At 60.8% G+C, this 57,671-nt stretch carries 49 protein-coding genes (1 of these 49 running past the window's edge); 16 read left to right on the top strand and 33 right to left on the bottom strand.

Features of this window, described 5'->3' with window-relative positions; all coding sequences use genetic code 11:
• Nucleotides 1-553 precede the first annotated feature (553 nt).
• Nucleotides 554-1,321 carry a metallophosphoesterase gene (locus KW846_RS26675; protein WP_218486082.1) on the top strand — a complete coding sequence of 256 codons (768 nt, stop codon included), beginning with the start codon at nucleotides 554-556 and terminating at the stop codon, nucleotides 1,319-1,321.
• Between the two features lie 13 nt (nucleotides 1,322-1,334).
• On the opposite strand, the gene KW846_RS26680 is transcribed toward KW846_RS26675, so the two are convergent.
• Complete coding sequence (locus KW846_RS26680) at nucleotides 1,335-1,535, bottom strand: YbdD/YjiX family protein (protein WP_007981151.1); 201 nt, start codon at nucleotides 1,533-1,535, stop codon at nucleotides 1,335-1,337.
• 199 nt (nucleotides 1,536-1,734) lie between these two features.
• Here KW846_RS26680 and KW846_RS26685 point away from each other — a divergent pair, with 199 nt between their 5' ends.
• Nucleotides 1,735-2,766: an NAD(P)-dependent alcohol dehydrogenase gene (locus tag KW846_RS26685; protein WP_218486083.1), complete on the top strand. Its 1,032-nt coding sequence runs from the start codon at nucleotides 1,735-1,737 to the stop codon at nucleotides 2,764-2,766.
• Nucleotides 2,767-2,994: 228 nt separating this feature from the next.
• Here the strand turns inward: KW846_RS26685 and KW846_RS26690 are convergent, their stop codons facing one another.
• From KW846_RS26690 to KW846_RS26710, 5 genes are all read right to left on the bottom strand, one after another.
• Nucleotides 2,995-4,545 carry a glycosyltransferase family 39 protein gene (locus tag KW846_RS26690; protein WP_218486084.1) on the bottom strand — a complete coding sequence of 517 codons (1,551 nt, stop codon included), beginning with the start codon at nucleotides 4,543-4,545 and terminating at the stop codon, nucleotides 2,995-2,997.
• 3 nt (nucleotides 4,546-4,548) lie between these two features.
• Nucleotides 4,549-4,827, bottom strand: coding sequence for a lipid-A-disaccharide synthase N-terminal domain-containing protein (locus tag KW846_RS26695; RefSeq protein WP_007976061.1), 279 nt, complete (start codon nucleotides 4,825-4,827; stop codon nucleotides 4,549-4,551).
• On the bottom strand, nucleotides 4,824-5,564 hold the full coding sequence (locus KW846_RS26700; protein WP_218486085.1) for a glycosyltransferase family 2 protein: 741 nt from the start codon (nucleotides 5,562-5,564) through the stop codon (nucleotides 4,824-4,826). Before KW846_RS26700 ends, KW846_RS26695 begins: the two co-directional genes overlap by 4 nt.
• 49 nt (nucleotides 5,565-5,613) lie before the next feature.
• Nucleotides 5,614-6,591, bottom strand: a complete 978-nt coding sequence (locus KW846_RS26705; RefSeq protein WP_218486086.1) for an NAD-dependent epimerase — start codon at nucleotides 6,589-6,591, stop codon at nucleotides 5,614-5,616.
• Nucleotides 6,592-6,789: 198 nt separating this feature from the next.
• The gene (locus tag KW846_RS26710) at nucleotides 6,790-7,410 is read right to left on the bottom strand and encodes a cell wall hydrolase (RefSeq protein ID WP_218486087.1); all 621 of its coding nucleotides are present in this window, start codon (nucleotides 7,408-7,410) and stop codon (nucleotides 6,790-6,792) included.
• Between the two features lie 142 nt (nucleotides 7,411-7,552).
• On the opposite strand from KW846_RS26710, the gene KW846_RS26715 reads away from it, so the two are divergent.
• From KW846_RS26715 to KW846_RS26725, 3 genes are all read left to right on the top strand, one after another.
• Nucleotides 7,553-8,404: a CAP domain-containing protein gene (locus tag KW846_RS26715; protein WP_218486088.1), complete on the top strand. Its 852-nt coding sequence runs from the start codon at nucleotides 7,553-7,555 to the stop codon at nucleotides 8,402-8,404.
• A 219-nt stretch (nucleotides 8,405-8,623) separates the two neighbouring features.
• Nucleotides 8,624-10,114: a proline--tRNA ligase gene (gene proS / locus KW846_RS26720; protein WP_218486089.1), complete on the top strand. Its 1,491-nt coding sequence runs from the start codon at nucleotides 8,624-8,626 to the stop codon at nucleotides 10,112-10,114.
• A 234-nt stretch (nucleotides 10,115-10,348) separates the two neighbouring features.
• Complete coding sequence (locus KW846_RS26725; protein WP_218486090.1) at nucleotides 10,349-10,729, top strand: hypothetical protein; 381 nt, start codon at nucleotides 10,349-10,351, stop codon at nucleotides 10,727-10,729.
• Nucleotides 10,730-10,836: 107 nt separating this feature from the next.
• On the opposite strand, the gene KW846_RS26730 is transcribed toward KW846_RS26725, so the two are convergent.
• The 4 genes from KW846_RS26730 to KW846_RS26745 form a co-directional block, all read right to left on the bottom strand.
• Entirely contained in the window at nucleotides 10,837-10,992 is a 156-nt protein-coding gene (locus KW846_RS26730; protein ID WP_008051210.1) for a DUF2474 domain-containing protein, read from the bottom strand.
• A complete protein-coding gene (gene cydB / locus KW846_RS26735) occupies nucleotides 10,979-11,995 on the bottom strand; it encodes a cytochrome d ubiquinol oxidase subunit II (protein WP_015095531.1) in 1,017 nt (338 codons plus the stop codon). Before cydB ends, KW846_RS26730 begins: the two co-directional genes overlap by 14 nt.
• Nucleotides 11,996-12,012: 17 nt before the next feature.
• The gene (locus KW846_RS26740) at nucleotides 12,013-13,434 is read right to left on the bottom strand and encodes a cytochrome ubiquinol oxidase subunit I (protein ID WP_218486091.1); all 1,422 of its coding nucleotides are present in this window, start codon (nucleotides 13,432-13,434) and stop codon (nucleotides 12,013-12,015) included.
• 137 nt (nucleotides 13,435-13,571) lie between these two features.
• The gene (locus KW846_RS26745; RefSeq protein WP_218486092.1) at nucleotides 13,572-15,896 is read right to left on the bottom strand and encodes an FdhF/YdeP family oxidoreductase; all 2,325 of its coding nucleotides are present in this window, start codon (nucleotides 15,894-15,896) and stop codon (nucleotides 13,572-13,574) included.
• Between the two features lie 482 nt (nucleotides 15,897-16,378).
• Between KW846_RS26745 and moaA the strand changes: the two genes are divergently transcribed.
• Nucleotides 16,379-17,377, top strand: coding sequence for a GTP 3',8-cyclase MoaA (moaA, locus tag KW846_RS26750; RefSeq protein WP_218486093.1), 999 nt, complete (start codon nucleotides 16,379-16,381; stop codon nucleotides 17,375-17,377).
• A 5-nt stretch (nucleotides 17,378-17,382) separates the two neighbouring features.
• A complete protein-coding gene (locus tag KW846_RS26755) occupies nucleotides 17,383-18,282 on the top strand; it encodes a bestrophin family protein (RefSeq protein WP_015095535.1) in 900 nt (299 codons plus the stop codon).
• A gap of 285 nt (nucleotides 18,283-18,567) precedes the next feature.
• Here the strand turns inward: KW846_RS26755 and glp are convergent, their stop codons facing one another.
• Entirely contained in the window at nucleotides 18,568-19,773 is a 1,206-nt protein-coding gene (gene glp, locus KW846_RS26760) for a gephyrin-like molybdotransferase Glp (RefSeq protein ID WP_218486094.1), read from the bottom strand.
• Nucleotides 19,770-20,309 (bottom strand): molybdenum cofactor biosynthesis protein B, encoded by a 540-nt coding sequence (gene moaB / locus KW846_RS26765; RefSeq protein ID WP_218486095.1) that lies wholly within the window; start codon nucleotides 20,307-20,309, stop codon nucleotides 19,770-19,772. The genes glp and moaB overlap by 4 nt, the downstream gene beginning before the upstream one ends.
• A gap of 301 nt (nucleotides 20,310-20,610) precedes the next feature.
• Here moaB and KW846_RS26770 point away from each other — a divergent pair, with 301 nt between their 5' ends.
• The 8 genes from KW846_RS26770 to KW846_RS26805 all read left to right on the top strand — a co-directional run bounded on the left by KW846_RS26770 (nucleotide 20,611) and on the right by KW846_RS26805 (nucleotide 26,920).
• Nucleotides 20,611-21,501 carry a LysR family transcriptional regulator gene (locus KW846_RS26770; RefSeq protein ID WP_218486096.1) on the top strand — a complete coding sequence of 297 codons (891 nt, stop codon included), beginning with the start codon at nucleotides 20,611-20,613 and terminating at the stop codon, nucleotides 21,499-21,501.
• A 146-nt stretch (nucleotides 21,502-21,647) separates the two neighbouring features.
• Nucleotides 21,648-22,475: a formate dehydrogenase accessory sulfurtransferase FdhD gene (gene fdhD, locus KW846_RS26775; RefSeq protein WP_218486097.1), complete on the top strand. Its 828-nt coding sequence runs from the start codon at nucleotides 21,648-21,650 to the stop codon at nucleotides 22,473-22,475.
• A gap of 44 nt (nucleotides 22,476-22,519) precedes the next feature.
• Nucleotides 22,520-23,026 (top strand): cyclic pyranopterin monophosphate synthase MoaC, encoded by a 507-nt coding sequence (gene moaC / locus KW846_RS26780; RefSeq protein WP_218486098.1) that lies wholly within the window; start codon nucleotides 22,520-22,522, stop codon nucleotides 23,024-23,026.
• A complete protein-coding gene (gene moaD, locus KW846_RS26785) occupies nucleotides 23,023-23,274 on the top strand; it encodes a molybdopterin converting factor subunit 1 (protein WP_095967284.1) in 252 nt (83 codons plus the stop codon). The genes moaC and moaD overlap by 4 nt, the downstream gene beginning before the upstream one ends.
• 3 nt (nucleotides 23,275-23,277) lie before the next feature.
• Nucleotides 23,278-23,766 carry a molybdopterin synthase catalytic subunit MoaE gene (moaE, locus tag KW846_RS26790; RefSeq protein ID WP_218486099.1) on the top strand — a complete coding sequence of 163 codons (489 nt, stop codon included), beginning with the start codon at nucleotides 23,278-23,280 and terminating at the stop codon, nucleotides 23,764-23,766.
• A 44-nt stretch (nucleotides 23,767-23,810) separates the two neighbouring features.
• Nucleotides 23,811-25,169, top strand: a complete 1,359-nt coding sequence (gene chrA / locus KW846_RS26795) for a chromate efflux transporter (RefSeq protein WP_218486100.1) — start codon at nucleotides 23,811-23,813, stop codon at nucleotides 25,167-25,169.
• 56 nt (nucleotides 25,170-25,225) lie between these two features.
• Entirely contained in the window at nucleotides 25,226-25,432 is a 207-nt protein-coding gene (locus KW846_RS26800; RefSeq protein ID WP_218486101.1) for a hypothetical protein, read from the top strand.
• A 192-nt stretch (nucleotides 25,433-25,624) separates the two neighbouring features.
• Nucleotides 25,625-26,920 (top strand): FAD-binding oxidoreductase, encoded by a 1,296-nt coding sequence (locus tag KW846_RS26805; RefSeq protein WP_218486102.1) that lies wholly within the window; start codon nucleotides 25,625-25,627, stop codon nucleotides 26,918-26,920.
• 158 nt (nucleotides 26,921-27,078) lie between these two features.
• Here KW846_RS26805 and KW846_RS26810 read toward each other — a convergent pair whose 3' ends face one another.
• Complete coding sequence (locus KW846_RS26810) at nucleotides 27,079-27,861, bottom strand: DeoR/GlpR family DNA-binding transcription regulator (RefSeq protein WP_218486103.1); 783 nt, start codon at nucleotides 27,859-27,861, stop codon at nucleotides 27,079-27,081.
• A 426-nt stretch (nucleotides 27,862-28,287) separates the two neighbouring features.
• Between KW846_RS26810 and speF the strand changes: the two genes are divergently transcribed.
• The gene (gene speF / locus KW846_RS26815) at nucleotides 28,288-30,471 is read left to right on the top strand and encodes an ornithine decarboxylase SpeF (protein WP_218486104.1); all 2,184 of its coding nucleotides are present in this window, start codon (nucleotides 28,288-28,290) and stop codon (nucleotides 30,469-30,471) included.
• A 60-nt stretch (nucleotides 30,472-30,531) separates the two neighbouring features.
• On the opposite strand, the gene KW846_RS26820 is transcribed toward speF, so the two are convergent.
• The 20 genes from KW846_RS26820 to tssC form a co-directional block, all read right to left on the bottom strand.
• Complete coding sequence (locus KW846_RS26820; protein WP_256356878.1) at nucleotides 30,532-31,677, bottom strand: OmpA family protein; 1,146 nt, start codon at nucleotides 31,675-31,677, stop codon at nucleotides 30,532-30,534.
• Nucleotides 31,678-31,714: 37 nt separating this feature from the next.
• Entirely contained in the window at nucleotides 31,715-32,155 is a 441-nt protein-coding gene (tssE, locus tag KW846_RS26825) for a type VI secretion system baseplate subunit TssE (RefSeq protein ID WP_150725442.1), read from the bottom strand.
• Nucleotides 32,156-32,157: 2 nt separating this feature from the next.
• Nucleotides 32,158-32,694 carry a type VI secretion system lipoprotein TssJ gene (gene tssJ, locus KW846_RS26830; RefSeq protein ID WP_015095550.1) on the bottom strand — a complete coding sequence of 179 codons (537 nt, stop codon included), beginning with the start codon at nucleotides 32,692-32,694 and terminating at the stop codon, nucleotides 32,158-32,160.
• Entirely contained in the window at nucleotides 32,675-33,772 is a 1,098-nt protein-coding gene (tssG, locus tag KW846_RS26835; RefSeq protein ID WP_218486105.1) for a type VI secretion system baseplate subunit TssG, read from the bottom strand. Before tssG ends, tssJ begins: the two co-directional genes overlap by 20 nt.
• Nucleotides 33,736-35,499, bottom strand: a complete 1,764-nt coding sequence (tssF, locus tag KW846_RS26840) for a type VI secretion system baseplate subunit TssF (protein WP_218486106.1) — start codon at nucleotides 35,497-35,499, stop codon at nucleotides 33,736-33,738. The genes tssG and tssF overlap by 37 nt, the downstream gene beginning before the upstream one ends.
• A gap of 27 nt (nucleotides 35,500-35,526) precedes the next feature.
• Nucleotides 35,527-37,113, bottom strand: a complete 1,587-nt coding sequence (gene tssA / locus KW846_RS26845) for a type VI secretion system protein TssA (protein WP_218486107.1) — start codon at nucleotides 37,111-37,113, stop codon at nucleotides 35,527-35,529.
• The gene (locus KW846_RS26850) at nucleotides 37,110-40,451 is read right to left on the bottom strand and encodes an ImcF-related family protein (RefSeq protein ID WP_371321778.1); all 3,342 of its coding nucleotides are present in this window, start codon (nucleotides 40,449-40,451) and stop codon (nucleotides 37,110-37,112) included. Before KW846_RS26850 ends, tssA begins: the two co-directional genes overlap by 4 nt.
• Nucleotides 40,448-41,608 (bottom strand): hypothetical protein, encoded by a 1,161-nt coding sequence (locus tag KW846_RS26855; protein ID WP_218486108.1) that lies wholly within the window; start codon nucleotides 41,606-41,608, stop codon nucleotides 40,448-40,450. Before KW846_RS26855 ends, KW846_RS26850 begins: the two co-directional genes overlap by 4 nt.
• A 3-nt stretch (nucleotides 41,609-41,611) precedes the next feature.
• A complete protein-coding gene (locus KW846_RS26860; protein WP_371321779.1) occupies nucleotides 41,612-41,956 on the bottom strand; it encodes a PAAR domain-containing protein in 345 nt (114 codons plus the stop codon).
• A gap of 89 nt (nucleotides 41,957-42,045) precedes the next feature.
• Complete coding sequence (locus tag KW846_RS26865; RefSeq protein WP_218486110.1) at nucleotides 42,046-43,083, bottom strand: hypothetical protein; 1,038 nt, start codon at nucleotides 43,081-43,083, stop codon at nucleotides 42,046-42,048.
• Between the two features lie 144 nt (nucleotides 43,084-43,227).
• Entirely contained in the window at nucleotides 43,228-44,262 is a 1,035-nt protein-coding gene (locus tag KW846_RS26870; RefSeq protein ID WP_218486111.1) for a hypothetical protein, read from the bottom strand.
• A gap of 28 nt (nucleotides 44,263-44,290) precedes the next feature.
• Nucleotides 44,291-46,327: a lipase family protein gene (locus KW846_RS26875; RefSeq protein ID WP_218486112.1), complete on the bottom strand. Its 2,037-nt coding sequence runs from the start codon at nucleotides 46,325-46,327 to the stop codon at nucleotides 44,291-44,293.
• 39 nt (nucleotides 46,328-46,366) lie between these two features.
• Complete coding sequence (locus tag KW846_RS26880) at nucleotides 46,367-46,789, bottom strand: hypothetical protein (protein WP_218486113.1); 423 nt, start codon at nucleotides 46,787-46,789, stop codon at nucleotides 46,367-46,369.
• Complete coding sequence (locus tag KW846_RS26885; protein ID WP_218486114.1) at nucleotides 46,786-49,680, bottom strand: type VI secretion system Vgr family protein; 2,895 nt, start codon at nucleotides 49,678-49,680, stop codon at nucleotides 46,786-46,788. The genes KW846_RS26880 and KW846_RS26885 overlap by 4 nt, the downstream gene beginning before the upstream one ends.
• Nucleotides 49,677-52,319 carry a type VI secretion system ATPase TssH gene (gene tssH, locus KW846_RS26890; protein WP_218486115.1) on the bottom strand — a complete coding sequence of 881 codons (2,643 nt, stop codon included), beginning with the start codon at nucleotides 52,317-52,319 and terminating at the stop codon, nucleotides 49,677-49,679. Before tssH ends, KW846_RS26885 begins: the two co-directional genes overlap by 4 nt.
• A 150-nt stretch (nucleotides 52,320-52,469) precedes the next feature.
• A complete protein-coding gene (gene tssD, locus KW846_RS26895) occupies nucleotides 52,470-52,961 on the bottom strand; it encodes a type VI secretion system tube protein TssD (protein WP_218486116.1) in 492 nt (163 codons plus the stop codon).
• A 15-nt stretch (nucleotides 52,962-52,976) separates the two neighbouring features.
• Nucleotides 52,977-54,704: an OmpA family protein gene (locus KW846_RS26900; RefSeq protein ID WP_218486117.1), complete on the bottom strand. Its 1,728-nt coding sequence runs from the start codon at nucleotides 54,702-54,704 to the stop codon at nucleotides 52,977-52,979.
• Nucleotides 54,705-54,714: 10 nt separating this feature from the next.
• Nucleotides 54,715-55,398 carry a type VI secretion system protein TssL, short form gene (gene tssL / locus KW846_RS26905; RefSeq protein WP_218486118.1) on the bottom strand — a complete coding sequence of 228 codons (684 nt, stop codon included), beginning with the start codon at nucleotides 55,396-55,398 and terminating at the stop codon, nucleotides 54,715-54,717.
• Nucleotides 55,395-56,750, bottom strand: coding sequence for a type VI secretion system baseplate subunit TssK (tssK, locus tag KW846_RS26910; RefSeq protein WP_218486119.1), 1,356 nt, complete (start codon nucleotides 56,748-56,750; stop codon nucleotides 55,395-55,397). The genes tssL and tssK overlap by 4 nt, the downstream gene beginning before the upstream one ends.
• Nucleotides 56,751-56,791: 41 nt before the next feature.
• On the bottom strand, nucleotides 56,792-57,671 hold the 3' portion of the coding sequence (gene tssC / locus KW846_RS26915; RefSeq protein ID WP_218486120.1) for a type VI secretion system contractile sheath large subunit. It continues 659 nt past the right edge of the window; 880 of the gene's 1,539 nt are visible here — the last part of the coding sequence; the start codon falls outside the window, past its right edge — the gene reads right to left on this strand; the stop codon is at nucleotides 56,792-56,794.

Here is a 57,671-nt window from a genome sequence, read left to right on the forward strand (position 1 = left end):
CCGCTCCCACAGGGATTGTGGCCAGCCGTGGGATTGGCGTTCACTGAAGATCAAAACTGTGGGAGCGGGCTTGCTCGCGAAAGCGGTGGGTCCGTCGACATCTCTGTTGGATGTGCCGGTCTCTGCGCGGGCAAGCCCGCTCCCACAGGGATTGTGGCCAGCCGTGGGATTGGCGTTCACTGAAGATCAAAACTGTGGGAGCGGGCTTGCTCGCGAAAGCGGTGGGTCCGTCGACATCTCTGTTGGATGTGCCGGTCTCTGCGCGGGCAAGCCCGCTCCCACAGGGATTGTGGCCAGCCGTGGGATTGTCGTTCACTGAAGATCAAAACTGTGGGAGCGGGCTTGCTCGCGAAAGCGGTGGGTCAGTCGACATCTCTGTTGGATGTGCCGGCCTCTTCGCGAGCAGGCTCGCTCCCACAATGGATCGGCGGTGAGCACGGCATTGGCGTACATCCGTTCCCGCCATTTTTTTGCTGACCAGCAGGCTTGTGACTGCGGGCTAACAACAGGTAATTTGAACGGCCTGCCCTCCAAGACACGCCGGAGTTGATCCATGCGCATCGCCTTGCTGTCCGACATGCACCTGTCCGTCAACGCGGTCCCGTTTCCCGCCGTGGAGGCCGATATTGTCGTGCTCGCCGGGGACATCGCGCGACCCGCCAAGGCCATCGAGTGGGCCAGGGCGTGCCCGGTTCCGCTGCTGTACGTGGCGGGCAATCACGAGTTCTATGGCAGTGACCTGGTCTCCACCTACGAACAATTGAACAGCCTGGCGCAAGGCACGCAGATCCACGTGCTGGAACGTTCGGAGTACGTCCACGACGGCGTGCGTTTTCTCGGTTGCACCTTGTGGTCTGACTATCGCCTGCTCGACAGCCCCGAGGATCGAGCGCTGGGTATCAACCTGGCGACTCAACTGATCCGTGACTTCAGCCACATCAAGATCGCCCCCGACTTTCCCGACCTGTTCACACCGGCCATTTCCCAGCTGGTGTTTCTGCAGACGGTCGCCTGGCTGGAAGACTGCTTCGCCCGCGACAGCAGCACGCCCACGGTGGTGGTCTCGCATTTCGCCCCGACACGATCGAGCATCAGCCCGACCTTTGCCGATTCGCCTATCAACTCGAGTTTTGTCTCGGACCTCGAAGCGCGGATCAAAGACTGGCAGCCGGCACTGTGGCTGCATGGGCACACCCATGGCAGTTTTGATTATCGGGTGGGCAACACCCGGGTGGTCTGCAACCCTCGGGGCTATGCCAAGAACGGCATCAATGAAAATCCTGATTTCGATGATGCCTTCGTGATCGATCTGGATTTCTGAGGTAACGCTCGGGTCAGCAGCACCGCGTATTGCATTTCCCCCGGCCAAAACGCGCTTCCTGACGTTCGCGGAAAAACATCTCATAACTCATCACTGGCTCACCCGGACGGTTGCGGGCCATTTGTGCCACGTAGTTGTCGTACTCGGGAACGCCGACCATCAATCGGGCGCTCTGGCTGAACATTCTGGCGACCTGCTGCAGTTTGCGAAACATGGCGGATCTCTCTGTTGTCGTGGGACCTGGTCCATGAAACCGCACTCATGTATCGGCATTGTGTCCAGATCGGGCGCCTTTGTATTTTCAAGTATCCAGGCACGCGCCCGATGGACCGCCGGCAACCCGCTACACTTTCCTCGCTCCGCCGCTGCACCCGAGCGGCCACGACCCCTGACTTCTGATCTGGAGGTATCCCATGAGCGACAGCAGCGAACTCACCACCTTTACCGGCTGGGCCGCCACGACAGCGGGCGCGCCACTGGAACGCTACAGCTACGAGCCCGGTCCGTTGGGCAACGATGAGGTGGAAGTCGCCGTGGAATATTGCGGCGTCTGCCACTCCGACCAGTCGCTGATCGACGACGACTGGGGTATCAGCCGCTACCCGTTCATTCCCGGCCATGAGGTGGTCGGTCGTATCGTGCGGATGGGCGATCAGGTGCGTGGCCTGGAACTGGGGCAACGGGTGGGCATCGGCTGGTACAAGGGCAGTTGCATGCATTGCACGTCCTGTATCGAAGGCTCGCATAACCTGTGCAGCACGGTGCAACCGACCATCATCGGCAGCAACGGCGGCTTTGCCGACCGCGTCCGCTCGCACTGGGCTTGGGCCCTGCCGATCCCGGCCGGGCTCGATCCGGCGATGGCCGGGCCGCTGTTCTGTGCCGGCTCGACCGTGTTCAACCCGCTGGTGGAATTCGGCATCAAGCCCACTGACCGGGTCGGCGTGGTGGGCATCGGCGGCCTTGGTCACCTGGCGCTGCGCTTTCTCAACGCCTGGGGCTGCGAAGTCACGGCATTCACCTCATCGCTGAGCAAGCAGGACGAAGCCAGGCGCCTGGGCGCACACAAGGTGGTCGCCTCGACCGACTCCGATGCGCTCAACGCCATTGCCGGCACTCTGGATTTTCTCCTGGTCACCGCCAACGCCAACCTCGACTGGACCGCCATGCTCGCCACCCTGCGCGGCAAGGGGCGCCTGCACTTTGTCGGCGTTGTGCCAGACGCCATTCCGGTGCACGTGTTCAACCTGATTCCCCAGCAAAAAACCATGTCTGCCTCACCGGTCGGTTCACCGGCCAACACCGCGATGATGCTGGAGTTCTGTGCCCGCCATCAGATCCTGCCTCAGGTCGAGATGTTTCCCATGAGCCGGATCAACGAGGCCATCGATCACTTGCGCAGCGGCAAGGCGCGCTACCGCGTGGTGCTGGACGCCAGCCAGTGACAGATGACGAACGATGAAGCCCCCTGTGGGAGCTGGCTTGCCTGCGATGGTCGTCAACGATAACGCGTGCGAACCGGATGAACGCGGTCCCCTGTAGGAGCTGGCCTGCCAGCGATGGTCGTTAACGATAACGCGTGGGAATTGGATGAACGCGGCGCACTGGAGTCCATCGCCAGCAAGCTGGCTCCTACAGGTTCCCGGGGTTGAGTGAAGGACCTTTTTTTACCCTCAGGGATTGGCTACCTGCGCCGGCACCATTGGCATGTGCGGGTCGTTCCAGCTGAACCGATAGGCTTTGCCGGCTTCTGGCGGCTGGCATTTGCCGTTGTCGGCATCCACCCCCACGATCGACCAGTTCGCCCGTGAGTTTTCGCCCAGTTCACGGGCCGCTTCGGCTTTGAAACACTGGCTCAATACATCATCCGGCACCAAGGCGTAGGCCTTGGGGTGTTCGCGCAGATACAGCGCGGCCTTCTCGATGGACGAATTATCCATGCCGAAATGCACGATCGGTTGACGGGCGAACAACCAGTGCCCCTCCTCCCAGTTGACCAGCACCAGATCGGCGCCCTGGGTCATGGTCGCCGCCTGCGCCATCAGCACCTGATCGATGTTGGTGCCGTCCTTGAGCGGTTCGATGAAACCCCGGGCGAACCACAGCGCAAACCAGGTTGCCACCAGTGCAGGGAACACTCGACGCAAACGCGGGTGCTTTTTGAACCCGCGCTTGAGCAGCCACGGAATCAGCGGTGCGGCGACCAGCACTAGCCCGGGCAGCGCCGGGTAGATGTACAACTTGCGCTTGCCCGTGCTGATACAGAAAAACAGCACCACCAGCACCACCCAACCGAGCAACACGAGGACCCGGCCGTCACGCTTTTGCAACTGACGGCGCCAGGCCGGCACCAGCCATGGCAGCACCAGCACCAACGGCAGCCAGTACTGCGGAATCACGTTGGTAAAGAAGTACCAGAACGGTTCGCGGTGATGCCACGCAGCGGCATAGCGGCCTGCGGTCTGGTGCAGGAGGATCTCCCGCGCATAGGCAATTTCATCGGTGCTGCCATTGAAGGCGATGGACAAGGCCAGGGGCAACAGCCAGATCGCAATCGCCGCGAGCATCACGGCCAACCCCAGCAACCACTTGCGCGCCTCGCCGGGCATGGCCACCACACCGGGCCAGTCCTTGCGCACCGCATAGGCGTAAGGGATCAGCAACAGCGCCGGCAAAAAACCCACGCCTTTGGTGATCACGCCAATGCCCATGGCCGCGCAGCCAGCGTAAAACCAGCGCCACGCCGGGCCGATCAGCAGGTGCCGTGCCAGGCCGTAGAGGCCAAGCGAGGTGAACAGAATCAAAAAACTGTCGATCTGACCGGTGCGCAGGATGCTGTAGGTCTGATAGGTCGCCAGGTACAACAGCGCGGCGTTGCGCCCGATACGCTGGGTCCACAAGCGGCGGCCCAGGTCATAGACCATCGCCGTGACCGTCACAGCCGAAAACAGTCCCGGCAGGTAGAGCGCGATGTTGGGCTTGCCGGTCAGCCAGGTGAAGAACGCCACCGTCCACATGAAAATCGGCGGTTTGTCGCCGTAGATCTCGGCGGCACGGTGCGGGATCAACCACGAGCCGTTTTGCAGCATCTCCAGGGCGACGCCGAGGAAGCGCTCCTCATCCACGTTCTGTGCCTGGCGTAGCCCCAGCCCCGCGCCGATCAACAACAGGGCAAGCAGCATCAGCCCCAGGCACTCGACCCGGGGCGACAACGATCTACGCATGGCTTATTCCTTCACGCTGCGGCTTTTGGCAATCAATTGCAGGTTGCGAAAATAGACGATGGAGCCGAAGGCCTGCCCGGCAATGAACACCGGATCCTGACGGTAGATGGCGTAGGCCAGCAGCAAGGAGCTGCCAACGATGCTCAGGTACCAGAAGCTGGTCGGGATCACGCTGCGCTTTTTGTATTCGCTGTACAGCCACTGCAGGACAAACCGCCCGGTAAAGGCAATCTGCCCCGCAAAACCGACCACCAGCCACAGGGTTTCACGGGTCAGCATCATCCCTGAAGCTCCTGGGCAATGGTATTCAGCCGCGTGCGCTTGATCAGCCACCAGACACCGAACAAATCGAGAATGCCCACCAGCGCGCGGTCGAGGTTGCCGTATTTCGACACCCCGGCCGTGCGCGCCCGGTGGTTGACCGGGTGCACGATCATGCGCCCGTTGTGACGCTGGATCAGCGCCGGAATGAAGCGGTGCATGTGGTCGAAGTACGGCAAGCGCAGGAACGCCGCGCGCTCGATCAGCTTCAGGCCGCAACCGGTGTCCGGGGTGGCGTCCTTGAGCAGGCGCCGGCGCAGGTTGTTGGCGAACCGCGAGGCGTAGCGTTTGCTCGCGGTGTCGCGGCGATTGACCCGGTGCCCGGCGACCAGCTGCACATCGGCCTTGCCCGGTTCGCCGCGTACCAGCGCCAGCATGCCGGGGATGTCCGCCGGGTCGTTCTGGCCGTCGCCATCGAGGGTCGCCAGCCATTGCCCGCGCGCCTCGCGGGCGGCGTGGTACAGCGACGTGCTCTGCCCCAGCGACCGCTCGTGATGGAGGATGCGCAAGGTGTTCAAGCCTTCGTGGCGGATCTGCCGCAGTTCCTGCAGGGTCGAATCGGTGCTGCCATCGTCGACCACGATGATTTCGTACGACTCATGGGCCAACGCCACGCGGATTTCCTCAAGCAGCGGTTTGAGGTTGTTCGCTTCGTTCTTGGCGGGAATCAGTACGGATACAAAAATGTCTTGGCTCATGGAGTCTCTCTCGCCCTTTATGATTTTTCCGAGATCAGAGGCGAACGCTTCAAATCTGGTAAAACTGCCGATACCACTGCACAAATTCTGCGACGCCGGTTTCCAGCGTCACCTGCGGGCTGAAGCCCACCCATTCGGCCAGTGCCGAGACATCGGCCCAGGTCTTGACCACATCACCGGCCTGCATCGGCAGGTAGTTGCGTCGGGCCTGCAGATGCAGGGCCGACTCCAGGCACTCGACGAAATCCAGCAACGCCACCGGTTTGCCACGCCCGATGTTGAAGAGCCGGTTGACGCCAGCGGCGCCGCCTTCCGGCACCGGAGGCTTTGGACGCAGTCGGGCGATGCCTTCGACAATGTCGTCGACGTAGGTAAAGTCGCGTGACATCTGGCCCTGGTTGTAAATGTCGATGGGCAGGCCTTTGAGGATGGCGTCGGTAAACTTGAACAGCGCCATGTCCGGGCGGCCCCACGGGCCGTAGACGGTAAAAAAGCGCAGGCCACTGGCTTTCAAGCCATACAAATGGCAGTAACTTTCGGCCAACAGTTCATTGGCGCGCTTACTGGCGGCGTACAGCGATACGGGATGTTCGACAGGGTCCTCGACACTGAACGGCATCTTGCTGTTGGTGCCGTACACCGAACTGCTCGAGGCGTAGATCAGGTGCTCGGGGCGATGGTGCCGACAGGCTTCCAGCACATTGAGAAAACCCACCAGGTTCGACTGGGCATAGACATCCGGGTTGTCCAGCGAATATCGCACCCCGGCTTGCGCCGCCAGGTGCACCACTTCGGTAAACCCGTGGTCGCGGAACAAGTCCATCAGGGCCGGTTTGTCGACGATGTCCATTTTCCGGAAGCGAAAACCCGGCAAAGTCTCCAGCACCTTGAGGCGTGCGTGCTTGAGTTCCACGTCGTAGTAGTCGTTGAGGTTGTCGATACCGACGACCTCCTGCCCCTCGCGGCACAAGCGCTGGACCGTATGAAAACCGATGAAACCGGCGGCACCGGTGACCAGGACGGTCATGGGAGGCACGCCATCGACAGCGCCGTGATCGGCGCGAGATTACTGATCCAGACCCTCATCAGCTTCATGTGTGGTTCCTGCTTATCGCGTCATTCGCGCACGGTTACGTTATGAAGCTTATAAAACAGAAACATTTCAGTTTCGATAGCACCTCGCACGGCCTCAAAAAAATAAAATATTTGGCCGAAATCACCGCTGCTATCTGGCCGATCCGTCATGGGGTTTGTAAAAGCGGAACAAGCCGATATCCACGGTCTTGATGTATTTCCTGGCCCAATCCGGCTTGACCGTACGGTCATGGAAATACAAGGCACCCTGGGTGCGATCCGGCAGCTCTTTGTTCAGGGCCTTGCGCGCGATTTCCTTGGCCATCGCATACGGCACCTCTTCCTGGACCGAATCGGATTTGCCGTCACACCACCAGGAGAACTGACAACTCTTGGTCTCCGATCCCTGCTTGACCACCTTGCACACCGTGTCCGGAAAGCCCTCGTGGCCCAGGCGATTCATGACCACATTGGCCACCGCCTCCATGTCGGCAGCGTCCTTGCCCTTGGCTTCCCAGTAAATGGAGCGGGCCAGGCACGTGATCGCATCGTCCAACGGCGCGGCACCCGCCGGATCAACGGCCTGGACCTCGGACGGGGTAATGGCTTCGACCTTGGGTTCCGTTGCGGGCTTTTTATTCTCGGCGGCCTTCTGTTCCAGCACCTCGGCCTTGTTCTCGGCCGATTCCTGTTTTTGCTCTTGATCCGTAGCCGATACCGGGCCGGCGAGCAGCGTGAGGGCAAGGCAGGTGGCGATCCAGTCGAGGCGCATGGTTGGTGTTACTCGGTGAGTGGTTCGATTCAGTCTAGTAGTGAAATGATTTCGCCCACCCCACTACACTCTGGATAAATCCGTTGTCTTAAATGGGCCAACTTCGCGCTTCATGAGCGCCATCTGCTCAAGGGGGATTTTCATGGGATTCATCTCATCCGCAATGCGCCTGGCCGGTTTGTCACTGGGCCTGGTATGTGCCGCCAACGCCATGGCGGCGGACGAAGCGCAATTGATCGAATCGATCAACCTCTACCGCAGCCAACTGCAACGCTGTGCCGGCCAGGTGTCATCGGAGCTGCCGCCGCTGTCGGCCGACCCGCGCCTGGTGCTCACCGCCCCGAGCATCGGTGATCTGCAGCAGGCCATGGCCGCTGCCGGTTATCCGATGAAGAACGTGCAGGCCATCAGCCTGTCCGGACCTCGCGATGCAGCCGCGGCGATGAAGGCGATCCAGGAGAGTTTTTGCCAGATCGTCCTCGACCCGCAATTCGTCGATGTCGGCGTCTTCCGTCAGGACCGGCAATGGCGCATCGTGGTCGCTCGGCCATTGTTGAGCGCAAGCCTGGGCGACGCGCAGACCGAAGGCCAGAAGCTGCTCACCGAACTCAACGCCGCACGCACCCGCCCACGCCAGTGCGGCACGCAATCCTTCGCCGCCGCACCAGCGCTGACCTGGAACGCCACACTGGCCAGCGCCGCCGAAAGCAACTCGCGCTCCATGGCCAACAACAACTACTTCGACCACAAGGACCGCGACGGCCGCACCCCGGGCGACCGCGCGGAACTGGCCGGCTACGACTTCCAGCAGATCGGCGAAAACATCGCCGCCGGGCAAGACACCGCACACAAAGTGGTCGAAGGCTGGCTGTCCAGCCCCGGCCACTGCGCCAACCTGATGAACCCGCAGTTCCGCGAACTGGGCGCAGCTTACGCGACCGATCCGAAGAGCGATGCGGGGATTTACTGGACGGCGATGTTTGGGGCGCAGTGAGTGCCATAGCCCCCAATGCGATTGCATTGGGGGTTCTTTGTGGTCAATGAACACTTCGAAGAGCGGAGTAACTTCACAAAATGAAAGATCCTTCTGAAGGAAATTTCTGAAATATGAAAAACCACACATGAAATCTTGAAATTTCAAAGCGCAATAAATATACCTAGCCCCTACGACACCATTTCGAATAGCAAATTTCGACCTCAAAGTCAGGGCTCTATGAAAAACGCAATATCACCTACAAGAAATGACAACTTTTCTGATTGGTATCAACAAGTGATTATCCAGTCGGAAATGGCTGAGAACTCTCCAGTTCGAGGTTGCATGGTTATCCGTCCTTGGGGATATGGCATATGGGAGCAGATTCAACGAGAACTTGATCAGAAAATCAAAGACACAGGATATTCAAACGCCTATTTTCCACTATTGATTCCGTTATCCTTTCTTCAAAAAGAAGCCGAGCATGTTGAAGGCTTTGCCAAAGAGTGCGCGGTTGTAACCCATCACCGTCTCGAAAAATCAACGGATGGAACCCTTACTCCCGCAGGAACACTAGAAGAACCGTTGATCATCAGGCCCACCAGTGAAACGGTCATCGGAGCATCCTTTTCACGATGGGTACAAAGCTATCGGGATCTGCCGCTCCTTATCAATCAATGGGCGAACGTAATGCGCTGGGAAATGCGTCCTCGGATTTTCCTTCGCTCATCGGAGTTCCTATGGCAAGAAGGTCACACCGTTCACGCAACTCATGATGAGGCCTTGGACGAAACGCTAAAGATGCTGGATATCTACGAGCGCTTTACTACCGAGCACTTGGCCATACCGGTAATCAAGGGCGAAAAGTGCTCTTGGGAGCGTTTTCCGGGCGCCGTCAGCACCTATACCATTGAAGCAATGATGCAAGACGGCAAGGCCCTGCAAGCAGGTACTTCTCATTTTCTAGGCCAGAACTTCGCACAAAGTTCAGACATCCGCTTCGTGAACAAAGAAGGGATAAAGGAACTGGCATGGACCACGTCCTGGGGAGTATCCACGCGATTGATCGGCGCGATGATAATGGCCCATGGAGACGATGACGGGCTTGTCCTCCCGCCCCTCGTGGCGCCGACCCAGGTGATCATTGTTCCGATCGTCCGCGACGAACAAAATGCAGATGCCATTCATGCCTACTGCAAAAAACTGCAAAAACAGCTTTCCCGGAAAAAACTGAAGGGGCAAAACCTAAGGGCCAGCATCGATTGGCGGGACATGAACGGCGGAGAAAAAAAGTGGTTCCACATCAAGCGTGGCGTCCCTGTCCGGGTCGAGATTGGCATTAAGGAACTGGAGCAAAATGTGGTGTCTTACTCCTGTAGAAACAACTGCAAAACTCTTCTAAAACTTGATACTGAAAGTTTCGTTAAAAATATCTCGAAAATACTAGCGACCCTTCAAAAAGACATGTTGGAGGTAGCACAGAAGAAATTGTCCGACAACACCACAATGGTCACTACCCTGGACGAATTCAAAACGCGCTTTAAACAGAACGCAAAACTTAACGCCTTTGTTCTTGCCCCTTTCAGCGATGACAAAAAAGTTGAAAACGCCATCGGAGAGCTTGGAGTAACCGTTCGCTGTATTCCGCTAAAACAACCTAAAGCTTCCGCAACCTGTTTATTCACCGGTCGTAAAACGGGCACCTGGGCACTTTATGCAAAATCATATTGATCCCTGATCGCCTACAGCCCCCTGTTGTGGGATTTTCAAGTTGTACGGTATCGAGCGTGAATTCGATGACAGCGATGATGAGCAGCGTTTTATCCGCCATCAGGTAAAGAACGTACCTGTACTGGATCATCTCCCACGGCTAGCAGGTTGGATCCAAATTTTCCACCCCTGCGGAACCGTCACAAAAAATACCTGTCATATCCGCTCATCGTCAGATTTTGCGAGGGTGATAAAATGACAAATATCCCGATAGGTCTGATTGCCGGATTGATCCTGGCGCCGATGATACTGACTTGTTTCGCTGTCGCCTTCATCGCACACAAGTACGTTGACGCAATCGAAGAACGTCTACCCAATTGCTCTTTTATAAGAACCACCAGAGACGCATTTTCAGCGGGCGGCCTGATCGGCAAGGTCATGCGCGGCGGCGTTATTGCCATGGTATTGATGATGCCCGCTCTCAGCGCTCGAAGAGGCGTTGTTGATGCCAAAGAAGTGAAAAACCTTCCAAGGCACTACAAAAATCTTTTGATATTTCCGGTGATTATTTTGTTCGTTTTGTTTTGTTCCCTGATCGCACTCAGGGTTTCAGCCTACTTCATTGAGAGCCATTGAAAGGTACTAAAGAGTCAAGTCCGTATCGGAGAAAATCACACAGCCTGTCCAGCAAAAAACCCGAAGCCCTGTCATGGGGCTCCGGGATTCTTTTTCCACAGTGAACCTCAGTGACTACTCATCCCGGCCGCCTGCATCAACATCCGCAACGCCCCCGCCACCACCCCCAACGCAACCACACTGCCCAGCCAGATCAAAACCAGCCACCCAAGGCGCTTGTACCAAGGCGCCGGTGCCGGTTCACGGGAATCAATGGTAGCCATCGCCAATCCTCACTTTGCCGCGGAACACGTAGTAGCTCCAGACCGTGTACATCAGGATGATCGGCAGGATGAACAGCGCGCCGATCAGGATGAACAACTGGCTGGTCGGTGGTGACGCCGCGGCCCACAGGCTGATCGACGGCGGCACGATGTTCGGCCAGATACTGAACGCCAGGCCGATGTAACCGAGGAACACCAGCATCAGGGTGAAGGCGAACGGCCAATGGGTGTGGCGTTGGCGCAGGGTCTTGAGCAAGCCGAACATCGCCAGCAAGGCCAGCACCGCCAGGCCTGCGAACACCGCCAGGTGCGCATGGGCAAACCAGCGCGTGGCGATGTCCGGGTGCAGGATCGGTGTCCAGACACAGATCACGCCGATCACCGCCAACAGCAGCCAGGCCAGGGGCCGGGTGAACAGGCGCATGCGCGACTCAAGCATGCCTTCGGTCTTGACCAGCAACCAGGTGCTGCCGAGCAGCGCATAGGCGACGATCAGGCCGACTCCGCAGAACAACGGAAAGGGTGCCAGCCAGTCCAGCGAGCCACCGGCGAACTGGCGGTCGACCACCGGGATGCCGGCAATGTAAGTGCCGATCACCACTCCCTGGGAGAAGGTCGCCAGCAGCGAACCGCCGATGAACGCCATGTCCCAGACATGACGCTTTTCAGGGCTGGCCTTGAAGCGAAACTCGAACGCCACGCCACGGAAGATCAAGCCGCACAACATCAGGATCAACGGCAGGTACAGCGCCTCCAGGATCACCGAATAGGCCAGCGGGAACGCGCCGTACAGCGCCGCGCCACCCAGCACCAGCCAGGTCTCGTTGCCGTCCCAGACCGGTGCCACGGTGTTCATCATCACATCGCGCTCCTGCGCATCCGGGATCAGCGGAAACAGAATGCCCAATCCCAGGTCGAAGCCGTCCATGATCACGTACATCATCACGCCGAAGGCGATGATCACGCCCCAGATCAGCGATAAATCGATACCTTGAATACCCATGACTCAACTCCCTTCCTTCAATTGACGCGGGCGTCGGTTTCGAGGATTTCGGCGTCGGCGGACAGCGGCCGGCGCGGTGTGATGACCTGATCGGAATGCCCCGCAGGCGCATGCTCGTGATGGGGTTTTGGCCCCTTGGCCACCAGTTTCATCATGTAGCCGATACCCACCGTGAAGACCGAGAAGTAGATCACCACGAACAGCGCCAACGAGAGGCTCAACTGTGTGACGCTGTGATTGGACGCGGCATTTGCGGTACGTTGCAGGCCATACACCACCCACGGTTGGCGCCCCACTTCCGTGGTGATCCAGCCGGCGAGCATGGCGATCAGGCCGCTTGGGCCCATCCACAGCATCAGGCGCAGGAACCAGCGGTTGCGGTAGATGGCACCACTGCGACGCAGGACCAGACCGAGCACGCCGGCCAGCACCATCAACATGCCCAGCCCGGCCATGACGCGGAAGCTCCAGAAAATAATCGTCGCGTTGGGGCGATCCTCTTTCGGGAAGCTCTTGAGCGCCGGGATTTGCTTGTCGAGGCTGTGGGTCAGGATCAGGCTGCCCAGGTACGGAATCTCGATGGCGTATTTGGTTTTCTCGGCCTGCATGTCCGGGATGCCGAACAGCACCAGCGGCGTCGCTTCGCTACCGTTGTTTTCCCAGTGCCCTTCGATGGCCGCGATCTTCGCCGGTTGATGCTCCAGGGTGTTCAAGCCGTGGGCGTCACCGACCACGGCCTGGATCGGCGCGACGATCAAGGCCATCCACAACGCCATCGACAGCATCTTGCGCACTTGTTTGGTGTCGTTGCCGCGCAGCAGGTGCCACGCCGCCGATGAGCCGACAAAGAACGCCGTGGCCACGAAGGCGGCAATCGCCATGTGCGCCAGGCGGTACGGGAACGACGGGTTGAACACGATGGCCAGCCAGTCCAGCGGCATCACCCGACCGTCGACGATCTCGAAACCCTGTGGCGTCTGCATCCAGCTGTTGGAGGCGAGAATCCAGAAGGTCGAAATCAGCGTGCCGATGGCGACCATCACCGTCGAGAAGAAGTGCAAGCCGCGCCCTACCCGGTTCCAGCCGAACAGCATGACCCCGAGGAAACCGGCCTCGAGGAAGAACGCCGTGAGCACTTCATAGGTCAGCAAAGGCCCGGTGATGCTGCCGGCGAAATCGGAGAAGCGGCTCCAGTTGGTGCCGAACTCGTAGGCCATGACCAGCCCCGAGACCACGCCCATGCCGAAGTTGACGGCGAAGATCTTCGACCAGAAATGGTAGAGATCGCGGTAGGTGTCGTTGTGGGTCTTCAGCCATAAGCCTTCAAGTACCGCCAGGAAACTGGCCAGCCCGATGGTGATGGCGGGAAAGATGATGTGGAACGAAACCGTGAACGCGAATTGCATCCGCGCCAGGTCCAGTGCCTGTAGGTTAAACATGTCGAAATCCTCATTGCGGATTTAAAACTGTGGGAGCGAGCTTGCTCGCGATGAGGCCGGCACCTTCAACATCAATGGCGTCTGGCACCCTGCAATCGCGAGCAAGCTCGCTCCCACAAAGTCTTGAGTGATCGGCACTACGCAGCGGACGTCGAGATCAGGTTGCTGGCCCTGGCCTGCTCCAGCCGGATAGCGACGAACTTGGAAGTCGGGGTGAAGGTGCGGTCACCGTAACTTTCCAGCGGCACCAGTGGATTGGTCTCCGGGTAGTACGCCGCCGCCTGACCGGCCGGAATGTCGTAGGCGATCAGGGTGAAACCGCTGACCCGACGCTCGCGCTCGTCATCCCACAGCGCCACCAGATCGACCTTCTGCCCCGGTTCGAAACCCAACCGGCGAATGTCCTGCTCGTTGGCGAACACCACGTCGCGCATGCCGTAAACCCCGCGATAGCGGTCATCCAGGCCGTACAGCGTGGTGTTGTACTGATCGTGAGAGCGCATGGTCTGCAGAATCAGGTGCGGCTTGACCGCCAGGTTGCGCACGCCCTCGCTGATCAGATGTTCCGGCAGCACGCTCGGGGTGAACTGGGCTTTGCCGCTGGCGGTTTTCCAGATGCGCTTGGCCGCGTCGTTGGGCATGTGGAAACCGCCCGGGTGTAGCAAGCGCCGGTTGAAATCTTCGAAGCCGGGAATGGTGTCGGCAATCATGTTACGGATGCGACCGTAGTCGCCGATCGCCCAGTTCCAGTCGATCGGGTGCTTGCCCAGTGTCGCGGCAGCGATGCCGGCGATGATCGCCGGTTCCGATAGCAGGTGTTTCGACTTGGGTTTCAGTTGGCCGTGGGAGATGTGGATCATGCTGAAGGTGTCTTCCACGGTGACGCCTTGCGGCCCTTCGGCCTGGATGTCGATGTCGGTGCGGCCCAGGCACGGCAGGATCAGCGCTTCACGGCCGGTGACCAGATGGCTGCGGTTGAGCTTGGTGGCGATGTGGACAGTCAGGTCGCACTTGCGCAACGCAGCGTGGGTCCGCGGCGTGTCGGGGGTGGCCTGGGCGAAGTTGCCGCCCAGGGCTATGAATACTTTCGAACGCCCCTGCTCCATCGCGCCGATCGCCATCACGGTGTTGTGACCATGTTCACGCGGCGGTTTGAAGGAGAAGCGTTTTTCCAGGGCATCGAGCAACTCGGTGGGCGCCAGTTCGTTGATGCCCATGGTGCGGTCGCCCTGCACGTTGCTGTGACCGCGAACCGGTGACAGGCCCGCGCCGGGACGGCCGACGTTGCCGCGCAGCAGCATCAGGTTGATGACTTCCTGCAGGGTCGGCACCGAGTGCGTGTGCTGGGTCAGGCCCATCGCCCAGCACATGATCACCCGTTTGGCCCGGGCGTACATGCGGGCGGCGAGTTCGATGTCAGCCAGAGACATGCCCGACTGCTGCTCGATGTGCTCCCAGCTGGTGGCGTCGACTTCGCCCAGGTAGGCCCCCATTCCCGAGGTGTGTTCGGCGATGAATTCATGGTCGAACACCGGCTCGCCGCCGCTGACCTGTGCTTCGCGCTCCCACTGCAGCAGGAACTTGACCATGCCGCGCATGACCGCCATGTCGCCCCCCAGGGCCGGGCGGAAGTACGCGGTATTGGTCGGCTCGGAACCATTCATGAGCATTTCGATCGGGTGCTGCGGATGCTGGAAGCGCTCCAGTCCGCGCTCCTTGAGCGGGTTGATGCAGATCACCTGTGCCCCGCGCTTGACCGCTTCGCGCAAGGGTTCGAGCATCCGCGGGTGGTTGGTGCCGGGGTTCTGGCCGATGACGAAGATCGCGTCGGCATGTTCCAGGTCGTCGAACACCACGGTGCCTTTGCCCACGCCGAGGCTTTCGATCATGCTGACCGCGCTGGCTTCGTGGCACATGTTGGAGCAGTCCGGAAAGTTGTTGGTGCCGTAGGCCCGGACGAACAGCTGGTAGAGGAATGCCGCCTCGTTGCTGGCCCGGCCCGAGGTATAGAACTCGGCCTGGTCCGGCGATTCCAGCGCGTTGAGGTGCCGGGCGATCGTCGCGAAGGCCTCGTCCCAGGTGGTTTCCACGTAACGATCGGTGGCCGCGTCATAGCGCATCGGGTGGGTCAGACGGCCCTGATACTCCAGCCAGTAATCGCTCTGTTCGGCCAGCGCCGAGACGCTGTATTTGTTGAAGAAGGCCGGGTCGACCAGACGGCCCGTGGCTTCCCAGTTAACCGCCTTGGCGCCGTTTTCGCAGAACTTGACCATGCCGTTTTCCGGCGACTCGCCCCAGGCGCAACCGGGGCAGTCGAAGCCGCCGTTCTGGTTGGTCTTGAGCATGGCGCGAATGTTCTTCAGCGCGTTTTCACTGCCCAGCCAGTTCCTGGTAACAGCAATCAGTGCACCCCAACCGGCGGCGGCACCTTTGTAGGGTTTGTAGCGGTCGACTTGAGACATGGTACTTCTCCGTGACCTGATTCAGGCCATTGATCGTTTGACGGAGAAAAGCATATGAACAGGGGTTAATTATTGTCTAATCGCTATTTACGACTACATTATCGAAACGCTCTATCACGGTTTTTTATCCTTGTTTATCAATTACTTGAAATCACTTAAAGCCCTTTAAACCACAAAACAAAGTTCATCATCGACCCGCTCGATCACACGGTTGTCAATAGTGATTGGACACCCGTTAAAGTTGCTCTTAGCCTGCGCTCAACAGATCCATTAACAGCGCTCCTACACCTGTTCTCAACAGATCCGTTAACAGCGCAATACCTGTAGGAGCGAGCTTGCTCGCGATGGACTCAAGAGCACCGCGTTCAGCCAGTAAGCACGCGTAATCGTTAACGACCATCGCGAGCAAGCTCGCTCCTACAAAGGCAAAACCCGATTAACGGAATGTCCATTCAACGCATGCAGTACCAAGCGAGGGTGTCATGTCAGAACGAGTCTTGATCGATGGCTTCTCCCGGCGCGTGGACTATCTGCGCATGTCGGTCACCGACCGCTGCGATTTCCGTTGCGTGTATTGCATGGCCGAGGACATGCAGTTTCTGCCACGCCAACGGGTGCTGACCCTGGAAGAGATCTATCAAACGGCGCAAAGCTTCGTCGCGCTGGGCACCCGCAAGATCCGCATGACCGGGGGCGAGCCGCTGATTCGTCCGGGCGTGGTGCAACTGTGCGAAAAGATCGCCGCCCTGCCCGGTCTGCGTGAACTGTGCATGACCACCAACGGTTCGCAACTGGCCAGACTGGCCGGGCCGTTGTTCGAGGCCGGGGTCAAGCGCCTCAACATCAGCCTCGACTGCCTGGACCCGCAACGCTTTCGCGAACTGACCCGCACCGGTGACCTGGCGCAGGTCATCAAGGGCATCGACGCGGCCAACCAGGCCGGATTTCGCAACACCAAGCTCAACTGCGTGGTGATGAAGGGCCGCAACGACCATGAGATCAATGATCTGGTGAGCTTCGCCATCGACCGCAACCTCGACATCTCCTTCATCGAGGAAATGCCGTTGGGCACCATCGACGAGCACAGCCGCGCCGAATCGTTTTTCGCCAGCGCCCAGGTCCGCGAACGCATCGCCGAACGCTACACTTTGATTGATTCCGCCGAATCGACCCAGGGTCCGTCGCGCTACTGGCGCCTGGCCGAGGCGCCGCAGATTCGCCTGGGGTTCATCTCGCCCCACAGCCACAACTTCTGCGGCACCTGCAATCGGGTGCGGCTGACCGTGGAAGGACGCCTGCTGCTGTGCCTGGGCAATGAGCACTCGGTGGATCTCAAGGCTGTCTTGCGCAGCCACCCCGGACAGCCCGAGCGCCTGGAGCAAGCCATTATCGAGGCGATGAAACTCAAGCCTTATCGACACAACTTCGAAGTGAACGACGATGTCCAGGTCATTCGCTTCATGAACATGACGGGCGGCTGAACCCCATGATCGTGAGACCCAAACCCAACCTGATCGGCGTGCTGACGTCCCTCAAGGGTTCGATTGCCAAGCGCATTGCCTGGCGCAGCCTGATGGTGACATTGCTCGCCTCGGCCATCGTGCTCATCGAAACCTTGCACCCCAGCTATTTTTCCAAGGTCAGTGCAACGCCCTTCACGCTGCTGGGTTTGTCGTTGTCGATCTTCATGAGCTTTCGCAACAACGCCTGCTACGACCGCTGGTATGAAGCGCGCAAGGCGTGGGGCGATGTGATAGTCGAAGTCCGCTCGATGATTCGTGAAACCCTGGTGATCAAGGACACGGATGAGCGGCATACGATCCTCAGCAACCTGTGCGGCTTCGCCCATGCCCTCAACGCGCGGCTGCGCCAGGAAAACGAACTGGCCGCCAGTGGCGACTGGCTGCACCCGATGCCCAAGGGCAACACCACGGACATCAGCGGGCAGATCCTGATGCAGGTCGGTCAGCAGTGCTCGACACTCAACGAGTCCGGTGCGATCAACGACTGGCGCTACACGCTCATGGCCAACCACCTGGCCGGCCTGACCCACGCCCAGGCGGTCTGTGAGCGGATCAAGCACACCCCGCTGCCGTTTCCCTACACCCTGTTGCTGCACCGCACCATCTACCTGTTCTGCATCCTCCTGCCGTTTGCCATGGCCGAACCCCTGGGCTGGCTGACACCGATCTTCACCGCGATTGTCAGCTACACCTTTTTTGGCCTCGATGCGATTGCCGACGAACTGGAAGACCCCTTCGGCCGCGACGAAAACGACCTGCCCACCGACGCCATCGTGCGCAACATCGAGCGCGATGTGCTGGCGGCACTGGGCGTGACGGAGCTGCCGCCGCAGCTGGAACCGGTGGATTTTGTGTTGAACTGACACTCACTAAACACACAAAACCCTTAGGAGCTGCCGCAGGCTGCGATCTTTTGATCTTGAAAGACAACATCAAAAGATCGCAGCCTGCGGCAGCTCCTACAGGGATTGTGCCGTTTCAGAGCAATTCGCTGAACGGGCACCTGCAGCGTAGAGCCCTCAAGCACTTTGGTATTGGTGTCGGCTTCAATCATCTGTAGGAGCTGCCGAAGGCTGCGATCTTTTGATCTTGAAAGGCAAAATCAAAAGATCGCAGCCTTCGGCAGCTCCTACAGGGATTGTGCCGTTTCAGAACAGTTCGCTGAAGGGTATGAACCGGGCCGTGTCGCCCACTTCCAGTGTGCAGCCTTCCGGTACTTCCACCAGTCCATCGGCCCAGGATGCTCCCAACAAAACGCCTGAACTCTGGTTCGGATACAACACAGCCCGACCGCCCTCCAGCCTGGCCCGCAGGTACTCGCGACGGCTCCCGGGTTTGGGCCAGGCAAAGCCGACACTGACCGGGAAGCTCAACGGCTCGACCTGTTCCACGCCCTGAATCCGCAACAGATAAGCCCGCGCCAACAGGCCGAAAGTGACCAATGCCGATGTCGGATTACCCGGCAGGCCAATCACCGGCACGCGGCCGAAGTGGCCCACGGTCAATGGCTTGCCGGGTTTGATCGAGAGTTTCCACAGCAACGGCTTGCCGCACTCGCGCAGCACCTGGCCGAGGCAGTCGGCGTCACCGGCAGACACACCGCCCGTGCTGAGCATCAGGTCTGTCGTGTGTTGCAGCTGTTCGAGCTTGAGCCGCGTCTGGCGGGGCTCGTCGGGAAGAATGCCGGCATCGATGACCTCGCAACCCAATGCACTCAACCAATGGCTCAACAATGTCCGGTTGCTGTTGTAGATGCTGCCGGGCTTGAGGGGATTGCCCGGTTCGACCAGTTCATCGCCGGTGGACAGCAACGCCACCCGTGGTCGACGCACCACCTGCAGATGGGTGCAGCCCTGTGCCGCAGCGACCGCCAATTCGAACGGGCCGAGGCGCTTGCCGGCACGCAGCAGCACATCGCCGGCGCGGTTCTCCTGGCCTTGCGGGCGGATGTTGCTGCCGGCGCTCAGGGGCTGCTTGAAGCGGATACGTCCGTCATCCAGTACCTGCGTGTTCTCCTGCATCTCCACGCAGTCGGCACCCGGCGGAACCGGGGCGCCGGTGAAGATGCGCGCGCAGGTTCCCGATGCCAGGGCTTCGGGGGCCTGACCGGCAAACACCTGCTGCGACACGGCCAGCGGTTCCCCGTCCCAACCCTCCACATTCAAGGCATAGCCATCCATGGCGCTGTTCGGCCACGGCGGCAGATCCAGGGTTGCCAGCAGGTCATTGGCCAATACCCGTTGCCGCGCGGCACTGAGCGGCACGGCTTCGCTGCCTTCAATCCATTGCGCCTCGGCCATTGTCAGTAAACGGTCGATGGCGTCCTCAACCGGCATCAAGGGTGAAGCGCTCATCCGCGCGTCCCGCAGGCTTGCACAGGCTTGAGGTGCGGCACGAAATTGCACGGCCGGTGACGCGCGTCGAGTTGCTCGGCAAGGATGCCTTCCCAGGCGGTGCGGCAGGCGCCCGTGGAACCCGGCAGGCAGCAGACCAGCGTGCCATTGGCCAACCCGGCCAGCGCCCGGCTCTGCACAGTTGAGGTGCCGATATCGAGGATCGAAATCGCCCGGAACAGCTCACCGAAGCCATCGATCTGCTTATCCAGCAAACAGGCCACTGCCTCCGGCGTGCTGTCGCGGCCGGTGAACCCGGTGCCGCCCGTGATCAGCACCACCTGGATGCTGTCGTCGGCGATCCAGTTCGCCACCTGTGCGCGGATCTTGTACAGGTCATCCTTGAGCAGGTTGCGCTCGCTCAGGGTGTGGCCGGCTTCCAGCAAACGGCTGACGAGTAATTGGCCGGAAGTGTCATTGGCATATTCACGGGTATCGCTGACCGTCAGCACGGCAATATTCAAGGGTATAAACAAGGCATCCGGTTTGACGCTCATGGGGTTCTCCGGCAGGCATGAATTAGATAGTTAAGTTAGATGATTTCCGGAGACTAATTCTATAAATCAAGCCGTGTCTAATCACTCTAACCAACCAGACTATCGAGGCGCTCTATCAATATAAAAAGACCAGAAAAAAGCATCAGTGATAGAGCCCATCGATAACCCCGTAAACAACAGTGATTGGACGCACGCCAAAGACAGTGAGATCGTCCGCACCTCACGTTTTCCCCCTCGCCTTGTGTCTTGCACACCCGAGTCAATACTTAACCCTTCACTCCCCCCGCCAGCAGGTGCCGTCATGGACATCAAACAACTCAAGTTCCTGATCGCGCTGGAGCAGACCCGCCACTTCGGCCAGGCGGCCGCGCGCTGCCACATCACCCAACCAACCCTGTCGATGCGCCTGCGCAACCTGGAGGATGAACTGGACCTGGTGCTCGTCACCCGGGGCCAGCGTTTCGAGGGTTTTACCGAGGCCGGCGAGCGTGTACTGGCGTGGGCCAGGACCCTGCTGGCCGCCCACGACGGGCTGTTCGCCGAGGCCGCCGCGTGCCGGGGCCAGCTCGTGGGTAACCTGCGCCTGGGGCTGGTGCCGCTCAGCAGCTTCAACCCGGTCACCTACATCCAGGGCCTGTCCCGCAGCTTTCCCGAGCTCAAGTACAGCCTGTCGTCCCTGAGTTCCGACCAGATCATCGAGGGCCTGGGCAACAATCAACTGGACCTGGGCGTGTGCTACCTCGACCACGTCAACCCGAGCTATTTCGAGTATTTCGAGATCGGCGAGACCCGCGTCGGCCTGCTTTACGACACCCGCCACTTCCATTTCGACGGCACGCAAATGAGCTGGGAGGACGCCGCCGAACTGCCGCTGGGGATGCTCAGCAACGGCATGCACTACCGCAAATCCATCGACCTGAGCTTTCGCAGCCGCGGACTGGACCCGCAGCCGATCCTTGAAAGCGATTCGACCTACCAGTTGCTGCAGGCGATCCACGAAGGTTTCTGCTGCGCGATCATGCCGCTGGACAGTGGCCTGGAAGAGCCCATCGAACACCTGTCGTTCATCGAATTGCCCGATGCCAGCGTGCTCGCGCCCCTGGGCCTGGTGATGCGCAAGACCGAGCCACGTTCGGCGATTGCCGAGAAGTGTTTCGCCGAAGCACGAACCCTGTTCAGCCGGACCGACTGATCAAGTTTCGGTTTTATATAAAACCGCACCGGGTATGTTTGCCCGGTGTGATAGACATCACCAATCGGCGCATCGGAACAAGCGATTGGACGCTTTGAAAAGTTACCCGTAGCCTGAACTTAATTCAGCGCTTCGAGGTTCTTTTCATGTTGTGCAAAGTTGAACAAGCCGAATATCGAAGCGACACTAACGCCCCCGCCCCCAAACCCTTGAGTGTGAACTTTCGCGAATACGACAACGGCGCATCAGTCTGCCAGGCGGCGCTGGCCGCAGAGATCGCATTGGCAATCACCTACAACGGTTTGAGCCAGGCCGTGATGATGGTGTCGCCGGGCAACCTCGAAGATTTCATCCGCGGTTTCAGTGTCAGCAACGACATCGTTGCGCACCAGAGTGAAATCTACGACCTGCGCCTGACCCACTTCGACCAGTCCGTTCAAGCCGAGGTGCAGATCTCCAGCCGCGCATTCTGGGCGCTGAAGAACCATCGTCGGCAAATGGCGGGTACCAGTGGCTGCGGACTGTGCGGCGTGGAAGCGCTGGAGCAGGCCCTGCCGAAGCTGGAGATTCTCGAGCCGGTTGCCCTGCCGCCCGCCGAGCACTTCATCGACATCCGCCAGCGCATCGAACAGGCCCAGCAAATGGCCCGCAGCAGCGGCGCGCTGCACGCGGCACTGTACTTCGACAGCGCAGGCAACGCGCTGATCTGCCGCGAAGACATTGGCCGCCACAACGCGCTGGACAAGTTGATCGGCGCCCTGCAACACGCCGGCATCGACAGCCGCAGCGGCTTCACCGTGGTCACCAGCCGCTGCAGCCTGGAGCTGATCCACAAGGCCGTCAGGGCCCGGCTCGGCACGCTGGTCAGCCTGTCGGCGCCCACCGCCCTGACCGTGCAATGGGCGATCAGGCATCGCCTCAACCTGATTCACGTCCCCCACCGCAACGCGCCACGCATTTACAGCCCGGCATGATTGCCTTCACCTGACCACCGCGCCGGCCCGCGCAGGAACCTCCCATGACAGACATTTCAAATGCATCGCCCAACGGCCTGACCCACCTCGACAACCAGGGTCGCGCCAACATGGTCGATGTCAGCGAAAAACCCCCGACGCAGCGTGAAGCCCAGGCCCAGGCCTGGGTGCGGATGCGCCCGGAAACCCTGAAGCTGATTCAAAGCGACGGCCACCCCAAAGGCGATGTATTTGCCGTGGCGCGGATCGCCGGAATCATGGCGGCGAAAAAGACCCATGAGCTGATCCCGCTGTGCCACACCCTGCTGCTCAGTTCGATCCATGTCGAACTCAAGGCCTGCACACCGGACAGCGTGAAAATCCTCGGCACCTGCCGCGTCGAGGGCCAGACCGGGGTCGAGCTCGAAGCCCTGACCGCCGTCGGTGTGGCGGCCCTGACCCTCTACGACATGTGCAAGGCCGTGGACCGGGGCATGGTCATCGACGACATCCGCCTGCTCAGTAAACAGGGTGGCCGCTCAGGTCATTTCAAGTTCGAGGACGCACAATGATCCTGATCAATTACTTCGCCCGTTACCGCGAACAGCTCAACCTGGGCGGTGAAAAACTGCCCCTGACCGACAGCCTCAGGACCATCGAAGACGTGCGCCGCTTGCTGATGGCTCGCGGCGAGCTGTGGCGCCAGGTGCTCGGTGAAAACAACCTGATGTGTGCGCTGAACCAGGAGCTGTGCCATCCGGACCGGGTGATCGAGGACTTCGACGAGATCGCCTTCTTTCCACCGGTCACCGGGGGCTGAGACATGACGGTTCGGGTCCAGCGTGAAGTGTTCGACGTCGGCCGGCTGATCGCCAGCCTGCAGGCGAACGATCCGGGCGTGGGGGCCGTGGTCAACTTCGTCGGCTACGTGCGCGACATCAATCAGGGTGAGGCGGTCGCCGGGTTGTTTCTGGAACACTACCCGGGCATGACCGAACGCTCGCTGCAGAAGATCATCGACAACGCCCGGGCCCGATGGCCACTGCGGGCCGTGGAGATCGTGCATCGGATCGGCCCGTTGTCGATCAGCGAGCCGATCGTGTTTGTCGGCGTCAGCAGCCCGCATCGCCAGGCCGCTTTCGAGGCTTGTGCGTTCATCATGGACTACCTGAAAACCGACGCGCCGTTCTGGAAGCGCGAAGACGTGGCGGGCGGCGCACGCTGGGTCGATGCCCGGGACAGCGACCGATCCGCTGTCGAGCGCTGGGCAGATACGCCACAAGTGGCGGCTATGCAACGCGTTCCGGCATAGCTACAGTCACGGGCTCAACGTTTCCCTGCACAAGGAACCCGCGCTTGAGCCCCTCGCCCTCTCCGATCACGCAACAGGCTGTGCCCCAGCCCCGGACCATCAGCTTGCGCGAAGCCTTCCTGTTCTGGCTCAAGCTTGGTTTCATCAGTTTCGGCGGGCCGGCCGGGCAAATTTCGATCATGCACCAGGAACTGGTCGAACGCCGGCGCTGGATCTCCGAGCGACGCTTTCTGCACGCCCTCAACTACTGCATGTTGCTGCCCGGGCCCGAGGCTCAGCAGTTGGCGACCTACATCGGCTGGCTGATGCACCGGACCTGGGGCGGCGTGATCGCTGGTGTGCTGTTTGTGCTGCCGTCGTTGTTCGTCCTGATTGCCCTGTCCTGGGTGTACATCGCCTTTGGCGAGGTGCCCGTGGTCGCCGGACTGTTTTACGGGATCAAGCCGGCGGTCACGGCCATCGTGGTGCAGGCGGCTCACCGGATCGGCTCGCGGGCGCTGAAGAATGGCTGGTTATGGGGCATCGCCGCCGCGTCCTTCGTGGCCATCTTCGTGATCAACCTGCCGTTTCCGTTGATCGTGCTCGGCGCAGCGATCATCGGTTACTTCGGCGGACGACTGGCACCGGAAAAATTCAGGACCGGAGGCCATGGCGCAACGAAAAAATCCTACGGCCCGGCGGTGATCGACGACGACACTCCGTCCCCTGAACACGCCCGGTTCAACGGTTTGAAACTGGCGTACCTGGCGGTGATCGGTGCGATCTTGTGGACGCTGCCCATGGCCACGCTCACCGCCCTGTTCGGCTGGGAAGGCACGCTGACCCAGATGGCCTGGTTCTTCACCAAGGCGGCGCTGCTGACCTTTGGCGGTGCCTATGCGGTGCTGCCGTATGTGTACCAGGGCGCGGTCGGTCACTACGGATGGCTGACGCCGACGCAGATGATCGACGGCCTGGCGCTCGGTGAAACCACCCCAGGTCCGTTGATCATGGTCGTCGCCTTCGTCGGCTTCATCGGCGCCTATGTGCATCAGGTCTTCGGCCCGGATCAAGCCTTTGTCGCCGGTGCCGTGGCGGCCACGCTGGTGACCTGGTTCACCTTCCTGCCTTCGTTCCTGTTCATCCTCGCCGGTGGACCTTTGGTGGAATCGACCCACAACGAACTCACCTTCACCGCGCCGCTGACGGCCATTACGGCCGCCGTGGTGGGCGTGATTCTCAATCTGGCGTGCTTCTTTGCCTATCACGTGCTGTGGCCCAAAGGCTTCGAAGGACGACTGGACTGGCCTTCGCTGCTGATCGCCATCGTGGCGGGCATTGCCTTGCTGCGGTTCAAGCGCGGAGTGATCGAGGTGCTGATCGGCTGCGGGTTGATCGGGCTGGTGGTGCACCTGATGTTCTGAATCAAACATTTACACGCGCCCCAATCCTCCCTAGTATCCAGCCATCCCCGGATGGCTTGTACTACTCGCCACCGACGATTTCCGCCGCCGGAAACCTGCGCCATGCGTACTTTGCCGTCACTGCTGAACATTTCGATCCAGGCCACCTCGCTGCTGGCCGCGGACGGCATTGCATGAAGCGCATCGTCAACCTGCCCATGGCCCTGCGCCGTTCCAAGTTGCGTCACTCCGCACGTCCGCCGGATAGCGCCCTGCTCGCCTGATCGGCGAGCGCCCTCCTTTCACCCTGCTCAGCCATACACAGAACCTGTGGGAGCGGGCTTGCTCGCGAAGGCGGTGTGTCAGTCACCACATGTGTTGGATGTGCGGGCCTCTTCGCGAGCAAGCCCGCTCCCACAATGACTGCGCTCGCCTGACCGGCATTGAGTTTCTTTCAATTTCGCGTGGACACCGACATGACTCAACGTTGCAATTCCTACTACACCGCCACCCTCAACCAGGACACCGATTACCCGACGCTGCAAGGCCGGCACAAGGTTGACGTGGTGATCATCGGCGGCGGTTTCACCGGCGTGGCCACCGCCGTCGAGCTGGCGGAAAAAGGCCTGAAGGTCGCGATCGTCGAAAGCCACAAGATCGGCTGGGGCGCCACCGGGCGCAACGGCGGCCAGGTCACCGGCAGCCTGTCGGGCGACGAAGCCATGCGCAAACAGATGCGCCGCTCCATCGGCGATGAAGTCGACGACTTCATCTGGAACCTGCGCTGGCGCGGGCACCAGATCATCAAGCAGCGCGTGGAAAAATACAGCATCGCCTGCGACCTCAAGCACGGCCACCTGCACGCCGCGTACAAACCCGCGCACATGGACGGCTTGCGCAAGGATTACGACGAGGCGGTGCGCCGTGGCATGGGTGATGAAGTCAGCTTGCTCGACCGCAGCCAGGTGCGCGACCTGCTGCAAAGCGACCTCTACCACGGCGCGATCAAGAACACCCGCAACATGCACCTGCATCCGCTCAACCTGTGCATCGGCGAAGCCCGCGCTGCCGAAAGCCTCGGTGCGTTGATCTTCGAGAACAGCGAAGTGCTGGAGATCATCCACGGCGATGGCCTTCACAAGAGCCCTGGCGTACGCACCGCCCACGGGCACATCGACGCCAATCAGGTGCTGCTGGCCGGCGACGTCTACCACAAACTGGAACCGGGCAAGCTCAAGGGCAAGATTTTCCCGGCCATGGGCGGCATCGTCACCACCGCGCCGCTGGGCGATCTGGCCAGGCAGATCAACCCCGAAGACCTGGCGGTCTACGACTGCCGCTTCGTGCTCGATTACTACCGCCTCACCGCTGACGGTCGCCTGTTGTTCGGTGGTGGCGCCAACTACAGCGGCAAGGATTCACGGGACATCGCCGCCGAGCTGCGCCCGTGCATCGAGCAGACCTTCCCGGCGCTCAAAGGCGTGGCCATCGATTACCAGTGGAGCTGCGCGATGGGCATCGTGATCAACCGCATCCCGCAACTGGGCAAGCTGTCGGACAACGTCTGGTATTGCCAGGGCTACTCCGGCCACGGCATCGCCACCACCCACATCATGGGTGAAATCATGGGCCGTGCGATCACAGGCCAAATGGAGCAGTTCGACACCTTCGCCGCCTGCCAGCACATCCGCGTGCCCATGGGCGACCTGCTGGGCAACCCGATGCTGGCTGCCGGGATGTGGTACTACCAGATGCTTGAGCGATTGCGCTGAGGTTATTGGCCAGAACATGCTGGCCTCTTCGCGAGCAAGCCCGCTCCCACAGGGATTTATGTCGACCACAAATTTTGAGGCTGACAAATAACCCTTGTGGGAGCGGGCTTGCCCGCGAAGAGGCCGGAACATTCAACACACCTGCCAGCAAAAAAAGCTCAAGCCTGCACCACCTCAACCCCCAACACCCGATAGTCCTCGACATTGCCAGACGCTACATGCCGTTCGGTGACCAGCGTGTGCACACGGTTGCAAGGCGCGACGACAAAGGGCTCCACCGCGCCCAACTTATCGGCGGTGGTAACGGCAATCACATGGGACGCACAATCGAGCATCGCCTGCTTCACCGGCACTTCATCAAAGTGCAGTGAACTCAAGCCCACCTGCGGGTGAATCGCGCAGACCCCGGTAAACAGCAGATCGGCCTTGATGCCCGCCAGCAGCCGCAGGGTTTCGTGGCCGCTGGCCGACATCGTCGCCGGGTTGAGCTGGCCGCCGGCCAGGATCACCTTGATGCCTTTGTATTCGGACAGGGTAATGGCCGTCATCGGCGACGCGGTGATCGCGGTGATGGCGATGTCCGTCGGCAGCGAACGCGCGATCTGCAAGGTGGTGGTGCCCGAATCGAACACCACGATCTGACCGTCCTGCACCCGTTGCGCAGCCAGTTGCGCCAGATGGGTTTTCACCTCATCGGTTTCGCTGATCCGGGTGAAATAGTCCTTGCCGGTGTCTTTGGGCCGCGGCAACGCCCCGCCGTGCACCCGCTGCACCAGGCCGGCGCTGGCCAGTTCCGCCAGATCGCGGCGGATGGTGTCTTCGGACACCGCGAAATGCTGGCTCAATTCCGAAGCCATGACCTTGCCGTCACGCTCGAGGATCAACAGGATTTTTTGCCGGCGCACCGACGGCATTTCGGCAGCTGAATGGTTGTCTTGCATGTTTTTGCCCGTTTATGCGTGTAACTGCGTGTTGCACGAGAGTATCCGCAACCCCCGGTAAAAACAACGAACCATCCCGATATCATTTTTTTCGATCTTTCAAATCATTACAGCGAATTTTTTATTTTCCCGTGAGTTGTTCAAGATGGCGCCGTCACTCATGTCCTGGATGGAAACCTCATGAATATCAATTTTGCCTTTGCGTGCATGATCGTGGTCTCGTTCACCATTGCGCTGGTACACGCCTGACCGACAGCTCGGGAGGCGTCAAGATGTGCAAGGTCGCGATAAAAGGCTGACAGATCAGGAATATGCTCTATAACCAGTGGTGACACGATTTCCGATGATGGGGAACTGGAAGGCTCCCTCGGAAGTTGATCTCTTGAACAGTTGCGGACAAATGAGTGCCCGCCTGGAGACGCCACGATGAAACCCCTGAAAATAGCCGCCAGCGATGGCGCCGCCGCAAGCTTCAAGAACGCTCGGGAAGTGGTAGCGCTCAGCCAGACCGATTTCACCAACGTCGCCGTGGCGGTGGTGTCTGTGAATGACGTCATGGCCGGCGCCCTGGGTGCCATTCAGCGCACCGGTTTCGACATTCCGATTTTCCTGGTGGCCTCGCCGGATTCAGCCAACCGTCCCCGGGAAGTCTATAAGCACCTGACGGACGTGCTGCTGCAGGTGAACGGCATTTTCGATCTCACTCGCGCCAACGCCGAGTACCATGGCAACCAACTGGAAACAGCGGCCCGAGCCTATGAAGACAGCCTGCTGCCGCCCTTCTTCGACTCACTGAAGAAGTACACCGAGGCCGCCAACGCGACCTTCGCCTGCCCTGGTCACCAGGGCGGCCAGTTCTTTCGCAAACACCCGGCCGGCCGGCAGTTTTTCGACTTCTTCGGCGAGACGCTGTTTCGCGCCGACATGTGCAACGCCGACGTCAAGCTCGGCGACCTGCTGATCCACGAAGGCCCGGCGCTGCTGGCGCAGAAACATGCTGCGCAAGTGTTCAATGCCGACAAGACCTACTTCGTGCTCAACGGCACCTCGGCCTCGAACAAGGTGGTGACCAACGCCCTGCTGACCCCGGGCGACCTGGTGCTGTTCGACCGCAACAACCACAAGTCCAACCACCAGGGCGCGCTGCTGCAGGCCGGGGCTACGCCGGTGTATCTGGAAACCGCGCGCAATCCCTACGGTTTTATCGGCGGCATCGACGCCCACTGTTTCGACGAAGACTACCTGCGCGAACTGATTGCCGAAGTCGCCCCGGACAAGGCCCAACTGCCACGGCCATTCCGCCTGGCGATCATCCAGTTGGGCACCTATGACGGCACCGTGTACAACGCCCGGCAAGTGGTCGACCGCATCGGCAAGCTGTGTGACTACATCCTGTTCGACTCGGCGTGGGTCGGCTACGAGCAGTTCATCCCGATGATGAAAGACTGCTCGCCGCTGTTGCTCGACCTTGACGAAAACGACCCGGGCATCTTCGTCACCCAATCGGTGCACAAACAGCAGGCCGGTTTTTCCCAGGCCTCCCAGGTGCATAAGAAAGACCGGCACATCAAGGGCCAGGCCCGCTATTGCAACCACCACCGGCTCAACAACGCCTTCATGGCCCAGGCCTCCACCAGCCCCTTCTACCCGCTGTTCGCCTCGCTGGATGTCAACGCACGCATCCACTCCGGCCGCAGCGGCCTGCGCCTGTGGGAAGACTGCGTGAAGTTCGGCATCGAAGCGCGCAAGCTGATTCTCGAAGCCTGCACTATGGTCCGCCCGTTCGTGCCGGACACCATCGAAGGGCGCGCCTGGGAAGACTACCCAACCGAAGACATCGCCAACGACATCCGCTTCTTCGAGTTCCATCCCAAGGACCGCTGGCACGCCTTCGGTGGCTACGCCGAGAAACAGTACTTCATCGACCCGTGCAAATTGCTGTTCACCACGCCGGGCATCGACCCGGTGGACGGCAGCTACACCGACTTCGGCATTCACGCCGGCATCCTCGCCAACTTCCTGCGCGAGAACGGCATCGTCCCTGAAAAATGCGACCTCAACTCGATCCTGTTCCTGCTCACCCCCGCCGAAGACTGGGCGAAGATGACCCACCTGGCCGCCCAGATCGCCCGCTTCGAACGCTTCATCAGCGACGACGCGCCGATGAGCCGGGTGCTGCCGGCCATCTACGCGCAGCATCAGGAGCGCTATCGCAACTACACCATTCGCCAACTCTGCCAGGAAATGCACGACCTGTACCGCCACCACAACGTGCAGCAACTGCAGAAGGACATGTTCCGCAAGGAACACTTCCCGAAAAAGGCCATGAACCCGCAGCAAGCGCAAATCGAGTACATCCGCGGCAACGTCGAACTGGTGGCGCTGGCCGATGCCGACGGGCGTATCGCCGCTGAAGGTGCGCTGCCCTATCCTCCGGGCGTGCTTTGCGTGGTGCCGGGTGAAATCTGGGGCGGCGCGGTGCTGAAATACTTCCTGGCGCTGGAGGAAGGCATCAACCGCTTGCCCGGCTTCACACCGGAGTTGCAAGGGGTGTACCTGAAGCAGGAAGGCGGTCGTACCCGGGCGTATGGGTATGTGATCAAGGCTTGATCCCCGGGCAGGCGCTGTTGCAGACCCGGGTCTGCGCCAGCGCCTGATTGTGCATTCACCTCAGGCTTGTACAGGACGCTCCCCCGGCGTTTCCTGGCCACAGGCGCCCGCCTGGGGCAGCAGGCTGATTTCGACGCGTCGGTTGGCCGCGCGCCCGGACTCGCTGTCATTGCTGGTGACCGGCTGGCTGGCGGCAAAGCCCTGGACCGCAAAGCAACTGTCGGGGATGTCGCCCATGCGTTGCATCCAGTCCCGTACGGCAGAGGCACGCGCGTGGGAGAGCAGGAGATTGTCCTGCGGGTTTCCACGGCCATCGGTATGTCCGCCAATGACGATCAGCCAACCGGGCTGGGCCTTGATGTCGACCAGGGCGCCGATCAGGATCTTGGTCGAGCCCGGCTTGAGCTCGGCGCTCCCGGCGTCGAACAGCGACAGACTGTCCAGGCGCACAGGCGCGACAATAGTCGGTGGCGGCTGCAGTAGATGCGCCAGGCGTTGCTCGGCGACGCCGGTCGAGCCCAGCCACCAGGCTCCGCTGACCAGGCCCGTCACAACGGCTGCAGCGCAAAGCCACCGGGCCAGGGGACGCTTCGCCGGCGGCATTTCAGGCATGGGCAAGGGGTTGGGCGGCAATATCACCACGGGCATCATCACAGCCGGCGCCGGCTCCCTTGCAGGCGGCGATAGCGTGCCGACCACAACGTTGCTGCGCTGCATGCGCCGGATCAAGCTCTCGATCTGCTGGCGCAAGGCGTGCAGGGCCACCACCGGCGCTTGTGCCTGCAGCTCCAGGCGCTGCTGCAAACGCGCCAGCCCGCTGTCCAGTTGAAGCAATTCGGGGAAGTGTTGTGTTCCCGGTGCCAGATTGCGCAACAACGCCTGCCACTGCACGCACAGCCAGACGAGGATATCCAGGCGCACCGACGCCATGGGTGGCCAACAGGCCGCCCACTGGCCGCACAGGGTTTCGATCAGCGTCACCCCCTGGGTCATGCCTTCCACGCCATGCCGCTGGCTGCGCGCCAGGGCAAACGCGGCGGCCGTCTGCAGGTCTGCGCCGTTGTGTTCGAACAGTGCCAGGCAACACTGCTCCACTCTCGCCCAATCTACATCGGGACAGGCCGGATGACTCAACTTCGCCAGCTCTTCGCGCAGCGCAATAAACTCGCCGTAACCGCGCGGATCACCGCCCAGTCGAATACGCATTTCAAATAGCACCGTCAGCCTCCGTTGCTTTATAAGTTCAGGATTTCGACAGCCATTGCTGTCGTTTCAGATGGCGCACCAGGACTTTGCCCTCCGCTGCCAGTGTGGTACCGAAGGTCACCTGCCGGCCGCTTTTGAGCAGCACGTCGAGGCTGTAGTCCAGATGGCCTGGCAAAGCTTGCTCGAGCAACTCGATGTGCACGGTCGCCAGACGCGGTTCGTACTTGCTCAGGGTGTCCTGCATGGCCCTCATCAACACGTGCGCCGAGCCCGGCAGGCCCTGGAGGATCTGGCCCATGTCGGGAAGGCCGTAATCGGGCAGGTGCGCGAGTGTTCCGGCCCGGCTGTTGAGGATGCGTTGCAGGTTGTCCAGTACCGACAGCGTGTGCTGGTCCTCTTCATTGACTTGATACAGGTCCAGGTCACCGTCGAAGTTCTGCAGCAGTGTTTCGTAAAGCGATGGATTGAGGTCAGGCATGGTCAGTCCCGGGCCAATGCGCGCAGGGTCAATTGGTTGTCCCCCAGCTCGATGACCCGTGCCCGGTCCGGGTCGAGATCGTCGCGGTTCAAGGTCAGGCGCCAGGTATTCATCTGCACATCGGGGTTACGAAACAGCGCGACCACCGTGACGAAACGCGCGTCCTTGTCCAGCGGCACATCCAGTTTCGCGCCCTCGCCAGGCTTGATCACCAGCGCCCGAGTATCGAGCAAATTGCCGGCCAGCGCCTGCTCGTCGCCACCGAGCAGGCTGTCGTAGGAAGCCCTCTGCAGTGCCTTGCTGTCGCTCAGTTGATAGACCCGCACCAGCGTCGGGACCGACATCGCATTCATGTCCGCAACATCAGTGTTGATGGCCGTGCGGGCACTGAAATCCAGGCGCAAGTCTTTCACCTGTTTGTAGAAAATCGAGCGGGTGGCAGATGCCGTGCCTTCCGAGACAGTCTGAGTGACACCACAGCCGGCGAGCACTACCGCCAGCGTGGTCAGGATCAATGAATTACCAACGGTACGCGACATGCTGTGCTTCCCTGTTCCGAGTGTTTTTCGACAGGCCCTGGTAGCGGCCCAGATTGATGGTGATGGTGTCGTGTTCCGCGCCCTGCCAGGTGTCACTGCCCGACCCCAACATGCCGGTCATGCCCAGGCGGATCGGCGCCCGCCCCAGCACCGGTTGCGGCAAGCTGCGCACCGGCAGCGACAACTGCAGCCTGGCGGTGCAGCGCCAGCCCAGGTAGACCCGCAGCAACACCAGCAGATCGTTATACAACTGGCCGTCGGGCAACCAGCCCCGTGCTTCATCCCGGTCCCTGGTGAACAGCGCCAAGTGCAGCTGGCTGTTGGCGTCGAATCCGTTGCTCCCCAGCGGCGTGCCCTGGGACAGGCTGACCGGACGACTCGCGGACAGACTCGCCGGATGGGCCAGGGGGATTCTCTGCGGCCAGTGCGGCGTGATCCTGGCCCGGGTCTCTGGAGCCAACAGCGACACCAGAGCGCTGATGCCCTCGGCGTTGCGGGTGGGCATGCGCATCACACTAAGCAGCGCGAGAAACCGCGAAACCGGCGTGGCAATGCGCTTGGCCGTGCCGGGAATGCCAAGACCGACCAGACCCAGCAGACACTGCGACGTCGCATCGCTGCCGCCGGCTTCGAAGGTGGCCGGGTACGAATACTTGCGCCAGATCCGATAGAACTGGGTGAAGATCCGGTGGTTGAAAATATCCAGAAACGCCTCAAGCGCCTCATGCCCGTCGCGGCGCTGGGCAATGTCGTCGACAAAAGCCGTCGGCAATGGCGAATCCACACCGTACAAGCCCAACAGCCGCGTACGCACCGTCGCCGGACGCAGCGGCTGCCGGTCATCGATCTCGATGCACTTCAGCTCACCGGCGGGAAAGCCCATGCCGGGGTCCGGGCGAAACCGTACCGGGTCGTCTGCCGGATGGCTGGTGCTGCCCAGCGGCGGATGGCCTGGCAGGGCTTGCTCCAGCAGCTGGCAGAACCGATACAGACAGGCCTCGGCCACCCGCCCCTCCAGCACCTCGAGCAATCCGCAGGCTTTCAGCCGGGAATACGCTGACTGTGGTTCTCGTTCCATCGCAGGCACTTTCCAGTAGGTTGAAGGATCAGCGTGAGCTGGTTGAACAGGTGAATGTCAGCGTACAGCGCGAAGAAGCGATGGAGCATTTCGCCGAACAGGCTGATGTCGCCCTCGCCGCAAAAACCATGGGCGTCGAGGGTCACTTCGATGTCCACGCCGCGCAGCAGAAAGCCCTTTTCGAACCGCTGCACCAGGTGGTGCCTGACTTCGACGATGGCCGCCAGGCGACGGCGGTTCAGTTCGCTGCCGGTCCAGTCGTACAGCGCCAGGGTGCCGCGCAGCACTTCGGCGTTATCGAGCATCGGCAGGAAGTTGGAGCCCAGGTGGCTGAGTACGCGCCAGTGGAAACGATCGCGGTTCGGCGGATAACACGGCAAGGTCGGGGCGCTCAGATTGCGCACGCGCAAGCCGCTCACGGCGGTGTTGACCAGCCCATCAAGCAGGGTGCTTTGCAGCGCCTTGCGTGGCAGCAGGCCGTGGGTCCCGGTCAGTTGCAGGGAAAGGCTCTGGTTGCCCTGCAAGCGATCCTGATCGAAGCCGTCGCCCCCGAGAATCAGCCAGGTATCGTGCAGGCCAATGGCGCCTCGCTTGAGGCGGGTATGGAAGTAACGCTCGGGCGCCTCGTCGCGCAACATTCCGCCCTTGTGACGAAAACTGCTGAACGGCACATAGTCCAGACGCTCGGTGTTCTTCGATGCGGTGACCCGGTCCACCGAGTAAATTTCCGTGTGACCGTCCTGCAGGCGCATGGGACGCAACAGGTAGTCGGTTTGCAATGGATCCAGCGGCATCGGATCGGCCTCCAGGGTGAACAGATTGATCACCGGTACCGCATGCAGGCGAAGGTGTTCGGCGCTCAGGTTGAATGCCTGCGGCCATGACTCGCGCAGGACCACCTCCAGTTCGAACCAGGGCATATCCGCAGTGATGTTCACCTGCTCCAAGCCATGGAGGGTGACGAACATGAACTTCTCGCGGAAGGTGAAATACTCCAGCAGCAACTGATACCCACTGAACGCGCTGTCGCCCTTTGGCCACAAACGATCCTCGTCGGCAAAGCCCTTGGGCGCGAAATGACCTGCCAGTGCAACTCGTTGCGACTCACCCGGCAGGCGCACATACAACGCCTGGGCATGCAGGGTCAGGGCCTGATGCAGCGCGCTGGCCAGGGGGGCATCGGCGTTCAGGTACATCGGCACGCGGCTGAGGTCGATCTGGCTCCAGTCGATCGCCGTTGCGCAGGCAAACCGCAGGCGCAGCAGCGAGCGGCCGTCGGGCTCATGGGCCAGGCGCAAGGATTGCAATTCGATGGGTTGCAGCCGCAGGTCCTGGGTGGTGGTGTAACGGCATACGGTTCGCTGCGGCCCGATGGGTTGCGAGAGCACCTCCTGCCCGGCGGCGATCAGCTCGCTGCGCCTGAGCTGTGCCAGTTCCACCTGGAACTCGACGATCGACAGCGAGGGAATGGTGCGCAGGTAATGGGGCCACAACAGGCTGACCAGGCCTTCAGTCAACTCCGGCAAGTCGTCGTCGAGCTTTTCGCGCAGGCGCCCCATCAAGAAAGCGAAGCCCTCGAACAGACGCTCAACATAAGGATCGCGGGCGCCGGGTTTGTCCAGGTTCAACTGCGCCGCGCGGTCGGGAAACGCTTGCGCAAACTCCTGCCCGGCTTCGCGCAGGTAGCGCATCTCGGCGTCGTAATAACGCAGTGTCAGATTGTCCATGCTGTAAATAATCCTGATAAATGGGGTTCAACCGCACAGTACGGAGGCGCGTACCGGATCGATGGCAACCAGCGCCGCCAGCAACGTCTCCATGCGCCTGGCCAGGGCCGGCTTGTCGGCATCGTTGCGCTGCGCTTTCAGGCGGGTCAGCTTGAGCAGGCGGGCCTTGACCTCGAAATTCAATTCCGGCTCCCAGTCCGCCAAGGCCTGGCGCTCGGCCGTGGCATCCAGTTCACCGAGCAGGTGCAGGGCCAGGTCGTTCTTGCCACATTGCTCGGCCACCCGCGCCATCAGCAGGCGCAGCAGCCAGCGCTGGCGACCGCTGTGAATGTCCGGGCGCGCGGCCAGCCAGGCCAGTGCATGTTCGACGCCGTCGCTGTCTGCCTGGGCCAGCGCCTCGTTTTCCAGGGACAGAATCTCGCCATCGGCCATGACCGCTGCCGGGGCCGCTGCGGGCAGGAGCTGGCGCGACTGTTGCGCGCTTACGTGCTGAGCGATCCATTCACGGGTGGTCTCGTCGGCGAACGGTGTACCGTCGTTCCACCCCAGCGCCTCCAGGCCCGGCAGCCGTTCGAGGAACATACCCAGGTCGCGCTTGACGATGTCGGCCCAGCCGTCGTGAGGCGCCGGTAGTTTGCTCAGGGCCTGGACCAGGTACCACTGCAGGTCCAGCCAGAAATGGTTGACCCCCTCGGCGAATATCCATTCGACCTGAACAAGCAGTTCGCTCCAGTTCTGTTGCTGATACAAGCGCTTGAGTTTCGCCCTGGATTCTCCCCTGGGCGGTGAAATACGCGTCGTGCCGCTGGCGTCCTGTAGCGGCGGCTCGTGCAAGGTATCCCAGCGCAAACTCTTCATCAGGCGGTGCGCCGCCAGCCAGCCCAGGGGCTGGTCACGCAGGTAGTCGGCCAGCTTCCGGCCGCTGTCCAGCAGGTCGCGCCCGGACTTGATGGCCAGGCTGTCCGGCGCGCTGGCCTGGCCGACGGACTCGTGGCTGGCGCTGTGTTGCGGCACCACCGCATCGACCCCACCAGACTGCGCCAGGCGCGCCGACAACGCCCCATGCAACGCATCCAGCTGCGGCCGCTGATCCTCGGGCCAGTCTTGCAACCCATGTTCAAGCCAGGCCAGCGCCGCCACCGTGCGTTCCGCCTCGGTCTTGACCACCTCCGGGTACAGCGACAGGCTGTCCAGCACCTTGCCGCCGGTCAACCACTCCAGGGCCATCTTGCGGCTGTTGGCCCTCACGGGAAGCACATCGCCGGCGTACCGCTCAACCAGCGCCGCCAATAAACCAAGGCCATCGGCCAACCCCTTCTCACCGTCCTTCTGCAGGCGTGCCCACAGGTAGTAAGTGGCGACGCGCAGATCCTTGCAGCGCTGGCCGAGCAACTTCTCCGCCAGCTGAATCACCTCGTCGACGTTCGCGCCGGAGAGCTTGTTGACCTCTTCGCGCATGCGCTGGAAGTCATCGTCATAACCCGGGTCTTCACCGACCGGCGACTGCGCGCTGATGGGCTGCAACCAAGATTGCCAACAGTCGGCCTGGGTACGGGCAAGAGCCAGCGGGTCACGTTCGCCGAGGCAACGGGTGATCAGTTTGAGCAGGCTCATGGGTAACTTCCATTCTGCGCATAAGGCTGCGCTTGAGTGCCTTCGCCGAGAAAAATCTGCGCCGGCAATTCAAAGCCGCGCAACTTGAGCAGCGCCAGCGGCCCTGCGCCCAGTTCGGTGCGCAGGTGCCAGGTCAGGTCGAGGCCATCAGGTGCCCTGAGCTGCACGCGATACTGGCTGTCGGTGTCGTTCAGCGCGGTGACTTTCGCTTGTTCCAGCAGACGGATCAGGCCCCAGGTGCCTTCGTAGTCGCCGAACAGCCGTTCATTGGCCAGCACACTGATCCACAACAAACGCGTGCCCGGATGCTGGCTGAAGCCCGGCCAGCTGAAGCGCTGCCAGCGTTCCTTCTGGTTGAAGTACTCATGCTTTTCGCCGTTGAGGATGAACGTGGTCTGCACCACATCGCGCACCGGCTTGCCGCGCAGCTCGAAACTCAGGCCCATGCCGCCGTCGGTGTAGAGCACGTCGGCGAGGTGGCTGAGCTGGTTGATCGCCGTCAGGAACTTCGGGTTGAAGTGCAGACCCTGGCTGTGCCGCGCGTCGGCCACCCAGCGGCTGCCTTCTTTGCGCAGCACACCGCCCAGTTGCTGTTTCAGAAACTGTTCGATGCGCCCGGAATCGGCGCGGATCATTTGCCCGAGCATCGGCAGCGAGGCGTCACTGCTGGTGGCGGCAAAGGGGTAACGACCGGCGAAGGCGCCGTGCCAGTCCTTGACGATCGCCCGTTGCCACTGGCTGTTGAGGCCCGCCGTTGACGGTTGCAGCACCCGTTGCCAAGCCTGCTCCAGCGGCTGCACGAACAGGGTCTGGCCGATCCCGTCCCACTCGGCGCCGAGGCTGGCGGCGAGCAGACTGCCGTAGGCCCGGGTGTCGGTGAGGTCGACGCGGTGCCCCTGGAACACGCTCTGCGCCAGGGCCTGGGTCATGGCCTGCGGGTTCGGCGCGTTGCTCACTTGCTGCAGCTTCAGACGCACCCGGGTGACGCGGTTGAGGAAGGCTTGCAGGCTCAGGCGCTCGCTGTCGTTTTTGTTTTCGGCGTCCTTGCCCAGCAGGCTCAGCAGCGGCCCGAAGGTGGCGTCCAGCGGACCGACGCTACCGGGCACGGACTGGTCGATCGCGGGCACCTTGTCCTGGGCCAGCAATTGCTGCGCGGACTGCAGCAACGAATCGGCCAGGGCCTGGCCACGGGAACCGGCCTGCCCCTGATAGGCCAAGGTGTTCATCAGCGCGATCAGCGGCGACTGGCGCACGTCGCTCATCAGCGCCAGTTGATCAATCACCTCGCCCAGGCTGTCGACCGGTTGCCAGCGCAGGTGGTTGAGAAAATCCAGCCAGGCGTTGGCGTAGTCCTGGAAGTAGCGCTCGGTCAGTCGCTCCTTGAGCTGGTCCGGGGTCAGTTCGACGGCGAGGCTGGCGGGATTATCGCTGAGCACCCAGTCGATTTCTTCGCGCCGGGTCTCGGCGATGGCGGCGATGGCCGGCCGCACCTGGCCTTCCCAGGCCTGGCGGGTGAACACGCCGGGCACTTCGGCCGATGTGGTAAACAGCGCCGCCGCCTCGGTGTCGCCGACCATCTGCTGTAGGTTCAACGCCGGCGCGTGATTGGCCGCGCTGTCGAGGACGCTCTGGTACAGGCTGGCTTCGCCATTGCGCTGGCCGAGTTGGCCGAGCAGTACTTGGCGGGCCTGGGCCACCAGCCGGGGGTCGGCTTCGATGCGCCACTGTGGATGGCGCGCCAGTTGCTGCGCGTAGAACTCCCACAGGCCCGGCGACAGTCCGGCCCGGTCCGGCTCGGCGTCGCCAAGGACCTTGGCCAAGAAGGTCGCGTCGACTTTTTCCGGGCGCGCCAGCATCAGGTAAGCCTTGAGTTGCGCGTAGGCCACACCGGCACGCTTGCTGCGTTCGGGGCTGTCCGGCGGCAGTTTGACCATCGCGTCGAGCCGCGCCTGCAAGTGGGCCACCGCCGGATCGCGCAGCAAGCGTTGATTGGCCTCGACGTAACGCGGCCACAGCGTGGCCAGCAGCGCATCGTTTTGATTCAGGCCGAAGCGCTGATACCACGGCGTGCCGTGCTCGGCGCGGTAATCCAGGCGCCCGAGCTCGCGCACCAGTTCGTTGAATGCGAGGAATTGTTCATCAGCGCTTTGCGATTGTTCGAGGGTGGTCAACACCGTCTGCACCTGCGCGATCTGCACGCGGTTGCTGACGAAAGACAGCAACAGACCGGTGCCCCAGACCACGGCCAGGCCCAACGCCAGCCCATAAGCGACGCGCGGCGCGCTCCAGCCCAAGCGCCGGCTGCGCGGTTTCGGGGCGTCCAGCACGCCCTGCCAGACCGGGCCCATCGGCCAGAAGTGGTCATCTTTGCGATCCGTCTTACGGGTCAGCGGCAAGCTGAACCACAAGCCGCGCAACGGCAGGTCCTGCCGGAAGACCCCGAACCACGGCGCCAGCGCCTGACGCCAACGGGCCAGGCCTTCGACCTGCAAATCCCGCGACAAGCGCAGCAGGAAATCATGATCGGGCCGCGTGCTCATCTGCGCCCAGCCTTCGTGGCGCAACGGTTCCAGCAAATTTTTCAGCGCGTGTTCCAGGATCGGCGGCGTCAGGTGTGACGGCAGCACGCAGCCGACCGCCTGGGTTGGGCGCTGGTCCTGCGCCCACGAACTGGCGCAGACCTGCCACAGGTGCAGCGGCAACGACCAGCCCAGCGTGCGCGCCAGATCTTGCAGGTGACGTGCACCGTTACCCATCAGGTTGTCGTCGACGCTCTGCTCGGCGTTCAGCGCCCAGACCACGCCGTCGAGGGCGCACCAGCGGGTCAAGGCGCGACAGCGGTCGAGTACCGAGGCGTCCAGTTTGGTTTGCACACTGCCACCCCAGAGCAACAGGGTGTTGTGGTCTTCCAGCCAGTTGTCGTTGCTCAAGCCGGGGGCGATGGCCTGGATCTGCCCGGGTTCGCCGACGATGAGCAGGAGACGGGTTTTGTGGCGCCAGAGGTGGCCGTGGCGCTTGCGCATACCATCCTGCAACTCGACGAGCATGGAACCCGGATTACGCGATGGAGGTAACCCGCCATCCGCTTGCGGATAGACGTTGTTCACCAGCCCCAGTTCTCGGTGATTATGTCGTTTGAGATGCATCAACAGGCGGGGCGTGAGACACCCCACCATCGCAATCACAATGATCAGTAAATAAACCAGGAGTCGGTGGTGGTTTTCCTCCAACCCCACTCGGTCGCCATACCCCCAAATGATTTTTCCCAACACCGCCAGCAGTGCAAGAATCCACACCGCTGCACCACCACGCCGCCACCAACTGCTCCAACTCTTCATGCCAACTCCCTCTTGGTAACGGTGCTGATCCAATGCCGTGTTTTTTCTTTCGCCAACAGCACAAGGGGTTGTCGCTGATGCCGAACCAGGTCCACGCCGAGTGCCGCCAACAGCCAGTGACTGAAGGGTCCCGGTAGACCGCAAAGGTGCTCCAGGACCCACTGTTGCTCGACCTTCAATGAAGCCCCCTGAGCACTGCCCGTTGCCAAGACCTCGCCGATCACCGGCTGCCAGTCAGTACCATCAGCCAACAGGCCGGTCGCCAGCCGGGCATTTGTCTGGGTTTGCAGGAACAGCGGTAGCTCGCTCTTGAGCGCGGTGATGTCCAATGGCATAGGGCGCAACAGCTCCCCCAGAACCGGTAGCTCCCGAGCGCGAGCAAGCCTGTCCGGACAGAGCAGCAACGCCGCCAAACCGTCGGAGTACGCCTCCGCGCCGTTAACCTGCAGCACCAGGATCAATTCAAAGGCGGTGCTGGCCGTCCGCAACGTTTCATCGATCCACTGAAGCGATAATTCGCGGGTCACATTGACCGTCGCGGGCAACGCCTTGCCCGTCGCAGCCGCCCAAGTCTGTTGCCAGGCATCACGCAATGCCGGGTAATGCTCGGGCTCGACATCGCTCAGCACAGTGACCCGCAATGCCTGCTCCACCGGCAAGGCTTGCAGGGCCGCAGTCAATGCAGGCACCAGCAGTTGCAGTCCCGCCTGTGCACGCCCCTCTCGTACGGGTAAGGCTGCAATACGGCAGGCCTGTCCTGTCCGTGGTTTCAAATTGGGCTGTGGCTGAGCCAGTACGCCGGCGGATACTTGCTCCGGCAACACCACACAACTGGCGCTCACCGCCAGGGAGCGCTGCGCCCAGTCCTGCCAGGTCAGTTGCGCACATTGCGTCTCCTCTTCAAGAAACTGGTAATGGCTCAAATCCCGACCGTGGGCATGCGCACGGGCGCCAAACACCAGGATCCAGATGAGCAGCGGCGACGCCGCCAAGGCCCAGATGTTCAGCTCCCGCAGTTGGGGTACACGTTCAGAGGCGTGCAGCAAAAACAGCAACACGCAGGCCAGCAACGCCGCGCCTGCTGCTAATAGCCAACGCCCCGTTGCAGGGGGTGTTGGCGCCTGCACTCTATCGGGTGCCCGACGATCCCAGCCCATGGCTCAACCCACCACGCAATCGGCAACGCTGGCAATCACCTGGCAGCCGCATTCACTTCGGCAACCGTGTATCACCATTGCTCGACCGTTTTCGGACCAGTCCTCACAGCCTTCGACAATGGGGTTATCTCCGTGTATCGGGCAGCTGACTTCGTCACCTATCAGTGCCACCGGCCTGCCATGAACGATGGTCGTGGACGTAGCCGATATTACGTTTCCATCGTGGGTAGTTTTATCACCCAGCAAAACAAATCCTAGGGGCATAAAATTCGAACTCCTTGGGTCATGAACTCGGATGCACAATGCACTCAAGTATTTTCTTGAAGCCTTAATGGATGACTCTGTCATCCTCTGGTCATAACAAAAGCAATCTTTTGAAATGTGGGAAAGTCACATCTACCTACGAGGTCGCAAGCTCCAAATTTGCGCGTATGGCATCACCACCTTTCCACGGGAAACTCGACCTTGCGCAGCGGGTGCGCGCTCACCGGCAATGGCTCCGTACGCCCGTTGGTATCGCTCTTGTCTCGGAATATCTGGCCGTCCTGGCCAACCAGTCGGTAGCTATACGCCGGCAGTTCATTGCCCCATTCGTCCACGATTACATAGCGGCCATATCCAGGTTTTTCAGGCTCGGGTAGCCAATCGGGTAATAGGTCTGGGCGGCGGTCTGGACAGTTGGCGTAACGCCAAAGTGAGAAGCAATCGGCGGCGCGTCCGGTACGGATGGTTTGTAGCTTCAAGAAGTCGGGTTTGGCGCGAGGCACGGACTCCATGCTGCCATCAGGGTAGGTGAAAGTTGCATAGTTACCTTTTTTCTTTACTTTAGGTCCTTCCGAGCGAACCAGAAAGCCGGTATGTAACATCGGTTCGAAATATACTTGGCGCGCTTTTAATGCTTGATAACTCAAAAAATAATCATTCCCCTCTGTTATTAGGCTAACGTCCTTTTTATACGCTCCAATAAAAGACTCACTTACCCAAGGGTAGTAATCTTTTTTGATCGTCAGATCCCCATCAACTTTGATATCCGCTCCGCCTCGAGGCGAGTTGTTGTAGTCGAATATCACGACCACACCTCCACCAGCACCATAGGTCACGTTTTCGCCAAACTGAGTCGGGTCTGCATAGACAACACCAAAAGTCACATTGGCCAGATGCCATTTGCACGCGCCGCCCCCGTCCTTTAGCAGCTCGATTTGATAGAGGTCGCTCTGCCCCTGACGTTGAAACTCCTTGTAAACGGAATGATGACCGTCCCGCTCAACGCGTTGGCCACTGGCCCCCTGACTGATACGTTTACAGGTGGCAGAGCGATACATGACCCACATGGTTTCGGTTTTCAGTTCCTTGGGCAGTTTCACGGTCACGGTGATTTTTTCGCTGTCCGCCGGCGGCGCCAGGCTGTAATCCTGGCCGCAGCCACTAAGGCTGAAAAACACTGCAAATAGAACGTAGGGTGTCCTGTAAAACATGCTTTTGTCCTTGGCCGTTTTGACGAGCCTAAATGGATGCTTTCTTCGTAATAGACTCGCGGATCCGAAGGCATTGAAGCGCTCTATCGATTCGCCACGGGTTGCTTGCAATGTTCTCGAAAGACAGATTTCGCACAGAAGAAATCACCATACCTCCACGGGAAACTCGACCTTGCGCAGCGGGTGCGCGCTCACCGGCAATGGCTCTGTACGCCCATTGATATCGCTCTTGCCCCGGAAGATCTGGTCGTCCTGGCCAATCAGCCGATAGGCATACGCCGGCAGTTCATTGCCCCATTCGTCCACGATTACATAGCGGCCATATCCAGGCTTTTCAGGCTCGTGTAGCCAATCGGGTAATAGGTCTGGGCGGCGGTCTGGACAGTTGGCGTAACGCCAAAGTGAGAAGCAATCGGCGGCGCGTCCGGTGCGGATGGTTTGTAGTTTCAAGAAATTAGGGTGCCATTTACCATCAGCCACGACGCTACCGTCGGGATAGGTGAAAGAGGTGTAATTGCCTTTTTTCTTCACCCTCGGCCCGGATGAGTAAATTACGAAGCCGGGATGCAGAACAGGCTCAAAGTAAACTTTTCGTGCCTCCAGCGCTTGATAGCTGAGATAGATACCTCCCTCTCCTGCCAAGTTGACTGTTTTTTTGTACGGCCCCAGGAACTCCTCATCAATCCAAGGGTAAAAATCCTTCCTGATCGTCAAGTCCCCATCAACTTTGATATCCGCTCCACCCTGTGGCGAATTGTTATGGTCGAATATCACGACCACACCGCCCCCAGCACCATAGGTCACGTTTTCGCCAAACTGAGTCGGGTCTGCATAGACAACACCAAAAGTCACATTGGCCAGATGCCATTTGCACGCGCCGCCCCCGTCCTTTAGCAGCTCGATTTGATAGAGGTCGCTCTGCCCCTGACGTTGAAACTCCTTGTAAACGGAATGATGACCGTCCCGCTCAACGCGTTGGCCACTGGCCCCCTGACTGATACGTTTACAGGTGGCAGAGCGATACATGACCCACATGGTTTCGGTTTTCAGTTCCTTGGGCAGTTTCACGGTCACGGTGATTTTTTCGCTGTCCGCCGGCGGCGCCAGGCTGTAATCCTGGCCGCAGCCACTAAGGCTGAAAGACATTGCGAATAGAACGAAGGGCGCCCTGTAAAACATGCTTTTGTCCTTGGCCGTGTTAATAGGCTTAACTGAAGGTTTTCTCGTAATAGGCCAGCGGATCCGCTATGGCATTGAAGCGCTGTAGCGCCTCGGCACCGCCCTCGGCCTGCTGTGTCGCACTCAGGGCCTGGTCAATCAGCTTCTGCAGCTCCAGGAACACACGATTACGCTCGATTTCATCCGCGGGAATGTTGGCGTAGTGATCCTTCATCTGTTGTTCGAACTTGCGCCGTTGTACCTGCCGTTCCAGCAACGGCTCCCGCGCAGGGTCGATCGACTCCAGCAATTGGTTATGGATATAGGGCTGGTACTGCGACATGAAGTGATCGCCAATGCTCAGCAGCCGGTTCACATCCGGGTGGCTGTTGCGCGGAAAGAATCGGGCACGACTCTCGGCGTTCAGCGAAGCGTTCAGACGCTCCTGAGCCTGCTGGGCCCGCGTGTCATCGACCTCGCTCAGGCTGGGAACCAGATACAGCTTGGCCTTTTCCTGCAACCGGACGGTGATCGTGCTGCGATAGGGTGCACCATCGGGCTTGCGGTAGGCGGGGTATGGGGTGATTTCCTGTTCCTTGTGCTGCTCTGCCTTGAAAAACATGGCCAGTTCGCCGTGATGGCTGAACGGATCACCGTGTTTGAACATCGCACTGGCCAACGCCTGGCGCGTTGACCAGCTAAAGCCCATGAACGTGCCCATCGGTCCGAAGACGTCATACAGATGATTGTCCAGCGCCGCCTCGGGTGGCACGCGGGGAATGGCATCGGTGTCGTTGACGTGGCGGAAGTGCCATAGCTCGCTTAACGAATGCACGGCCTTGAGGGTAAAGGTGCGCGGCATGCCGTAGGTGTACAGAAGAGGATTGCGCTCTTTCAGCGAGGCGGCATGTACAAGTCCAAGGGCGCCACCCAGGCTATGGCCGCAGATGAAAAGCTCCTTGGCTCTAGACTCTACAGTAATCGTCTCGCCCAGATGCTTGGCATATATCCGCCTGGCTATTTCGAACGCATCGCGAAAGCCCAAATGCACACTGCCTTCCGGAACCAGATCAGCACAGGGCACCTTGGGCTCGCAATTCGCCGCGACCTCCGGTTTTACCGGGCGAAAAGTCGCATCGGTGCGCAGATCGGCCAACCCATTCATTTCAGTGCCGCGCCAGGCCACCAGCACCTGCGATGCACTAACGGCATAAAACAGCTGGGTATCACCTTCCGGTGGCTCTGCCTTAGCGGTATCCAAGGGCTTGACCGTCATATAACGATCACTGAAAGGGACATCAGTCACCAGGCAGGGCCACGCCTGGCCGTTATCCCAAACCCGGGGCGTGCGTGAGAGGTCGAGGCATTGCTGCTCGAAAAGCTCCTTGACGGAACCCAGTTCTGTTTCGGCCTGTGTGCTGTAAGCCAGAATACTCATCAGCCCCAGGTTGTAAGCGTTAGCCAGGCTGTACTCGGCTTGGTGGTGCAACACCAGAGACCAGGCGCGAAACGGGCAGATTTCCAGTACGTGTCGGCGATCCAGTTGCTCATCGCCAACGGTGAACCCGCTGAATGTCCGATCCGGAAACTGGAAGGCCGGGAGCTGTTCCGGGTCTTCCAAGGCTGGCGTGAACGTTGGCCGTTGATCGCATAGCTGGCCGATGCGCAGGTAGTGGTAGCCATGACCGGCCGCGAGGGCCTGCTTCTCGATCGGCGAAAAGCCCGCGCGTTGCGGACCATACAGCGGCGTGCGGTCACCAATACCGGGACGGCGCGGCTCGGCTCGTTCGGCTCGCAGACGACGAGTCTGCAGTAGTTCGGCCAATGGATCGGCCTCGATCTTCAGGGTGATGGCCAGCGGGTGCAGGCCGTCGATGCGGATTACGCCTTGGGCGTCACTCTGACCTACATATTCGGCGGCGACGCCAGCGCGAGTGGCCTCATTCACCGCGCGATATGGCATGTTCGCGAGGGGATCGCCCTGCTCGTCCACTAGTTGAAACTCGACCCAGTGCTGTTTCTGTTTACCACCAATAAAATCCTTGAATGGGTTAAGCGTATCGGTACGGTGCAAGTTGTCGTTCATATCACTCCCTTATTACTATTGAAACAGCAGCTACCACGCTTAAACCAAACGAAGCCTTTCTCTAAAAAAAATTGAAACAAACTTTAATAACTCGGAAAATAGCAACAAGCCAAACATCAAGACAGCAGACGTAACACCTACGACTTTTGAGAACCACAAAACAAAAGACAAAGATGGCACTGCAAGTATTAGCCTGAGCGGGATTTGAGCGTAGGCCAAACTTGGCGCCCTACTCGACCCTCGAATAAACAGATACACTGAAAAAAATATCGAAATATTTAAAATCAAGCCCAACGACAAAAACAGAACAGAAACAACCCCATGCTCCGCGCTTAACGGCACGAAGGATTGAATATCACTGTAAAATGGGACCCGACCGCTAGCAAAGTTGAGATAACAGTACCGAGCAACATAAAATAAATCCATTCCACCCCAGAATAAGAAAAGCCATCCTGTTTTCATTTACCCTCTCCCTCTTTTTCATATACGTTATCGGCCGTTCCTGGCTGCCAATACCAAGATCTCCCACTATTAGCCCAAGAATCATCCCCCTCCAGGAAGGTTTGAGTTATGCGTCGTTCTTCTCCATACCGGTGTATGACAGATTGCTCTTTAAGAGCCCTGTCGGCGTCGTCAGGCAGAGGCTTCCAAACCTGAATTTTGTCGCGCTTAGTATTCATGTAGTCCCTGCCTTCCGACCCGAAAAGTCGCCCCTCATCGCCCATGGATATGAGGCGATTGATTGCCATAAGAGCGGTGTTTTTCAGGCCATGATAATTGTGATCAGTTGTCACCCAATGCCCCGGACCAGACTCCGGCACTTCATTCGGAAGCTCAATTTTCAACGCTCCCGGCACCAAGGTATGAACACTCATGGTCCGGCCATCCTTGTCGGTCACCCCGTTAAACACCTCTCCTTGTTGAGTGGTGATGCGGTAACGGGAAAACGGCATCGGCGCCTGAACTTCATCTTTCACGGTGTAACCAGCGGAATACCCCGATGGTAGCGGTGTGGTCGGTGTATCCAGACTGGCACCGCCAAGCTTCTGCACATGGGCGCCCTTGAGGTAGATGTTGCCGGGGGCACCTATCTCGATTTCGCCGCCCTTGAGGCGGATGTAGGCGCCGCCGCAGTTGAGCAGCAGCTCTTGCGGGGCGCTGATTTCCACGCGGCCTGCCACGCTTTCGATCTTGATGTCAGTCTTCGCCAGGGCGTGCAGATGGCTGCCTTGGGCATGTAACTCGACCTTGCCTTTGGCGGCCTTGAGTTGCAGGTCCGCCTGTTGGGCGAACAGGCTCACGCCGCCTTCGGCTGTGGCGGTGAAGTTCTGCCCGGCGCTGATATCGGTGTTGTGCGCCGCCATGATGCCCACGCTTTCGCCGCCGGAAGACAGGCACACGGCTTTAGGGCTGAGCACGCCGATTCCGGCTGGGGCATGCAGCAATACACCCGGTTGTGCCAAACCTTTGAGCGCCTCGACTAATCCAGCCTGACTGTCGGTATCACCCGCCGTCACTTGGCCGTTACGCGCCGCCCGCGCCAGGGAACGCGCCAACGACAAGGCGCTTTCCAGCTGGTCGATGGCGGCATCCATGTCTAGTTGCCCTCCCTGAGCCCTGGATTGTTTATCCGCACTGATGAACAGGCCCTTGCCGCCACGAATGGCACCATGACCATCGCTACGCAGTTCAAACCCTTCCCCACGTTTCTTCCGCTGGCCATCCACCAGATGCCCGAGGTTGAGTTGGCTCTTGCCGCCATACTCGGTGCCGAGCTTGACGTGCTCCTGCCCCCGCGTGTCGTCCATGCGCAACTTGTTGTTGGCCGGCGTACGCAGCACGTTGCGGTGGTCGTTGCGCTGGGTCACCAGGTCGGGGTGCTGGTCGTCGTGCAGGGCATGGGCGATGTAGGGGCGGTCCGGGTCGCCCTGTTCGAAGGCGATGGCCACTTCGGTGCCGGCGATCAGCGGCAGGTGCAGGCCGTAGGTGTCGCCGGCGTAGGCGCGGGCCTGGCGCAGCCATTTGCTTTCGCGGCCGGCGGGCCAGGTGTCGCGGTCGAAGAGGAATTTGACCCGGTAGCGCCCTTGCATGTCGATTTCGGTGTACAGGGGGTTGCTCTGGGGGTGGGTAACGCGCGCTGGCAGGGTGCCGGCGATTTGTGGTTTGGGCGGTACTTCTGGGCGAAAGCACAGGCGCAAGGCGTAGGGCATGGCTTCGAAATCGCAGGTCAGGCTGCGGTCGCGGGCGGCGCGCGTGGTGATCTTTGTGATCACCACGCGGGAGGCGAAGGCCTTGGGGGCGTCGCCGCTGATGGTCAGGACCTGACCCGGGGCCAGGGTGGCGCTGCTGCTGGTGCCGCTGAGATGGGTCTGGTTGTTGAGGTAGCGTTCGTGGCGCAGGCGCGCATAGAAAAAGCCGCTTTCGCTTTGCAGGTCTTCGTCGCGCAGGTGGGACTTGCCGAGCACGCGGTAGGGTTCGGCGTAGTGGTAGGCATCGCCGTAGGTGTTGTCGGCGACGCCGCGGGTTGTGGCCACACCGTGGGTGGCGGGCTCGCCGCGGGTCTGGTCGACCTCGCCGTCGAGAAAGGCACGGCTGTCGTCGGGGTGATAGGCGCGTACGCTGACCTGCTGTTCCACCACCCGGTGGCGGGTTTGCAGGGCCCAGACGCTGTCCTGCTCGCTGTTGCTGAAGCCCGACGGCGAGCGCAGCGGCAGCTCGACGTCGAACTGGTAGCAGCGCTGGTCGTCGCAGAACTCGACGACGTCGAAGGCAAGCTCTTCGTGCTGGATGCAGCGGTACCAGATGCCGACGTCGGCCAGGATCCGGCTGATGAAGGCCAGGTCGCTTTCCTGGTACTGCATCACCTGCTCGCGCGGCGGGTACTCGCGCTTGAGGTTGAAGCGAAAGTGCCCGGTGTCCAGACCGTGGCGGTCGCGCAGAATGCTTTTGACGATGTCTGGCACGGACTGGTGCTGATAGATCCGCGTTTGCTGGCCGCGATCGAGCAGGGCCAGGCGCGGTTGCAGGGTGACTTCGTAGCGGGCTTCGTCGATTGAGCCGGACAGGCGCTGGCAGGCAGTAATGCGGCCATAGACGGTGCGCAGGGGCTTGGGCGGCCTGGGCACTTCCCAGTCGAACACGGGCACGTTGGACGGTGCGTCGTACAGGCTGAACTCGGCGTACTGGCCGATGAATTTTTCCGCGCCGATGTCGAGGTCGCTGGCGGTGAATTCGATGCGGTAGAGGTAGGGTTGGCTAAGGTGCTCATGGCCCTCGAAGGTGAGGACGTCGAGGTGGGTGTCGAGCTGGTCGATCTTGAGTGTGTGGCGGTTGTGGCCGAGAACAGGGTTCATGCTCGGCCCTCCGGTGCAACGACCGAAGGTCCGTCGGTGAATTGCAGCGTGATGCCCTCCTCATCGCTGTAGCCCAGGGTCACGCCAAGGGTTTTGTATTTGGCGGCCTGACGCTGCAGCAGCTGTTGGCTGAGGACCGGCAGAATCTGCTGGTTGAGCAGGCTGTCGATGTTGCGCGCACCGGTGTCGGGCAGCAGGCAGGCGGCGACCAATGCATCGTGCAGGCCATCCTCAATCAGGCAGGCCAGGCCGTAATGGCTGTGCAGGCGACTGGCGACCTTGGCAAGTTTCAGGGCGACGATATGCTTGAGCGCGTCGGCCAGCAGCGGGCGGTAGATCAGGGTCTGGAAGCGGGCGAGCAACGCCGGCTGGAAGTGCTCGCGCAGCAGCGGTCGCAGCCATTCGTGCAAGTCGCTCTCGCTGGCTTCGGGCTGTTCGCGCAGACCGTTTTGCAGCTCATCGCTGCCGAGGTTGGAGGTCATCAGGATGACGGTGTTGCGGAAGTCGATTTCGCGCCCTTCGCCATCGCGCATGAAGCCGCGGTCGAACACCTGGTAGAACAGGTTGAGCACGTCGCGGTGGGCCTTTTCCACTTCATCCAGCAGCACCACGCTATAGGGCCGCTGGCGCACCGCTTCGGTGAGCACGCCGCCCTGGCCGTAACCGACGTAGCCCGGTGGCGAACCTTTGAGCTGGCTGACGGTGTGGGCCTCCTGGTACTCGGACAGGTTGAGGGTGATCAGGGATTTTTCGCCACCGAACAGGCAGTCCGCCAGCGCCAGGGCAGTTTCGGTCTTGCCGACACCGCTGGTGCCCACCAACAGGAATACCCCCAACGGCGCCAGGTCTTCGGTCAAGCCGGTCTTGGCTGCGCGCAGGCGCTGGGCCAAGGCACCGAGGGCAGATTCCTGGCCAATAACCCGCTCGCCGAGTTGCCATTCCAGAGTTAGCAGGCTGGCTTGTTCGTCCTTGAGCAAACTGCCCAGGGGCACGCCGGTCCAGTCGGCGATGACTTCCGCAACACTGCGTGCATCGACGTCCAGGGACAGCATTGGCTGGCTGCCCTGGGCCCGCAGCAATTGCTCCTGCAGTTGCGCGCAGAGGTCGCTGCGGGCCGGTTCGGCCTGACGCGCATCGAGCAATTGTCGGGTCAGGTCAAGTTCATAGCGGTACTGGCACAGCAAGTCGTCCTGCTGTTGTTGCATCTCGACCTGCTGCCCGGCGATCAGCGTCAATCGTTCGCTCAAGTCGCTGCCATTGAGTTGCACATCCTGTTCCAGTGCGCGCCGCTCCAGCTCCAGCGCGGCATGCCGGGCCTTGAGCCGCACCAGTGCCTGGGGCTCGCAGTCGAGGCTCATGCGCACCCGCGCGCTGGCGGTGTCGAGCAGGTCGACGGCCTTGTCCGGCAGCTGGCGGCCCGTGAGGTAGCGCCGCGACAGGCTGACCGCGGCCTGCACCGCCGCGTCCTGAATGTGCACGCCGTGATGGCTGGCGTAACGCGCCTTGAGACCACGCAGCATCAGGCAGGCGCTGGCATCGTCCGGCTCGTCGACCTTGACCATCTGAAAGCGCCGCTCCAGGGCGGCATCGCGCTCGAAGTACTGTTTGTATTCGCTCCAGGTGGTCGCGGCGATGGTGCGCAATTCGCCTCGCGCGAGGGCCGGCTTGAGCAGATTCGCCGCATCCGCCCCGCCCGCCTGGTTACCGGCGCCGATCAGGGTGTGAGCCTCGTCGATGAACAGCAGCACCGGGTTGGCCGACTGCTGCACGGCGTCGATGACGTTTTTCAGGCGTTGTTCGAATTCGCCTTTTACCCCGGCGCCTGCTTGCAGCAGGCCAAGGTCCAGGGTGCGCACGCTGACTGCCTTGAGGCTGTCGGGCACGTTGCCATCGGCGATGCGCAGGGCCAGGCCTTCGACCAACGCGGTCTTGCCGACGCCGGGCTCGCCGACGAGGATCGGGTTGTTCTTGCGCCGCCGGCTGAGAATGTCGATGACCTGGCGGATTTCATCGTCACGCCCGAACACCGGGTCGATCTGCCCGGACTTCGCCTTGGCGGTAACGTCCTGGGTGAATCTGTCCAGTACCGCTTGCAAGGCATCGTGCCCGGCACCGTCAGCGAGCTGCGTCGCCGGGAGCGGGTCCAAAGCGCTTTGCTGTTGTACCTGCGGGCGTTCCTCGGAGTGTTGGTCGAGCAAGGCAAACACCTGCTGCAACTGGACTTCGCTGAGGCCCAGTATTGACCAGACCGCTTCGCAAGCCAGCAGGTCCGGACGCTCCAGCAATGCGCCGAGCAGGTGTGCCGAACGCAGGTTGTCGTGGCCCTCCAGCGATGCGCGCAGCCAGGCGTTCTCGATGAGTTTCTGTAACTTGCCGCACAACTGCGGCTTGCCCTGTACGCTGCGCGGCAGCCTGTCGAGGTGGTCGAGCAAACCGCGCCAAAGCGCATCCATGTCCCACTCATGACGACGGGCGATAAGGGTCAAGTCGCCCTCGCCCTGCTCCAGCAACTTGAGCAGCCAGTGTTCGATACTGATCCGCCCATGGGCACGGCTTTGACACAACGAAGCCGCCGCGCTGAGCGCCTGGGCGCAGTAGGGATTGAGGCGGCGAAGCAGGCGCGCGGAATTGGATGTCATGGGGATACGTCCTTGTGCTGGAAGTCTAGCCTGTGGTCGGTTGTGGCAATGGAAAGAGGCAAGATGAGCTGGGGTGAACGTCCGCGAACAGACGCTCAGCCCAGCACACCGAAACCAGCAGGCAGAGGCCTGCCTGCTGGTTATTCAGCGTTACCCTCTACTACGTTTGTCCCATTTATCGTCGTGTTTGAGGTTTCCGTCCTTGAAGTCCCAGAAGATCTCCTCGTAGCGCAACTCAACCTCTTCCAGGTGGTTGAATTTCGCCTTGTCCGGATCTTTGACGTCGTGCATTTTCGACTCGACCTTCACGACCTTCACTTTTTTAAGCAGGGTGTTGTAGTACTCGACTTCCTGGCCTGCGTTGTCGATGCGATAAAATTTGAACTCGGCGCTCTCGAGTGTCTGGCCTGTAGTAGCAGCCTTATAGAGGTATGTGCTGGAAGCATCGATTTCCTTAGTGAACACGTACGGAGCATGGGTCCGCGTACCGGTCAATTTTCCGGTGTTATCGTCGCTGGCGATGTAGACGCTGTGGTTGTGAGCGACCACCTCGATACTGCCTTTGCGACCTTGCACGGTCACTGAACCTTTAATGTCCGCACCGCCGTCATCTTTCAGCCACAGGTAAACGGGAATTGCCATGTGAAGCTCCTTTTCTCAGAACACTGATGCCGCGTTTGCGACAGGGGGTTGTACGTCTGCCCCGGCCGTGGGTAGCGCGCAGGCCCCCACTTCCGGCACCAGACGGATATCGACGCGACGGTTGGCCTGACGCCCCGCCTCGGTGTCATTGCTCGCGATCGGCTGGCTCTTGCCAAAGCCCTGCACCGCGAAACAGCTGTCGGGGATGCCGCCCATGCGTTGCATCCAGTCACGTACCGCTGCCGCACGGGCGCGGGATAACTGCAGATTGTGTTCGTCGCTGCCCACGGCATCGGTGTGCCCGGCAATCACGATCAGCCAGCCAGGTTGGGCCTTGATGCCGACCAGGGCGTCGATCAGCACCCTGGTCGATTCGGGCTTGAGTCGGGCACTGGCACTGCTGAACAACGACAGGCTGTCCAGGCGCACGGTTCGCGCCGCGCGTGCCGGCATCGGCCCCGTCGACGGTTGCCTGTGGTTGGCGATGGTCGACAGCAACCCTGCGCGCAATTGCTCGCCGCGATACAGGCCAAGGCCCAGCGCCAGGGGCTCGCCCCGGCGGTAGTAATGGTCGAGGCGCACCGCGTCCTCGCGCAGCACGTTCAATGCTTCTTCCCGTTGGGCAAATTCGGGTTGATCGCGACGCTCCGTCGGGGCAATGGACGCATAACGCCGCAGGTCATCGCTGACCTGACGCAGCAGCAGGGTGTTCTGCCAGGCCGAGCTGGTCAGGGCGACAACGGCGGCAGCCGCGAACAACCACAATGCAATCACGCTGGCGCGACGCATTGGCAAACGTCGGGCCTGTACCGGCAGCAGACTCAGCAACGGATCAGGGAACGGCAGCGACGCATCCGGCGCTTGTACCTGTGCATCGGCGTCCCTCAGCCCGGTCTTGCCCCGCAGCCATTGCCCCCACAGATTGCCGGTCATCATCCCGGGCAGTGTCGGTACCAAGGTGCTGACGCAAACCAGCGGCAAGCCGGCAGGATGGCGACCTTCACGGCTGGCGAAGTGCGCCAGGACATATTCATCCAGCCAGGCAGCAGCACTGTTGAGCTGGACGCTGGCCTGCAACCGTCGAGTGTGAATTGCATTTTCAGCGGGCAGGCGATGCCATTCGTCCGGGCCAAGGCACGCCCCCCCTTCACGAATGTTGCAGGTGTCCTGGCCGGCTTCCCAACTGAACCAGGCCCCCCTGCTCGCCGATGATTGCAGGTAGCTGACGAGCATCAGCGGCAGCGCCATACCACGCTGACGAATCAGCCCGGCCTGGTAATTGAACGTACGCACGTGCCCGGCCAACACCGCGGCATCGGTGTGCTCGCCCGGATTGACAACGAACATCACGCAGAGCTGCCCGGCCCACTCGGGACGCAAGGCCAGGACACTGTCAGTCAACCCCGGCAGCTGTTGCGCACGGGAGACCCGCAGGTAACAGCCCTGCTCGGTCATGCGCAACGCCGGCTGGTCGTTGCACGTTTCACCAAACAGCCCGGCCAGGCCATCACCACACACCAGTACCACCGGATGACCATACGCTGCCGGTGGCAACGCCAGGTGGTCGAGCGAGCCGGGTAATTGCCGTTGACGCGCAGCCCGGACACAGGCGAGCGCAACGCAACCGACAACGATCAGGGCCACGGCGGCACGGCCCCATCCGCCAAGCGGGATAATGGCCAGCAGCATCAGAGCCAGTGCACCCGCCCACAGCCAGAGCCCTTGTTTGAGTTTGAGCGTCATGGGCTCCACCTCAGGCTTGCGCGGCCAAGAGCGTCGCAACCAGACCACCCAACAGCTGGTCGAGGCCGTACCAGACACCGGCCAGCAACAGACCGGCAGCCAGGACGTTGACCAGCGGCGAGCGCATCCAGCGCAACGCCATTGCGCCATGGCTGGCGCCAAGGGGTGCGGTTAATGTCTGACGCAGCTTCAGTGGTGCGACCCGAGCATTCAGGTCGGCCAGCAGTTGTTCACGCTCGGGGTCATTGTCATCGCGATAACGGCCGCGAAAACCCAGGGTCAAAACCCGCTGGAAGGTCGTCAGCACCAGAAGGTCCGGCGCCGGTTCGCGCAGTACCTCGCGCATGTCCTCGTACAGGAACTCCCCGGCCTGGTGGCGATTGAAAAACTTCGCTTGCAAGGGTTCACTGGCCCACCGGGAATGGACATCGATATCGGCGCGGTTGAGCATGGTTTCATCCAGCAGCGCGCATTGAGCGTGGCTGATATGGTCGATGCTGCGTTGGGCCAGGCCGGCATCCATGAGCCGCTGGCGAACGTGCTCGACCTGCTTTACGCAAAGAGCCTTGACCTCATCGCTGCTTTGCGCGGAGGCCCCTTGCCGCAACTCGACCACCAGCAGGTAGCTGTCTTGCAACAACGCGTCGATGTCGACCGTCATGGCGGCCGGTTTTTTCGCTTCGATCAGGTTCATGCACGTAGTACCGCGAACAGTTCAAGTTTGACGTCGGCCAGAGTGCTCGGGACGTACAAGGCACAGATGCCCTGGTCCCGAATGGCTTGCCCCTTGGCATGGTTGAGATCCAGGGCGAAGTACTGGTTTTCCAGGCGCAGGGGGATGGCCGCCGGGACATGGCTGAGGGACTGCAACGGCACGCCATCGAGGGCGGCGTTGACCAGTTGATCGACTTCGTCCGGTGTACCGATCTTGCACAGTCGCGGGAACTGACTCTGCAATTGCACGGCTGGCAAGCGGCAACGCACCGACAGATAGAAATCGGCACTGTCGGGCTCGCGCAAACGGGCGTCGTCAAGTCGGACCTGCCAACGGTTGGCTGCGCTCTGCTCGAGTGTCAGGGCGATGACGCGAGAAGGCAGGCTGGCCTCCAGCAACGTGGAGATCATGCGCAACAGCGGCGGGAACACGCTTTCCAGTTGTTCGTGGCGGTAAGGCGGAATCTGCTCGACATCGTGTTCGAGGGAAAAGGTCAGCAGGCTGCCGGCCAGTTTTGTCAGCTCCAGATAGACCTGCTCGGGATGTCGCGCCGGCCAGGCCTTGAGATCGGCCAATACCGGCTGGTAAGTGTTCAAGGCATTGAGCAACCAGAACAACGACACGTCGGCCACGGCGAAGTCGGCCATTCGCTGGTTACTCTCACGGCGCATGCCCATCAGCCGCTGACGCTTGGAGGACAACTGGGTCAACAGGTTGTCCAGTTGCGTCAACAGCCCCGGGTGCGCCGCGAAACTGAGCAGCGGCGGCACATAGTCAGGATCAAGGCTCCAGACGCCCTGCCCGTCACGCACCAGGCGCGCGATCGGGCAGGTCAGGTAATCGCCGTTCTCGTCGTGATCGAAGCGCAGGCTCAGCACGTGTTCCAGTACGCCGACCGATTGCACTTCATCGGCGTAAATGTCCTGCACCTGACGCCAGTCCTGACGATAACGGGTGGGTCGATCGGCCTTGTCGGCGTCGAACAGGCAGTTGTTGCCATTGGCCTGTTCCAGTGGCAAGGCCAGGAGCAAGGTCGCCGCCTGGGTATCGTCGGACAGCAGGCGCGACAGCTCCAGCCCCAGGGGCAGTCGATCGACATGGTCGGTGTCGATCAAGGTGCCGTCGGGCATGCGCAGGCTAAGGCGAGTGGCCTTGAGCTTGCCCAGGCGCAGTGCTTGCAGGTCAAACGCGACGTCATGGACGCCCCAGGGGTGCACCAGGGACAAACGAGCCAGACACTCGTTGGCCCAGGCTTCCCAGCGCGCCTGCTGCTGGAATTGCTGCGGGGACAGCAATGCCCCCGCGGCCCACAAGGGGCGGTCGATTTTCATGAGGTCGAATCCCTACGCAATGGGTTGGGTATGCACAGGGCTCAGGCTTTTGCCTTGGGCATCTGCGAAACCAGCGACAGGTTGACGTCCATGCCTTCCACCTGGAAATGCGGCACGGCGTACAACTTGACGCGGAAGAAACCCGGGTTGTCCTCGATGTCTTCGACGGTGACCCGGCCAGCCCGCAACGGGTGCGAAGCCTGCAGCGAGTCGCCCGGATCGTTCATCTCGGTGACCAGCCCGCTGACCCACTTGTTCAACTCCAGCTCCAACAAACGGCGATCCTTGGTGGTGCCGATGTTTTCGCGCTGGATCAGCTTCAGGTAATGGGCAATGCGTGACAGCAGGAAGATGTAGGGCAGGCGCGCATTGATCCGGCTATTGGCGGTGACCTCCGGGGTATCGTATATCGCCGGTTTTTGCGCGGAGTTGGCCGAAAAGAAGCACGCGTAGTCACGGTTCTTGTAGTACGAGAGCGGGATGAAGCCGAGGTTGGCGAACTCGAACTCGCGCGTCTCCGGAATCATCACTTCCGAAGGGATCTTCACCTGATTGCCTGTGCCCAGATCGTACAAGTGGATCGGCAAGTCGGTGACCGCGCCGCCAGACTGCGGACCGCGGATCTGCACGCACCAGCCGTTGGCGATAAAGCTCTTGACCATGTTGGCAGCGAAGGCAAACGAGGCGTTGGTCCACAGGTATTTGTCGTGGTCCGGTCCCTTGACGCTTTCGATGTAGTTGAAACTGCGCACCGGAACGGTGTCCGGGCCATACGGCAGACGGCCCAGCACGCGGGGCATGAGCAAGCCGATATAACGGGCATCATCACTGTCGCGGAACGCTTTCCACTTGATGTATTCGGCACGGTCAAAGTAGTTGCCGATGTCCTTGATGGCGGCGACTTCTTCCATCGAGTGCTTG

The organism is Pseudomonas sp. PDM32, assembly GCF_019219225.1.
GTDB lineage: Bacteria > Pseudomonadota > Gammaproteobacteria > Pseudomonadales > Pseudomonadaceae > Aquipseudomonas > Aquipseudomonas laurylsulfatiphila.

What these genes read in the sequence shown, in the direction of transcription:
- KW846_RS26675 (WP_218486082.1), top strand. Translation starts at nt 554, where the DNA reads ATGCGCATCGCCTTGCTGTCCGACATGCACCTGTCCGTCAACGCGGTC.
- KW846_RS26680 (WP_007981151.1), bottom strand. Translation starts at nt 1,535, where the DNA reads ATGTTTCGCAAACTGCAGCAGGTCGCCAGAATGTTCAGCCAGAGCGCC.
- KW846_RS26685 (WP_218486083.1), top strand. Translation starts at nt 1,735, where the DNA reads ATGAGCGACAGCAGCGAACTCACCACCTTTACCGGCTGGGCCGCCACG.
- KW846_RS26690 (WP_218486084.1), bottom strand. Translation starts at nt 4,545, where the DNA reads ATGCGTAGATCGTTGTCGCCCCGGGTCGAGTGCCTGGGGCTGATGCTG.
- KW846_RS26695 (WP_007976061.1), bottom strand. Translation starts at nt 4,827, where the DNA reads ATGATGCTGACCCGTGAAACCCTGTGGCTGGTGGTCGGTTTTGCGGGG.
- KW846_RS26700 (WP_218486085.1), bottom strand. Translation starts at nt 5,564, where the DNA reads ATGAGCCAAGACATTTTTGTATCCGTACTGATTCCCGCCAAGAACGAA.
- KW846_RS26705 (WP_218486086.1), bottom strand. Translation starts at nt 6,591, where the DNA reads ATGACCGTCCTGGTCACCGGTGCCGCCGGTTTCATCGGTTTTCATACG.
- KW846_RS26710 (WP_218486087.1), bottom strand. Translation starts at nt 7,410, where the DNA reads ATGCGCCTCGACTGGATCGCCACCTGCCTTGCCCTCACGCTGCTCGCC.
- KW846_RS26715 (WP_218486088.1), top strand. Translation starts at nt 7,553, where the DNA reads ATGGGATTCATCTCATCCGCAATGCGCCTGGCCGGTTTGTCACTGGGC.
- proS (WP_218486089.1), top strand. Translation starts at nt 8,624, where the DNA reads ATGAAAAACGCAATATCACCTACAAGAAATGACAACTTTTCTGATTGG.
- KW846_RS26725 (WP_218486090.1), top strand. Translation starts at nt 10,349, where the DNA reads ATGACAAATATCCCGATAGGTCTGATTGCCGGATTGATCCTGGCGCCG.
- KW846_RS26730 (WP_008051210.1), bottom strand. Translation starts at nt 10,992, where the DNA reads ATGGCTACCATTGATTCCCGTGAACCGGCACCGGCGCCTTGGTACAAG.
- cydB (WP_015095531.1), bottom strand. Translation starts at nt 11,995, where the DNA reads ATGGGTATTCAAGGTATCGATTTATCGCTGATCTGGGGCGTGATCATC.
- KW846_RS26740 (WP_218486091.1), bottom strand. Translation starts at nt 13,434, where the DNA reads ATGTTTAACCTACAGGCACTGGACCTGGCGCGGATGCAATTCGCGTTC.
- KW846_RS26745 (WP_218486092.1), bottom strand. Translation starts at nt 15,896, where the DNA reads ATGTCTCAAGTCGACCGCTACAAACCCTACAAAGGTGCCGCCGCCGGT.
- moaA (WP_218486093.1), top strand. Translation starts at nt 16,379, where the DNA reads ATGTCAGAACGAGTCTTGATCGATGGCTTCTCCCGGCGCGTGGACTAT.
- KW846_RS26755 (WP_015095535.1), top strand. Translation starts at nt 17,383, where the DNA reads ATGATCGTGAGACCCAAACCCAACCTGATCGGCGTGCTGACGTCCCTC.
- glp (WP_218486094.1), bottom strand. Translation starts at nt 19,773, where the DNA reads ATGAGCGCTTCACCCTTGATGCCGGTTGAGGACGCCATCGACCGTTTA.
- moaB (WP_218486095.1), bottom strand. Translation starts at nt 20,309, where the DNA reads ATGAGCGTCAAACCGGATGCCTTGTTTATACCCTTGAATATTGCCGTG.
- KW846_RS26770 (WP_218486096.1), top strand. Translation starts at nt 20,611, where the DNA reads ATGGACATCAAACAACTCAAGTTCCTGATCGCGCTGGAGCAGACCCGC.
- fdhD (WP_218486097.1), top strand. Translation starts at nt 21,648, where the DNA reads ATGTTGTGCAAAGTTGAACAAGCCGAATATCGAAGCGACACTAACGCC.
- moaC (WP_218486098.1), top strand. Translation starts at nt 22,520, where the DNA reads ATGACAGACATTTCAAATGCATCGCCCAACGGCCTGACCCACCTCGAC.
- moaD (WP_095967284.1), top strand. Translation starts at nt 23,023, where the DNA reads ATGATCCTGATCAATTACTTCGCCCGTTACCGCGAACAGCTCAACCTG.
- moaE (WP_218486099.1), top strand. Translation starts at nt 23,278, where the DNA reads ATGACGGTTCGGGTCCAGCGTGAAGTGTTCGACGTCGGCCGGCTGATC.
- KW846_RS26805 (WP_218486102.1), top strand. Translation starts at nt 25,625, where the DNA reads ATGACTCAACGTTGCAATTCCTACTACACCGCCACCCTCAACCAGGAC.
- KW846_RS26810 (WP_218486103.1), bottom strand. Translation starts at nt 27,861, where the DNA reads ATGCAAGACAACCATTCAGCTGCCGAAATGCCGTCGGTGCGCCGGCAA.
- speF (WP_218486104.1), top strand. Translation starts at nt 28,288, where the DNA reads ATGAAACCCCTGAAAATAGCCGCCAGCGATGGCGCCGCCGCAAGCTTC.
- KW846_RS26820 (WP_256356878.1), bottom strand. Translation starts at nt 31,677, where the DNA reads ATGCGTATTCGACTGGGCGGTGATCCGCGCGGTTACGGCGAGTTTATT.
- tssE (WP_150725442.1), bottom strand. Translation starts at nt 32,155, where the DNA reads ATGCCTGACCTCAATCCATCGCTTTACGAAACACTGCTGCAGAACTTC.
- tssJ (WP_015095550.1), bottom strand. Translation starts at nt 32,694, where the DNA reads ATGTCGCGTACCGTTGGTAATTCATTGATCCTGACCACGCTGGCGGTA.
- tssG (WP_218486105.1), bottom strand. Translation starts at nt 33,772, where the DNA reads ATGGAACGAGAACCACAGTCAGCGTATTCCCGGCTGAAAGCCTGCGGA.
- tssF (WP_218486106.1), bottom strand. Translation starts at nt 35,499, where the DNA reads ATGGACAATCTGACACTGCGTTATTACGACGCCGAGATGCGCTACCTG.
- tssA (WP_218486107.1), bottom strand. Translation starts at nt 37,113, where the DNA reads ATGAGCCTGCTCAAACTGATCACCCGTTGCCTCGGCGAACGTGACCCG.
- KW846_RS26850 (WP_371321778.1), bottom strand. Translation starts at nt 40,451, where the DNA reads ATGAAGAGTTGGAGCAGTTGGTGGCGGCGTGGTGGTGCAGCGGTGTGG.
- KW846_RS26855 (WP_218486108.1), bottom strand. Translation starts at nt 41,608, where the DNA reads ATGGGCTGGGATCGTCGGGCACCCGATAGAGTGCAGGCGCCAACACCC.
- KW846_RS26860 (WP_371321779.1), bottom strand. Translation starts at nt 41,956, where the DNA reads ATGACAGAGTCATCCATTAAGGCTTCAAGAAAATACTTGAGTGCATTG.
- KW846_RS26865 (WP_218486110.1), bottom strand. Translation starts at nt 43,083, where the DNA reads ATGTTTTACAGGACACCCTACGTTCTATTTGCAGTGTTTTTCAGCCTT.
- KW846_RS26870 (WP_218486111.1), bottom strand. Translation starts at nt 44,262, where the DNA reads ATGTTTTACAGGGCGCCCTTCGTTCTATTCGCAATGTCTTTCAGCCTT.
- KW846_RS26875 (WP_218486112.1), bottom strand. Translation starts at nt 46,327, where the DNA reads ATGAACGACAACTTGCACCGTACCGATACGCTTAACCCATTCAAGGAT.
- KW846_RS26880 (WP_218486113.1), bottom strand. Translation starts at nt 46,789, where the DNA reads ATGAAAACAGGATGGCTTTTCTTATTCTGGGGTGGAATGGATTTATTT.
- KW846_RS26885 (WP_218486114.1), bottom strand. Translation starts at nt 49,680, where the DNA reads ATGAACCCTGTTCTCGGCCACAACCGCCACACACTCAAGATCGACCAG.
- tssH (WP_218486115.1), bottom strand. Translation starts at nt 52,319, where the DNA reads ATGACATCCAATTCCGCGCGCCTGCTTCGCCGCCTCAATCCCTACTGC.
- tssD (WP_218486116.1), bottom strand. Translation starts at nt 52,961, where the DNA reads ATGGCAATTCCCGTTTACCTGTGGCTGAAAGATGACGGCGGTGCGGAC.
- KW846_RS26900 (WP_218486117.1), bottom strand. Translation starts at nt 54,704, where the DNA reads ATGACGCTCAAACTCAAACAAGGGCTCTGGCTGTGGGCGGGTGCACTG.
- tssL (WP_218486118.1), bottom strand. Translation starts at nt 55,398, where the DNA reads ATGAACCTGATCGAAGCGAAAAAACCGGCCGCCATGACGGTCGACATC.
- tssK (WP_218486119.1), bottom strand. Translation starts at nt 56,750, where the DNA reads ATGAAAATCGACCGCCCCTTGTGGGCCGCGGGGGCATTGCTGTCCCCG.